The sequence below is a fragment of the Kitasatospora sp. NPDC087315 genome (assembly GCF_044744345.1).
Lineage (GTDB): Bacteria > Actinomycetota > Actinomycetes > Streptomycetales > Streptomycetaceae > Kitasatospora.
In genome coordinates, this window is sequence record NZ_JBIUYD010000022.1 from 1 (window position 1) to 55,807 (window position 55,807).

At 73.6% G+C, this 55,807-nt stretch carries 55 protein-coding genes (1 of these 55 cut by a window edge); 15 read left to right on the forward strand and 40 right to left on the reverse strand.

Features of this window, described 5'->3' with window-relative positions:
• Positions 1–481: 481 nt before the first annotated feature.
• Positions 482–1,750: a tyrosine--tRNA ligase gene (gene tyrS, locus ACIO5D_RS28100; RefSeq protein WP_363608011.1), complete on the reverse strand. Its 1,269-nt coding sequence runs from the start codon at positions 1,748–1,750 to the stop codon at positions 482–484.
• A 314-nt stretch (positions 1,751–2,064) separates the two neighbouring features.
• Between tyrS and ACIO5D_RS28105 the strand changes: the two genes are divergently transcribed.
• Positions 2,065–2,607: an HNH endonuclease gene (locus tag ACIO5D_RS28105; RefSeq protein ID WP_363607915.1), complete on the forward strand. Its 543-nt coding sequence runs from the start codon at positions 2,065–2,067 to the stop codon at positions 2,605–2,607.
• 22 nt (positions 2,608–2,629) lie between these two features.
• On the opposite strand, the gene ACIO5D_RS28110 is transcribed toward ACIO5D_RS28105, so the two are convergent.
• From ACIO5D_RS28110 to ACIO5D_RS28135, 6 genes are all read right to left on the reverse strand, one after another.
• Positions 2,630–4,495 carry a PQQ-binding-like beta-propeller repeat protein gene (locus ACIO5D_RS28110; protein WP_400798622.1) on the reverse strand — a complete coding sequence of 622 codons (1,866 nt, stop codon included), beginning with the start codon at positions 4,493–4,495 and terminating at the stop codon, positions 2,630–2,632.
• 126 nt (positions 4,496–4,621) lie between these two features.
• Positions 4,622–4,924: a 4a-hydroxytetrahydrobiopterin dehydratase gene (locus ACIO5D_RS28115; RefSeq protein ID WP_400798624.1), complete on the reverse strand. Its 303-nt coding sequence runs from the start codon at positions 4,922–4,924 to the stop codon at positions 4,622–4,624.
• A 229-nt stretch (positions 4,925–5,153) separates the two neighbouring features.
• Positions 5,154–5,912, reverse strand: a complete 759-nt coding sequence (locus tag ACIO5D_RS28120) for a sulfite exporter TauE/SafE family protein (RefSeq protein WP_363607918.1) — start codon at positions 5,910–5,912, stop codon at positions 5,154–5,156.
• 192 nt (positions 5,913–6,104) lie between these two features.
• Entirely contained in the window at positions 6,105–7,184 is a 1,080-nt protein-coding gene (locus ACIO5D_RS28125) for an SPFH domain-containing protein (protein ID WP_400798627.1), read from the reverse strand.
• 10 nt (positions 7,185–7,194) lie between these two features.
• A complete protein-coding gene (locus tag ACIO5D_RS28130; RefSeq protein WP_363607920.1) occupies positions 7,195–7,617 on the reverse strand; it encodes an NfeD family protein in 423 nt (140 codons plus the stop codon).
• A gap of 150 nt (positions 7,618–7,767) precedes the next feature.
• Entirely contained in the window at positions 7,768–8,559 is a 792-nt protein-coding gene (locus ACIO5D_RS28135; protein ID WP_363607921.1) for an ABC transporter ATP-binding protein, read from the reverse strand.
• 147 nt (positions 8,560–8,706) lie between these two features.
• On the opposite strand from ACIO5D_RS28135, the gene ACIO5D_RS28140 reads away from it, so the two are divergent.
• A complete protein-coding gene (locus ACIO5D_RS28140) occupies positions 8,707–9,510 on the forward strand; it encodes a hypothetical protein (RefSeq protein ID WP_400757749.1) in 804 nt (267 codons plus the stop codon).
• A gap of 15 nt (positions 9,511–9,525) precedes the next feature.
• On the opposite strand, the gene ACIO5D_RS28145 is transcribed toward ACIO5D_RS28140, so the two are convergent.
• From ACIO5D_RS28145 to ACIO5D_RS28155, 3 genes are all read right to left on the reverse strand, one after another.
• Positions 9,526–10,182 carry a response regulator gene (locus ACIO5D_RS28145; protein ID WP_400654030.1) on the reverse strand — a complete coding sequence of 219 codons (657 nt, stop codon included), beginning with the start codon at positions 10,180–10,182 and terminating at the stop codon, positions 9,526–9,528.
• Positions 10,175–11,272: a GAF domain-containing sensor histidine kinase gene (locus ACIO5D_RS28150; protein ID WP_363608012.1), complete on the reverse strand. Its 1,098-nt coding sequence runs from the start codon at positions 11,270–11,272 to the stop codon at positions 10,175–10,177. Before ACIO5D_RS28150 ends, ACIO5D_RS28145 begins: the two co-directional genes overlap by 8 nt.
• A gap of 307 nt (positions 11,273–11,579) precedes the next feature.
• Positions 11,580–14,138 carry an FHA domain-containing protein gene (locus ACIO5D_RS28155; RefSeq protein ID WP_400798629.1) on the reverse strand — a complete coding sequence of 853 codons (2,559 nt, stop codon included), beginning with the start codon at positions 14,136–14,138 and terminating at the stop codon, positions 11,580–11,582.
• Positions 14,139–14,426: 288 nt separating this feature from the next.
• On the opposite strand from ACIO5D_RS28155, the gene serB reads away from it, so the two are divergent.
• The gene (gene serB, locus ACIO5D_RS28160; protein ID WP_363607925.1) at positions 14,427–15,689 is read left to right on the forward strand and encodes a phosphoserine phosphatase SerB; all 1,263 of its coding nucleotides are present in this window, start codon (positions 14,427–14,429) and stop codon (positions 15,687–15,689) included.
• A 77-nt stretch (positions 15,690–15,766) separates the two neighbouring features.
• Here serB and ACIO5D_RS28165 read toward each other — a convergent pair whose 3' ends face one another.
• The 3 genes from ACIO5D_RS28165 to ACIO5D_RS28175 all read right to left on the reverse strand — a co-directional run bounded on the left by ACIO5D_RS28165 (position 15,767) and on the right by ACIO5D_RS28175 (position 17,924).
• Entirely contained in the window at positions 15,767–16,294 is a 528-nt protein-coding gene (locus ACIO5D_RS28165; RefSeq protein ID WP_363607926.1) for a histidine phosphatase family protein, read from the reverse strand.
• A 165-nt stretch (positions 16,295–16,459) separates the two neighbouring features.
• Complete coding sequence (locus tag ACIO5D_RS28170; RefSeq protein WP_363607927.1) at positions 16,460–16,582, reverse strand: SGM_5486 family transporter-associated protein; 123 nt, start codon at positions 16,580–16,582, stop codon at positions 16,460–16,462.
• Positions 16,583–16,637: 55 nt separating this feature from the next.
• Positions 16,638–17,924, reverse strand: a complete 1,287-nt coding sequence (locus ACIO5D_RS28175; RefSeq protein WP_400798632.1) for an MFS transporter — start codon at positions 17,922–17,924, stop codon at positions 16,638–16,640.
• A 131-nt stretch (positions 17,925–18,055) separates the two neighbouring features.
• Between ACIO5D_RS28175 and ACIO5D_RS28180 the strand changes: the two genes are divergently transcribed.
• Entirely contained in the window at positions 18,056–18,730 is a 675-nt protein-coding gene (locus ACIO5D_RS28180; protein WP_363607929.1) for a FadR/GntR family transcriptional regulator, read from the forward strand.
• A 169-nt stretch (positions 18,731–18,899) separates the two neighbouring features.
• Here the strand turns inward: ACIO5D_RS28180 and fabI are convergent, their stop codons facing one another.
• Positions 18,900–19,667, reverse strand: a complete 768-nt coding sequence (fabI, locus tag ACIO5D_RS28185; RefSeq protein WP_363607930.1) for an enoyl-ACP reductase FabI — start codon at positions 19,665–19,667, stop codon at positions 18,900–18,902.
• A 2-nt stretch (positions 19,668–19,669) separates the two neighbouring features.
• A complete protein-coding gene (gene fabG, locus ACIO5D_RS28190; protein ID WP_363607931.1) occupies positions 19,670–20,389 on the reverse strand; it encodes a 3-oxoacyl-[acyl-carrier-protein] reductase in 720 nt (239 codons plus the stop codon).
• A gap of 383 nt (positions 20,390–20,772) precedes the next feature.
• Here fabG and ACIO5D_RS28195 point away from each other — a divergent pair, with 383 nt between their 5' ends.
• The 6 genes from ACIO5D_RS28195 (at position 20,773) to ACIO5D_RS28220 (ending at position 26,664) form a co-directional block, all read left to right on the forward strand.
• Entirely contained in the window at positions 20,773–21,918 is a 1,146-nt protein-coding gene (locus ACIO5D_RS28195) for an MBL fold metallo-hydrolase (RefSeq protein WP_400798634.1), read from the forward strand.
• Between the two features lie 151 nt (positions 21,919–22,069).
• Positions 22,070–23,632, forward strand: a complete 1,563-nt coding sequence (locus ACIO5D_RS28200; RefSeq protein WP_400798636.1) for a TldD/PmbA family protein — start codon at positions 22,070–22,072, stop codon at positions 23,630–23,632.
• Positions 23,632–25,029, forward strand: coding sequence for a metallopeptidase TldD-related protein (locus ACIO5D_RS28205; RefSeq protein WP_400798638.1), 1,398 nt, complete (start codon positions 23,632–23,634; stop codon positions 25,027–25,029). The genes ACIO5D_RS28200 and ACIO5D_RS28205 overlap by 1 nt, the downstream gene beginning before the upstream one ends.
• A gap of 31 nt (positions 25,030–25,060) precedes the next feature.
• On the forward strand, positions 25,061–25,708 hold the full coding sequence (locus ACIO5D_RS28210) for an RNA 2'-phosphotransferase (RefSeq protein ID WP_363607935.1): 648 nt from the start codon (positions 25,061–25,063) through the stop codon (positions 25,706–25,708).
• 3 nt (positions 25,709–25,711) lie between these two features.
• Complete coding sequence (locus tag ACIO5D_RS28215) at positions 25,712–26,197, forward strand: DUF3099 domain-containing protein (protein WP_400798641.1); 486 nt, start codon at positions 25,712–25,714, stop codon at positions 26,195–26,197.
• A 206-nt stretch (positions 26,198–26,403) separates the two neighbouring features.
• On the forward strand, positions 26,404–26,664 hold the full coding sequence (locus ACIO5D_RS28220) for a hypothetical protein (protein WP_363607937.1): 261 nt from the start codon (positions 26,404–26,406) through the stop codon (positions 26,662–26,664).
• 17 nt (positions 26,665–26,681) lie between these two features.
• On the opposite strand, the gene moaA is transcribed toward ACIO5D_RS28220, so the two are convergent.
• The 4 genes from moaA to ACIO5D_RS28240 form a co-directional block, all read right to left on the reverse strand.
• Entirely contained in the window at positions 26,682–27,671 is a 990-nt protein-coding gene (moaA, locus tag ACIO5D_RS28225; protein WP_363607938.1) for a GTP 3',8-cyclase MoaA, read from the reverse strand.
• Positions 27,672–27,749: 78 nt separating this feature from the next.
• The gene (locus ACIO5D_RS28230) at positions 27,750–29,360 is read right to left on the reverse strand and encodes a cation acetate symporter (protein WP_363607939.1); all 1,611 of its coding nucleotides are present in this window, start codon (positions 29,358–29,360) and stop codon (positions 27,750–27,752) included.
• Positions 29,357–29,713 carry a DUF485 domain-containing protein gene (locus ACIO5D_RS28235; protein WP_400654014.1) on the reverse strand — a complete coding sequence of 119 codons (357 nt, stop codon included), beginning with the start codon at positions 29,711–29,713 and terminating at the stop codon, positions 29,357–29,359. Before ACIO5D_RS28235 ends, ACIO5D_RS28230 begins: the two co-directional genes overlap by 4 nt.
• 238 nt (positions 29,714–29,951) lie before the next feature.
• The gene (locus tag ACIO5D_RS28240) at positions 29,952–30,995 is read right to left on the reverse strand and encodes a zinc-dependent alcohol dehydrogenase family protein (RefSeq protein ID WP_363607941.1); all 1,044 of its coding nucleotides are present in this window, start codon (positions 30,993–30,995) and stop codon (positions 29,952–29,954) included.
• Positions 30,996–31,152: 157 nt separating this feature from the next.
• Here ACIO5D_RS28240 and ACIO5D_RS28245 point away from each other — a divergent pair, with 157 nt between their 5' ends.
• The gene (locus tag ACIO5D_RS28245) at positions 31,153–32,148 is read left to right on the forward strand and encodes a DEDDh family exonuclease (RefSeq protein WP_363607942.1); all 996 of its coding nucleotides are present in this window, start codon (positions 31,153–31,155) and stop codon (positions 32,146–32,148) included.
• Between the two features lie 31 nt (positions 32,149–32,179).
• A complete protein-coding gene (locus ACIO5D_RS28250; RefSeq protein WP_400798644.1) occupies positions 32,180–32,980 on the forward strand; it encodes an SURF1 family protein in 801 nt (266 codons plus the stop codon).
• Positions 32,981–33,006: 26 nt separating this feature from the next.
• On the opposite strand, the gene trxA is transcribed toward ACIO5D_RS28250, so the two are convergent.
• Entirely contained in the window at positions 33,007–33,339 is a 333-nt protein-coding gene (gene trxA / locus ACIO5D_RS28255) for a thioredoxin (RefSeq protein ID WP_363607944.1), read from the reverse strand.
• Positions 33,340–33,342: 3 nt separating this feature from the next.
• The gene (locus ACIO5D_RS28260; RefSeq protein WP_363607945.1) at positions 33,343–33,765 is read right to left on the reverse strand and encodes a MerR family transcriptional regulator; all 423 of its coding nucleotides are present in this window, start codon (positions 33,763–33,765) and stop codon (positions 33,343–33,345) included.
• A gap of 156 nt (positions 33,766–33,921) precedes the next feature.
• Between ACIO5D_RS28260 and ACIO5D_RS28265 the strand changes: the two genes are divergently transcribed.
• Positions 33,922–34,692, forward strand: coding sequence for an SDR family oxidoreductase (locus ACIO5D_RS28265; protein WP_363607946.1), 771 nt, complete (start codon positions 33,922–33,924; stop codon positions 34,690–34,692).
• Positions 34,693–34,730: 38 nt separating this feature from the next.
• Here the strand turns inward: ACIO5D_RS28265 and ACIO5D_RS28270 are convergent, their stop codons facing one another.
• The 9 genes from ACIO5D_RS28270 to ACIO5D_RS28310 form a co-directional block, all read right to left on the reverse strand.
• The gene (locus ACIO5D_RS28270) at positions 34,731–35,369 is read right to left on the reverse strand and encodes an alkaline shock response membrane anchor protein AmaP (RefSeq protein WP_363607947.1); all 639 of its coding nucleotides are present in this window, start codon (positions 35,367–35,369) and stop codon (positions 34,731–34,733) included.
• Positions 35,370–35,400: 31 nt separating this feature from the next.
• On the reverse strand, positions 35,401–36,057 hold the full coding sequence (locus ACIO5D_RS28275; RefSeq protein ID WP_400798646.1) for a DUF6286 domain-containing protein: 657 nt from the start codon (positions 36,055–36,057) through the stop codon (positions 35,401–35,403).
• A complete protein-coding gene (locus tag ACIO5D_RS28280; protein WP_363607949.1) occupies positions 36,054–36,401 on the reverse strand; it encodes a hypothetical protein in 348 nt (115 codons plus the stop codon). The genes ACIO5D_RS28275 and ACIO5D_RS28280 overlap by 4 nt, the downstream gene beginning before the upstream one ends.
• Positions 36,401–36,592, reverse strand: coding sequence for a hypothetical protein (locus tag ACIO5D_RS28285; RefSeq protein ID WP_196951007.1), 192 nt, complete (start codon positions 36,590–36,592; stop codon positions 36,401–36,403). Before ACIO5D_RS28285 ends, ACIO5D_RS28280 begins: the two co-directional genes overlap by 1 nt.
• Positions 36,593–36,638: 46 nt before the next feature.
• Positions 36,639–37,160: an Asp23/Gls24 family envelope stress response protein gene (locus tag ACIO5D_RS28290; protein WP_363607950.1), complete on the reverse strand. Its 522-nt coding sequence runs from the start codon at positions 37,158–37,160 to the stop codon at positions 36,639–36,641.
• A gap of 167 nt (positions 37,161–37,327) precedes the next feature.
• A complete protein-coding gene (locus ACIO5D_RS28295; RefSeq protein ID WP_400798649.1) occupies positions 37,328–38,134 on the reverse strand; it encodes an enoyl-CoA hydratase/isomerase family protein in 807 nt (268 codons plus the stop codon).
• Between the two features lie 220 nt (positions 38,135–38,354).
• Positions 38,355–38,588 carry a helix-turn-helix domain-containing protein gene (locus ACIO5D_RS28300; RefSeq protein ID WP_030059940.1) on the reverse strand — a complete coding sequence of 78 codons (234 nt, stop codon included), beginning with the start codon at positions 38,586–38,588 and terminating at the stop codon, positions 38,355–38,357.
• A gap of 327 nt (positions 38,589–38,915) precedes the next feature.
• Positions 38,916–40,514: an ABC-F family ATP-binding cassette domain-containing protein gene (locus tag ACIO5D_RS28305; RefSeq protein ID WP_363607952.1), complete on the reverse strand. Its 1,599-nt coding sequence runs from the start codon at positions 40,512–40,514 to the stop codon at positions 38,916–38,918.
• 233 nt (positions 40,515–40,747) lie between these two features.
• Positions 40,748–41,677 (reverse strand): hypothetical protein, encoded by a 930-nt coding sequence (locus ACIO5D_RS28310; RefSeq protein ID WP_363607953.1) that lies wholly within the window; start codon positions 41,675–41,677, stop codon positions 40,748–40,750.
• 353 nt (positions 41,678–42,030) lie between these two features.
• On the opposite strand from ACIO5D_RS28310, the gene ACIO5D_RS28315 reads away from it, so the two are divergent.
• Positions 42,031–43,116: a glycosyl hydrolase gene (locus ACIO5D_RS28315; protein ID WP_363607954.1), complete on the forward strand. Its 1,086-nt coding sequence runs from the start codon at positions 42,031–42,033 to the stop codon at positions 43,114–43,116.
• Positions 43,117–43,157: 41 nt separating this feature from the next.
• On the opposite strand, the gene ACIO5D_RS28320 is transcribed toward ACIO5D_RS28315, so the two are convergent.
• The 9 genes from ACIO5D_RS28320 to ACIO5D_RS28360 form a co-directional block, all read right to left on the reverse strand.
• A complete protein-coding gene (locus ACIO5D_RS28320) occupies positions 43,158–44,321 on the reverse strand; it encodes a GNAT family N-acetyltransferase (RefSeq protein WP_400798651.1) in 1,164 nt (387 codons plus the stop codon).
• A complete protein-coding gene (locus tag ACIO5D_RS28325) occupies positions 44,318–45,073 on the reverse strand; it encodes a hypothetical protein (RefSeq protein ID WP_363607956.1) in 756 nt (251 codons plus the stop codon). Before ACIO5D_RS28325 ends, ACIO5D_RS28320 begins: the two co-directional genes overlap by 4 nt.
• A gap of 53 nt (positions 45,074–45,126) precedes the next feature.
• Complete coding sequence (locus tag ACIO5D_RS28330; RefSeq protein ID WP_400798654.1) at positions 45,127–46,242, reverse strand: glycosyltransferase; 1,116 nt, start codon at positions 46,240–46,242, stop codon at positions 45,127–45,129.
• Complete coding sequence (locus ACIO5D_RS28335) at positions 46,239–47,168, reverse strand: polysaccharide deacetylase family protein (RefSeq protein ID WP_400653997.1); 930 nt, start codon at positions 47,166–47,168, stop codon at positions 46,239–46,241. The genes ACIO5D_RS28330 and ACIO5D_RS28335 overlap by 4 nt, the downstream gene beginning before the upstream one ends.
• Entirely contained in the window at positions 47,158–48,900 is a 1,743-nt protein-coding gene (locus ACIO5D_RS28340; protein WP_400798657.1) for a lipid II flippase MurJ, read from the reverse strand. The genes ACIO5D_RS28335 and ACIO5D_RS28340 overlap by 11 nt, the downstream gene beginning before the upstream one ends.
• On the reverse strand, positions 48,897–50,237 hold the full coding sequence (locus tag ACIO5D_RS28345) for an O-antigen ligase family protein (protein ID WP_400798660.1): 1,341 nt from the start codon (positions 50,235–50,237) through the stop codon (positions 48,897–48,899). The genes ACIO5D_RS28340 and ACIO5D_RS28345 overlap by 4 nt, the downstream gene beginning before the upstream one ends.
• Before the next feature lie 5 nt (positions 50,238–50,242).
• Entirely contained in the window at positions 50,243–51,766 is a 1,524-nt protein-coding gene (locus tag ACIO5D_RS28350) for an exopolysaccharide biosynthesis polyprenyl glycosylphosphotransferase (protein WP_400653993.1), read from the reverse strand.
• A 334-nt stretch (positions 51,767–52,100) separates the two neighbouring features.
• Entirely contained in the window at positions 52,101–53,255 is a 1,155-nt protein-coding gene (locus ACIO5D_RS28355; RefSeq protein ID WP_400798662.1) for a glycosyltransferase, read from the reverse strand.
• A gap of 230 nt (positions 53,256–53,485) precedes the next feature.
• The gene (locus ACIO5D_RS28360; protein ID WP_363607962.1) at positions 53,486–53,926 is read right to left on the reverse strand and encodes an SRPBCC family protein; all 441 of its coding nucleotides are present in this window, start codon (positions 53,924–53,926) and stop codon (positions 53,486–53,488) included.
• Positions 53,927–54,130: 204 nt separating this feature from the next.
• Here ACIO5D_RS28360 and ACIO5D_RS28365 point away from each other — a divergent pair, with 204 nt between their 5' ends.
• A complete protein-coding gene (locus tag ACIO5D_RS28365) occupies positions 54,131–55,024 on the forward strand; it encodes a HipA family kinase (RefSeq protein WP_363607963.1) in 894 nt (297 codons plus the stop codon).
• A gap of 134 nt (positions 55,025–55,158) precedes the next feature.
• On the opposite strand, the gene ACIO5D_RS28370 is transcribed toward ACIO5D_RS28365, so the two are convergent.
• Positions 55,159–55,807 carry the end of a S8 family serine peptidase gene (locus ACIO5D_RS28370; protein ID WP_363607964.1) on the reverse strand. It continues 839 nt past the right edge of the window, so the window shows 649 of its 1,488 coding nt (coding positions 840–1,488); the start codon falls outside the window, past its right edge — the gene reads right to left on this strand; its stop codon occupies positions 55,159–55,161.

A 55,807-nucleotide genomic window follows, 5' to 3' on the forward strand; every position in this document is an offset into this window, starting at 1 on the left:
TGGCGTTGACTTTTGGCACGCTGTTGAGTTCTCAAGGAACGGACACTTCCTTCAGGCCGCCTTCCAGCGGGCCCTCCGGGCGCTTCGTTCTTTCGCATTTCCAGCTTACCAGATGTTTTCCGCTCCGTTTTCCGGAGTTTCATTCATCCGATCCTGGCCGGCCAGGTCCGCTTTTCTGCGGCGACCCCCACATTAGCGCATTTCAGGATTAACCCGAAATTCCCGCTCCCACCCGTCGACAAAAACGCCGAACAACCCAAATGAATGGGCATCGAGTGAGAGTTGGGCTTGCTGAGTGTGATGGCCGCTCCGGCTGGTCCGCGGTGGCCTCTCGGCCTCTCGTGCACCTGCCCGCTTCAAGCGACTCGTCCAACATTAGGCCAGTCGGACGACCTCGTCAAACCCCGAGGGCCGGATCTGACCAGATCCGGCCCTCAGGGTTGAAAACCGCAGTTCAGCAGCGGTGTGGTTTCGGCCAGGCTCAGCCGGCCGCGGTGAGCTCCACCGCCGCCAGGTTGCGCTTGCCACGGCGCAGGACCAGCCAACGGCCGTGCAGCAGGTCCGACTCGGCCGGCACCGCCTCCTCGTCCGTCACCTTGACGTTGTTGAGGTAGGCGCCGCCTTCCTTGATCGTCCGGCGGGCGGCCGACCGGCTCGGCGACAGACCGACGGCGACCAGCAGGTCGACGATCGACTGCAGCTCGGTGACCTTGGCCTTCGGGACCTCGGCCAGCGCGGCGGCCAGGGTCGGGGCCTCCAGGTCGGCGAGGTCCCCCTGGCCGAACAGTGCCTTGGAAGCGGCCACCGCGCGCTGGTACTGCTCGGCGCCGTGGACCAGGGTGGTCAGCTCCTCGGCGAGTGCCCGCTGCGCGAGCCGGGCGGCGGGCCGCTCGGCGGTCTCGCGCTCCAGCTCCTCGACCTCCTCCTTCGTGCGGAAGCTGAAGATCCGCAGGAAGGTGGGGACGTCCCGGTCGTCGGCGTTCAGCCAGAACTGGTAGAAGGCGTACGGGGTGGTCAGCTCGGGGTCGAGCCAGACCGTGCCGGACTCCGTCTTGCCGAACTTGGTGCCGTCGGCCTTCACGATCAGCGGCGTGGCCAGCGCGTGCACCGACTTGGCGTCGGCCTTGCGGATCAGGTCGGTGCCGGCGGTGAGGTTGCCCCACTGGTCGCTGCCGCCGGTCTGCAGGCTGCAGCCGTAGCGGCGGTTCAGCTCCAGGTAGTCCATGCCCTGGAGGATCTGGTAGCTGAACTCGGTGTAGCTGATGCCCGCGTCGGAGTTGAGCCGCCGCGCGACGGCCTCCTTGGCGATCATGTTGTTGACGCGGAAGTACTTGCCCACGTCACGCAGCAGGCTGATGGCCGACATCCCGGAGGTCCAGTCCAGGTTGTTGACCATGCGCGCCGCGTACGGGCCCTCGAAGTCGAGGAAGCGCGAGATCTGGCCGCGCAGCCGCTCGACCCAGCCGGCCACCGTCTCGGGGTCGTTGAGGACCCGCTCGGCGGTGGGCTTCGGGTCCCCGATCAGGCCGGTGGCGCCGCCGACCAGACCGAGCGGGAGGTTCCCCGCCTGCTGGATGCGGCGCATGGTGAGGATCTGTACCAGGTTGCCGAGGTGCAGGCTGGGGGCCGTCGGGTCGAACCCGCAATAGAACGTGACCGGGCCGTCCGCGAATGCCTTGCGCAGTGCGTCCTCGTCGGTGGACAGGGCGATCAGACCACGCCACTGCAGCTCGTCGACGATGTCCGTCACGGTCACGATTCTCCTTCGATCGGGCGTCCGCCCGGTGCGGACCCGGTTCGTCCGGGCCCCGGTACGGAGCGACTCCAGCGTCACAAAGCCTACGCGGTCCGGGCCAGGGCTTTTCCGTCGAGGCGTCCGGCCCGGCACCGGGTCGGCGCGGGCCCGCCCCGTCCACCGCCGGCCACGCCCCGCCCCGACACCGGAAATTCCGTTGTTCGTCGGCCCGGGGCCCCTTCAGAGTGGTGCCAACGCCGCGCGGCGGCAGTGACGTGTGTGGAGACGGTCGTGCCGCCGTGGCACGCCGGTGGAAAGGGTGGGCCGAGGTGCGCAACACGCTGGTTCTGAACGCGAGCTACGAACCCCTGACGACGGTGTCGCTCCAGCGCGCCGTGGTGCTGGTGCTCCAGGACAAGGCGGTGGTGGAACAGGCGCACCCGCTGCGGACCATGCGCGGTACCGGCGTCACCGTCCCGGTGCCCCGGGTGATCAGACTGCAACGGTACGTACGCGTGCCGTTCCGACAACAGGCCCCGTGGTCACGCCGCGGTGTGCTGGGCCGGGACCAGCACCTGTGCGCCTACTGCGGGCGCCGGGCCACCACCGTGGATCACCTCCAGCCCAGGTCGCGGGGCGGGGCCGACAGCTGGCTGAACACCGTGGCCGCCTGCGCCGAGGACAACCAGCGCAAGGCCGACCGGACACCGGAGCAGGCCGGCATGCGGCTGCTGCGCAAGCCGTTCGTACCGACCCCGCAGGCCACGCTGATGACGGCGCTGGGCCTGCGCGGCCCGGAGGCCCGGGACCTCGCCGCCTGGCTGCCGGCCGGAACCGTCCCGGCCGGGCCCGCGGTGCCGTCCGCGGCCTGAGGCCGTCCGGGCGGGGAGCGGGTCAGCCGATCGCCTGGTACCCGGACGCTATGCCGAAGTTGGCCGAGTGTTCGGGTACCGCGACGACCTTGCCGCCGCCGATCAGCACCCGGCCGGAGACCAGCAGTGAGCCGGTGCCCTGCGGGAAGCTGCCGCCCATCGCCTCGCCGCCGCCGTCCAGCGTGAAGCGGCTCAGGTGGGCGGGCCGTTCGCGGCGTTCGTCGGCGGCCAGCACCAGCGCCCGGTCGTCGATGGCGACCGCCCGCAGGACGCCCTTCTCCAGCGCCGCCGTCTTCCAGCGCGGCTTGCCGCTGTCCAGGTCGTAGCCGACGACCGAGACCGGTCCGCCGCCGTTCGCCGGGACGACCGTGGTCACCATCGTCCGGTCCTGGAAGAACACCCGGGGTGTGGCCGAAAACGTGCCCTGGGCGACATCGAGCCGGCCCTCCCCGGTGGCGACCGGGATCTCGGCGGCCGGGTCGCCCGTCGGGCCCCAGGCGAGCACCTTGTCGTCGTCGGGTTTCCCGCCGGTGGCCAGGACGACGGACGGTTCGGCGGAGAGCACGGTCACCGTCTTCGGCTGGCTGTTCAGCCCCCGCCACCAGTTCACCTTGCCGTCGGCGGTGTTCAGCGAGACCGCCTGGTCGACGGGGGTGGAGTCGGCGCAGGAGCTGGCGACCATGACGGTCCGGCCGGTGACACCGCCGGAGAGGGTGCAGAACTTGCCCTGGCCGGTGTACTGCCAGACGTCCTTGCCGTCGGCGGACTCCCAGGCGATCACCCGGTCGTCGCCGACGGCGATCACCTTGTCCTCGGTGACGCCGATCCGGGCCGCGTAACCGCCCTTGGCGTCCGAGACGCTCTTGGTCCAAGCGGTCTTGCCGGTCTTCGCGTCGACGGCGGCGACCAGCGTGCAAGGGCTCTTCGGATCGGCCTTCGGGCGGAACAGCACCGCGCCCAGACCGGCCCCGTTCACGCTCGGCGACAGCCCGCAGGGCACCGCCCCGGCGGCCGGCGGCTCGACCGACCAGGTGGGCCGGCCGGCCGCCAGGTCATAGGCGTGGACACCGCTGGAGTCGGCCCGGACCACCGCGTCGGCCAGCAGCCAGCTGCCCACCAGCGTGTCGTCGGCGCCCGGCTGCACGGCGCCGGCCGGCTGGGCGGACCAGGCCTTGGCGTGGGAGACGGCGAAGCCGGGATCACCGTCGGCGGAGGCGTTCTCGCTGCCCTCGGCGGCGACCGCCAGACCGGCGGCGACCAGCACGCCGAGCGCGGCGACACCGGCGCCGGTCCGCACCATCAGGGCCCGCCGGCCGGGCGCGTGTTCGGCCGAGACCACGGCGTCGGCGGCGGCCCGGGCCTTGGCCGTGAAGGAGGAACGGCCTGCGGAGCCGCCGGCCCGCCGGCCCGCCGACCGCGACCCCGGCCTGGCGGACGCGCCGGGTACGGCGGCCTCCGACGGCGCCGCGGGCCCCGGCTGGGGCGCCGGCTCCGGGTCGGGTTCCGGCTCGATGTGCACATAGCCGTCGGCGGAGTACTCGGCTCCGGCCGGGGCGTAGAGCTCGTCCCCGGCCGGCGGCTGCGGGACGGCGTACGGGGCGTACTGCTGCTGCTCGTGACCTGGGTACGGGGCGTACGGCTGGTACGGGCCGTCCGGGTGGCCACCGTGGCCGTACCCACCCTGGCCGTACCCGTTCCCCCCGTACCCGGCGTCGGTGCCGTAGCCAGGGGCGGTGCCGTAGCCAGGGGCGGTGCCGTACCCGGCGTCGGTGGCGTACTCGGCGGTCCCCTGCCACTGCTGCTGCTCCGGGTACCCGCCCTGCCACTCGGGCTGCGGCTGGGGGTACCAGGGCTGCTGCTGGGCGTCTCCGAGGGGATCCTGCGCCATCCGTTCCGTCCCTCCCGACCGCCTGAAGTGCGGCAGCCAGCATCTCACGCCGGGCGGAGCGGCCCGTTCCGCCCTCCGGAGAGGCCTCCGGAGGGCGGCGGGCGAGGCGCGGTGCGGGCGGGCCGGCTACCCCGCCTCGGCGCGGAAGGCCTCGTCGATGCGGCCGGCGAGCGCGAAGTCCAGCGCGGTGAGACCGCCCGCGCTGTGGGTGGAGAGCGCGAAGTGCAGGGTGCGCCAGCGGATGTCGATGTCGGGGTGGTGGTCCATCGCCTCCGCGGCCTCGGCGACGGCGGCGACCACCCGGATCGCCGCCGGGAAGTCCGGGGCGTCGGCGGTCCGGACGATGCTGTCACCGTCCCTGGACCACTCCGGCCGTCCGGCCAGCGCGGCGGTGATCTCGTCCTCGGTCAGGCGTGCTCTGCTGCTCATCGAACCGCTCCCGTGGGTCGGGGGTGAAGGGTCGGGCCTTCCGTCGCGAAACGGACCGGGTGGCGGCGGCCAGGGCCCCGGTGCGGTCCGGACGGGAAGGCGCACGTAGGAGCATAGGGAGGCGGGCTCCCGCGCGGTCGACGACACCTCGCGGCGCCCGCCGGTGTCACGCGTCTCCCCCGCTCCGGGGCCCTCCGGGCCGTCCGCGGGCACCGGGCGCGACGGCGGATCAGCCGATCAGCAGCTTGGTGACGGCGACCAGCCCGACCACCACGATGACCCCGCGCAGCGCGGGCGGCGGCAGCTTGCGGCCCACCTTGGCGCCGATCAGCCCGCCGCAGAGCGAGCCGACGGCGATCAGCCCGGCGGCCGTCCAGTCGACGGTCGAGGTGAAGAGGAAGAACACGGCGGCGACCGCGTTGACGATCATCGCCAGCGCGTTCTTCACGCCGTTGATCCGCTGGAGGTCCTCCTGGAGCAGCATGCCCATCAGCGCCATCAGCAGGACGCCCTGGGCCGCGCCGAAGTAGCCGCCGTAGATGCCGGTGAGGAAGACGCCGCCGAGCAGCACCGCGCTTCCGTCGGGGTCTCCCCCGGGCCGGCGGCGGGCCGCGACCGCCCTGGCCACCCGGGGCTGGATCACCACCAGGACGAGGGCCAGCAGGATCAGCGCCGGGACGATCGCGTCGAAGGCGCCGCTGGGCAGTCTGATCAGCAGGACGGCGCCGACCAGTCCGCCGAGCAGCGAGGCGGTGCCCAGCCGGAGCAGTCGTCGGCCCTGGCCGGCCAGCTCCCTGCGGTAGCCGATCACGCCGCTCAGCGAACCGGGCACCAGGCCGAAGGTGTTGGAGACGTTGGCGGTGACCGGCGGGATGCCGACGGCGAGCAGGACGGGGAAGGTGATCAGGGTTCCGGAGCCGACGATCACATTGATCATCCCGGCCCCGACACCCGCCACCAGGACGGCGATCGCCTCCCAGAGCGTCATGGGTCACCTCTCGTCTCGGTCCTGTCCGAGGCGATCATGCCGGACCGGGTACCGGGCCCACCAGACCCCACCGCGTTCCGGGACGTGGGACCCGGCCCGCGCCGCACCCTCGGGAACGGCCGAGGGCCCGCCTCCCGTACCGCACGGGAGGCGGGCCCTCATCGCATCAGGCGCGTCCGGAGACGCTCCGGATCACTCCGGGTCGATCTTGCGGTACTCGCGGGCCGGGTCCACCCGGGGGCGGGCGGCGCCCTTGGTGTCGGTGTCCAGCGGGCGCGGCCCGGCCGCCGGGTCGAGCGGGACCTGGGTGGCGGCCGGCGCCGCCGGGTCGAGCGGGACCTGGGTGGCGGCCGGCGCCGCCGGGACGCTCGGCGCCGCGACCGCGCCGCCGTTCGCCCCGCCGGTCAGGCCGTTGAACGCGCCGCCGAGGCCCTTGAGCGCGTCGCCCACCTCGCTCGGGATGATCCAGAGCTTGTTGGAGTCGCCCTTGGCCAGCTCGGGCAGCGTCTGCAGGTACTGGTAGGCGAGCAGCTTCTGGTCGGCGTCGCCGTCGTGGATGGCCTCGAAGACCGTCCGGATCGCGGCCGCCTCACCGTCGGCGCGCAGCACCGCGGCCTGGGCCTCACCCTCGGCCTTGAGCACCTCGGCCTGCTTCTCACCCTCGGCGCGCAGGATCTGGGCCTGCCGGGCGCCCTCGGCGGTGAGGATCGCGGCGCGCTTGTCACGGTCGGCGCGCATCTGCTTCTCCATCGAGTCCTGGATGGAGGTCGGCGGCTCGATCGCCTTGAGCTCGACGCGGTTGACCCGGATGCCCCACTTGCCGGTGGCCTCGTCGAGCACCCCGCGCAGGCCGGCGTTGATGACCTCGCGCGAGGTCAGGGTGGACTCGAGGTCCATCGAGCCGATGATGTTGCGCAGCGTGGTGACGGTGAGCTGCTCGATCGCCTGGATGTAGCTGGCGACCTCGTAGGTGGCCGCCCGGGCGTCGGTGACCTGGTAGTAGATCACCGTGTCGATGTTGACCACCAGGTTGTCCTGGGTGATCACCGGCTGCGGCGGGAACGGCACGACCTGCTCACGCAGGTCGATCCGGTTGCGGACCCGGTCGATGAACGGGACGACGATGTTCAGCCCTGCGTTGAGCGTCCGGGTGTAGCGGCCGAAGCGCTCCACGATCGCGGCGCTGGCCTGCGGGATGACCTGAATCGTCTTGATCAGCGCGATGAATGCCACCACGACCAGGACGACCAAAACGATAAGGACGGGTTCCACGGACTCTCCCCTAGACGACCAGGGCGGTCGCGCCCTGGATTTCGACGACATCGACCTGCTGCCCCGGTTGGTACACGCTGCCGGGGTTGAGCGCACGGGCCGACCAGATCTCGCCGTTCAGCTTGATCCGCCCGCCCTCCCCGTCGACCGTTTCCGCGACGACCGCGGTGGCGCCCTGGAGCGCCTCGATGCCCATTTTGATGTTCGGGCCCTTCTTGAGCTCCCGGTACGCGATCGGGCGGACCACGACCAGCAGCGCGACCGAGACCGCGACGAAGGTCAGTACCTGCCAGACCGCTCCGGCGCCCAGCCCGGCCACTCCGGCCGCCGCCAGCGCGCCGACCGCGAACATGGCGAACTCCGGCATCGCGGTGATCACCAGCGGTATGCCGAGGCCGACGGCGGCGAGGAGCCACCAGATCCAGCTGTCCACGTGTCCATCCTAGGGAGCGAAGGGCCTTAGGGCGGAAAGTTCCCGCAGGTGGAGGGGCGGAAACCGGTCGCACGTGCGACCGGCCCCGGTTCAGCGGACTTCAGTGGCCGTCAGCGGGCTCACCGGAGACCTCATGAGGCGTCAGCGGCCTCAGCCGAGCGGCAGGCCCTGGGCGGACCAGCGGTCGCCGTGCCGCTCCAGGGTCAGCGGCAGGCCGAAGCAGAGCGACAGGTTGCGCGCGGTCAGCTCGGTGTCGATCGGGCCGGCGGTGAGCACCTTGCCCTGACGGATCATCAGGACGTGGGTGAAGCCGGGGGCGATCTCCTCGACGTGGTGGGTGACCATGGCCATCGCCGGCGCGAACTCGTCCTGCGCGAGCGCGCCGAGGCGGCGGACCAGGTCCTCACGGCCGCCGAGGTCGAGGCCGGCGGCGGGCTCGTCCAGCAGCAGCAGCTCGGGGTCGGTCATCAGCGCGCGGGCGATCAGGGTGCGCTTGCGCTCGCCCTCGGAGAGGGTGCCGAACTTGCGGGCGGTGAGGTTGACCATGCCGAGCCGGTCGAGGAGCGCGAGCGCGCGGGACTCGTCGGTCTGCTCGTACTTCTCCTGCCAGCTGACCGTCATGCCGTACGCGGCGGTGAGCACCGTCTGCAGCACGGTCTGCTCGGCGGGCAGCTTGTCGAACATGGCCGCGCCGGCCAGGCCGATCCGCGAGCGCAGCTCGAAGACGTCGACCTCGCCGAGCTTCTCGCCGAGGACGGACACCTTGCCGGCGGTCGGGAAGAGGTACGTGGAGGCGATCTGCAGCAGGGTGGTCTTCCCGGCGCCGTTGGGGCCGAGGATGACCCAGCGCTCTCCCTCGGAGATGGACCACGAGACCTGGTCGACCAGCGCGCGCCCCTCCCGGACCACGGATACGTCCACCAGCTCCAGCACGTCGCTCATGCCTACGCCTTCCCCAATACAGAAATACGGCCGTCGGGTGCGGGCGGGCAGCCACTCCGGCGGCCGGTGGGCACGGAGTGGGTGCGCCGCACGCGCATGGGCAAACCTACGCCACGCGGATGACCGCCGATTCCGTAGGCTGGCCGGATGCTCGTGACTCCTGCCGACAATCCGTACGAAGAGCCCCGTTCGGGGCGGTTGACCGCCTGGGGCAACGCTCTGCTGAACGGCCTGGTGCCGCCCGACAACGCCGCCGCCGCGGTGCTCGGCGCCGACGAGAGCCACCGGGTGACCGGGCTGCCCGGGGACGGGCCCGGGGAGCTGCACGGGCTCACCTGGGCGCTGGGGCGGCTCCGGGTGCTGGGGGTGAAGGGCCTGCGGCTGGCGCTGCCGAGCGCCGGGCACCCGCTGGGGCTGACCGGCCCCGCGTCGTTCAACCAGCGCGCGCTGGACGCGGGCGAGGCCGTGCTGGCGGTGGGGGTGCCGCTCGGGCTGGTGCCGGAGATCGAGGTGTTCGGCCCGGCCGGGGACCGCTCGGCGACGGTCCTGTGGCGCTGCTCGGAGGTGGACGACGTCCCGCCCGCCGATGTGCCGTCGCTGCACGAGGCCGAGCGCGAGCTGGTGGACGGGCTGCGCGAGGCGACCGTCCTGCTGGCCCGGCTGGATGTCGCCGGGGCCGGCCCCGAGGCGCTGCGGGCCCTGGACGCCTACCGCCGGCGCGGCCACGTCGAGCTGCTCGCGCCCGGCTACCCGCCGCGGGCGGTCCGGGTGCTGGAGTCGGCCCGCCAGGTGTCCGCGCTGCTCTCGATCGCCTCGGGCGGCCACGGGGCGGCGGTCAGCGCCTCCGAGATGGCCGCCCGCCAGGGCGCCCTGGCGCCCCTGCGGCGGACCGCCCGGCGGGCCCAGGTGGCGGCGTACAACGCCCTGGTGGACGAGCGCGGGGACCGCTGAGCCCGCGGGCCCCGCTCAGGCCTCCCTGGCCGCCCCGTTGCGGACGGCCCAGAGCGCGGCCTGGGTGCGGTCGGCGAGGTCCAGCTTCATCAGGATGTTGGAGACGTGGGTCTTCACCGTCTTCTCGGAGAGGTGCAGGCTCCGGGCGATCTCCCGGTTGGAGCGCCCGTCGGCGATGTGGCCGAGCACCTCGCGCTCGCGTTCGGTGAGGGTGCCGCCGCGGCCCTGCGGAGCACGGGGGCCGTCGTCGGCGAGCAGCGCCTCGGCGAGTTCGGGCTGGAGCAGGACGTGGCCGGCGTGGACCGAGCGGATCGCGCCGGCCAGCGCCTCCGGGTCGACGTCCTTGTAGACGTACCCGGCGGCGCCGGCCCGCAGCGCGGGGACCATCGTGCGGTGCTCGGTGAAGCTGGTGACGATCAGGATGCGGGCCCGGCTGCCCTCGCCCTTGAGGGTGCGCAGCGCCTCGATGCCGTCCACGCCCGGCATCTTGAGGTCCATCAGGACGACGTCGGGGTCGAGCTCCCGGGCGCGGTCCACGCCCTCGGCGCCGTCGGCGGCCTCGCCGACCACCTCGATGTCGTCCTGCACCTCCAGGAAGGTGCGCAGGCCGCGGCGGACCACCTGGTGGTCGTCGACCAGCAGGACGCGGATCGCTGGCGTGGTGTCAGGCACCGGGGACCTCCATCTCGACGACCGTTCCCTTCCCGGGGGCCGATTCCAGGGTGAGCGTGCCGCCGACGGCCGCGGCGCGGTCGCGCATCGAGGCCAGGCCGAGGTGGCGGCCGGCCCGGCGGACGGACTCCGGGTCGAAGCCCCGGCCGTCGTCGCGGACCCGCAGGACGGCGCCGCGGGCGGACGTGCCGGCCAGGGTGACGGTGACCCGCCCGGCCCCGGAGTGGCGCAGCGCGTTGTGCAGGGCCTCCTGGGCGACCCGCAGCAGGGCGGCCTCCTGGGCCGGCGGCAGGGCGCGGACTCCGTCGGCGGCGAAGACGAGGTCGGCGCTGTGGGCCCGGTCGAGGACCTGCACCTGGGAGGCGAGGGTGGCGCTGAGGCCGTCCTCCTCCAGGGCGGCGGGGCGCAGTTCGACGACGACGGCGCGCAGTTCGTCGGCGGCCTCGGCGGCGAGGCGGGCGACCTCGGCGAGTTCGGCGCGGGCGCGGGCCGGGTCGCGCTCGACCAGGGTGGCGGCGGCCTTGGCGGTGAGGCGCAGCGAGAAGAGCTTCTGCGAGACGGCGTCGTGCAGGTCGTGGGCGATCCGGGCGCGTTCGCCGGCCAGGGTGAGTTCGCGGCTGCGCTCGTAGAGGCGGGCGTTGGAGAGGGCGAGGGCGGCGTGCGCGGCGAGTATCCGGAGCAGTTCCTCGTCGTGGTCGGTGAAGCCGCCGCCGAGCCGCTTGTTGGCGAGGAAGATGACGCCCATGACCTGCGGCTCGTCCTCGACGGCGTCGGTGTCGAGGATCGGCATGCCGAGGAAGGCGTCCATGTCCGGGTGGGCGGCCGGCCAGCCGCCGAAGGCGGGGGCCCGGCGGACGTCGGCGAGCCGGGTGGGCCCGGTCTCGTGGAGCATCTTGGCGAGGACGCCGTGCTGGCGGGGCAGCGGGCCGATGGCCTTCCACTGCTCGTCGGTGATGCCGTCGACGACGAACTGGGCGAAGCCGCCGTGGTCGTCCGGTACGCCGAGGGCCGCGTACTCGGCGCCGAGCAGGTCGCGGGCGGAGGCGGTGATCCGGCGCAGGACCTCGCGCACCTCCAGGTGGCGGCTCATCCCGAGCAGGGCCTGGCTGACGGCCTCGATACCGGCCAGGCAGGGCTCGCAGGCGGGCAGTGGACCGGTGGGCGGCGGGCCGACCGGTATCCGGCCGGCGGGGAGCGGTCCGGCCGGGGGCCGGCGGTCGCTGGACGCGGGGGGCATACCGCCAAACTACCGCCGCGCGGCCGCCGCCCGCGTCGGTCCGAGGGCGCGCGGGGCGCAGGTCCGAGGACCTACGCCCCGGGCCGGAGCGGCACCGGAACGCCGGGGGGCGGCCCTCCCGGATCGGGGAGGGCCGCCCCGGTGGAGCGGGCGAAGGGGGTCAGCCCTTCTGCATGACCTCGGGCTCGTGGCGGCGCTGGAGGCGGGTCACGATGACGCCGATGACGACCGACATCGCGATCAGCACGCCGGCGTCGAGGAGCAGCTGGCCGACGTTGTGGCCCCAGACCGCGTCGTACTCGGGGTTCTGGAGGTCCTTGTTCCAGGGGCCCATCAGCTTGGACAGGTCCAGCGTGGTGGCGACCACGCCGACGCCCCAGCGGGCCGGCATCAGCCAGGCGAACTGCTCCAGGCCCGGCTTGCTGAAGATCTGGAAGAGGCAGCCGGTGAAGACGACCTGGATGATCGCGAACATGACCAGCAGCGGCATGGTCTTCTCGGAGGTCTTCACCAGCGCGGAGATCATCAGGCCGAACATCATCGAGGCGAAGCTCAGCAGGATCAGGCCGGTGCTCATCTCGATGATCGGCAGGCTCTTGACGATCAGCCCCTCGGAGGGCAGCTTGCGCGGCAGGAAGCCGACGGCGGAGATGACCGCGCCCTGGATCACGCTGAAGAAGCCCAGCACGATGATCTTGGACATCATGTACGCCGAGCGGGAGAGCCCGGTGGCCCGTTCCCGTTCGTAGATCGCCCGTTCCTTGATCAGCTCGCGGACCGAGTTGGCCGCCCCGGAGAAACAGGCGCCGATCGCCAGGATCAGCATGATCGTGGCGGCCCCGCTGTTGATCCCGAGCTGCGACTTCGGGTTCCTCGCCAGGCCCGCCTCGTTCGGGATCAGCACGCTGACCAGCCCGACCACCGCCGGCAGCAGGACGGAGAGCGCCAGAAAGCCCCGGTCCGAGGCGAGCACCGAGGCGTAGCGGCGGATCAGCGTCCACAGCTGCGAGCCCCAGCTCTGCGGCTTCGGCGGGCGGACCGCCTCCCGCACGATCTGGGCGGACTGCGCGGCCGCGGAGTCCACGTCCGCGGAGTACTGCTGGTAGTGCACCGAACCGCGGTAGCGGCCGGCCCAGTCGTGGTCCGGGTAGTTCTCGAAGGCCTGGAAGACATCGGCCCAGGTCTCGTACCCGAAGAAGTGCAGCGCCTCGTCCGGCGGGCCGAAGTAGGCCACCGAACCGCCCGGAGCCATCACCAGCAGCCGGTCGCAGAGCGCGAGTTCGGCCACCGAGTGGGTGACGACGAGGATGGTGCGGCCGTCGTCGGCGAGGCCGCGCAGCATCTGCATGACCTCGCGGTCCATGCCCGGGTCGAGGCCCGAGGTGGGCTCGTCCAGGAAGATCAGCGAGGGCTTGGTGAGCAGTTCCAGCGCGACCGAGACACGCTTCTGCTGGCCGCCGGAGAGCGCGGTGATCCGGTTGTCGGCGCGCTTGTCCAGGCGCAGCTCGTACAGCACCTCGTCGATCCGGGCCTCGCGCTCGCGCGCCTCGGTGTCGCCGGGGAAGCGCAGCCGGGCCGCGTACTTGAGGCCGGTGCGGACGGTCAGTTCCTTGTGCAGGATCTCCGACTGCGGCACCAGGCCGATGCGCGAGCGCAGCTCGGCGAACTGCTTGTAGAGGTTGCGGCCGTCGTAGAGGACGTCGCCGCGGTCGGCCGGGCGGTAGCCGGTGAGGGCGCGCAGCAGGGTCGACTTGCCGGAGCCGGACGGGCCGATGACGGCGACCAGCGACTTCTCCGGCACGCCGAAGCTGACGTCGTTGAGCAGGATCTTCTTGGCGCCCTTGTGCTCGACCTCGACGGTCAGGTGGCGGGCGGAGAAGGAGACGGCGCCGGTGTCGACGAACTCCTGCAGCTGGTCGCCGACCAGGACGAAGCTGGAGTGGCCGACGGTCAGCCGGTCCTGCGGGCCCATCAGCTGGCGCTGGACGGGCTGGCCGTTGAGGAAGATGCCGTTGTGGCTGCCGAGGTCGATGATCTCGTAGCGGCCGTCGGGCAGTTGGCGCAGCTCGGCGTGGTGGCGGGAGACCTGGAGGTCGGAGACCACGACGTCGTTGTCGAGCGCGCGGCCGATCCGGACGGTGCGCATGGCGGCCGTCAGGTTGCGGATGACCGTCGGCTGCGGGCCGCCGTCGTGCTGCGGCGCCTGCTGCTGCGGGAAGCCGCCGTGCGGGGGCGCCGGCGGGGCGAAGTCCTGCCGCGGCGGGAACGGCTGCTGCTGCCCGCCCCACTGCGGCGGCTGCTGCGCCGGGGGCTGCTGGACGGGCGGCTGCTGGGCCCACTGCTGCTGCACCGGGGGCTGCGGCGTCGGGGCGGCGGCGCGGCTGGTGACGGCCTCGTGCCAGGCGGGGGCCGGCGCGGCGGCCTGGGCGGGCGCGGAGAAGTTCAGCCGGGGGCCGTTCTCGGCGTTGCCGAGGTTGACCGCGGCGCCGGGGAACAGCTGGGCCTGCAGGGTGCGGGCGCCGCCGGTGTAGGTGCCGTTGGTGCTCCCGTGGTCGTCCAGCTGCCAGCCGGTTCCGTTGAAGGAGATGGTGGCGTGCTGCCAGGAGACCCTGGCATCCTCGAACGGGAAGTCCGACTGCGGGTTGCGCCCGATGCTGTAGGACCGCCCCGGCTCCAGAGTCCGCTGCTGTCCGTTGATCTCAATGACGAGTTGCGGCACTGCTCGCCTGCCCCGCTCTCTCGGTCCCCCGATTGTGACCCCGGCCGGGGCCGCGATGATCGTGAATCTGACGGGGGAATCATTCCAGCCCCTCGCCCGGGGACGAAAGTCGCCCCTGACGACTGTGACCAGGCGGAAACGATTCGCCGACGGACCCGTACCACACCCCCGCGTCACCTCTCCGTCACCCATCCGTCACCCGGGTCGTACGCACACCTCCGATACGTCCGTCCGCGAGGTGGACGGGTGCCGTGGCGGCGGCGGGCGGCGGGTAGCGTGGGGGGCACCATGAACGCATCGCCCTTGGCCGCTGAGCCGCTTCCCGCCCCGCAGCCCCGGACCGAGGACGAGCGCACCCTGCTCGTCAAGGTGTTCGGCAAGGACCGTCCCGGCATCACCGCCGGCCTCTTCACCACCCTCGCCGGGTTCGGCGTCGAGGTGATCGACATCGAGCAGGTGGTGACCCGGGGCCGGATAACGCTCTGTGCCCTGGTGACCCCCCCGGCCGGCGGCGCGCCCGGCGCCGAGGGCAGCCTGCGGGCCACCGTGCACCGCTGGGCGGAGGAGCAGAAGCTCCAGGCCGAGATCATCTCCGGCATCGGCGACAACCGGCCGCGCCGCGAGGGCCGTTCGCACGTGACCGTGCTGGGCCACCCTCTGACCGCCGCCGCGGTCTCCGCGCTGACCTCCCGGATCACCGCCTCCGGCGGCAACATCGACCGTGTCTTCCGGCTCGCCAAGTACCCGGTGACCGCCGTCGAGCTGGCCGTCTCCGGTGTCGCCACCGACGAACTGCGCGCCGAGCTGGCCCAGGAGGCGGCCACCCAGCGGGTGGACATCGCGGTGGTCAGGGCCGGCCTGGAGCGCCGGGCCAAGCGGCTGGTGGTGATGGACGTCGACTCCACGCTGATCCAGGACGAGGTGATCGAGCTGTTCGCGGCCCACGCGGGCTGCGAGGAGAAGGTCGCCGAGGTGACGGCGGCGGCGATGCGCGGCGAGCTGGACTTCGCCGAGTCGCTGCGCGCCCGGGTGGCGCTGCTGGCCGGGCTGGACGCCGGCGTGACCGAGAAGGTGCGCGCGGAGGTCCGGTTCACGCCGGGCGCGCGCACCCTGATCCGCACGCTGCAGCGGCTCGGTTTCCAGGTCGCGGTGGTCTCCGGCGGGTTCACCCAGGTCACCGACCACCTGGTGGAGCAGCTGGGGCTGGACTTCGCGGCGGCCAACACCCTGGAGGTGGTGGACGGCAGGTTCACCGGCCGGGTGGTCGGCGAGATCGTGGACCGGGCTGGCAAGGCCCGCTGGCTGGCCCGCTTCGCCGAGCAGGCGAAGGTGCCGCTGGAGCAGACGGTGGCGATCGGCGACGGCGCCAACGACCTGGACATGCTGAACGCGGCCGGGCTCGGGGTGGCGTTCAACGCCAAGCCGGTGGTGCGCGAGGCCGCGGACACCGCGGTGAACGTGCCGTTCCTGGACACCGTGCTGTACCTGCTGGGCATCACCCGCGAGGAGGTCGAGGCGGCCGACGCGCTGGACGGTACGCCGACCGAGTAGCGCGCGGCCGGCCGGGCGGGCCCCGGGACGGACGAGAGGGGCCCGAGGAGCACTCCTCGGGCCCCTCTCCCCCGAGGTCAGTCCTGCGGCGTGAAGTAGGAGACCAGCGCGGCCACGCCCGGCTCGACGCCCTTCCACGAACCGCTGAAGCTGAGCACCGCGATGGCGGCGGTCGGGAAGCCGCCGAGCCGCAGCCGTTCCAGCGCCTCCCGGTCGCCCTCGTCCCCGGCCAGCACCTGGGTCAGCCCGAGCACTCCGGGGTTGTGGCCGACCAGGACCAGGTCGGCGTACTCCTCCGGGGTCTCCTGGATGACGGTGATGATCTCGCCGGGGCTGGCCTCGTACACCCGCTCCTCGTACACCGTCTTGCGCGACCGCTTGGGCAGTTCGTGCGCGGCGAGCTTCCAGGTCTCGCGGGCGCGCAGAGCGGTGGAGCAGAGCACGTAGTCGGGGTTGATGCCGGAGTCGGCGAGCCAGCGGCCGGAATCCGGGGCCTGGTGGCGGCCCCGGTCGGCCAGCGGCCGCTCGTGGTCGTCGACGCCGTTGGGCCAGTCGGCCTTGGCATGGCGGAGAACGATGATCCTGCGGGGCGTGTCGGCGCTCATACCCAGCAAGCTTGGCAGAAAAGCCGCTGCGGGGCGCGGTGCTGCCCGATGGCGCCACCCTGAGGGGTGCAGGGTGTCATGATGCGCCGTTCGCCGGGGTTCGTCCGCCGGACGGGCGCCGGACGGCCGGGGCGCCGAGGGGCGTCCCGGGTACGGCGCGCCCGGTCAGCCCAGGCTCTGGGCGACGCTGGCGACGATCACCAGCAGGACCACGATGCCGACGATCGCCGCGGCGATCTGGCCGAGCTTCTTGTGGCCGTCGGTGGGGTTGGGATCAAGTACGGGCATGACCGGATTCTCCCACCCCGGTCATGCCCGTCGGTCACCGACCCCTCGGTGTTGGTCAGTTCTTGACCGGGACCGCGGCCGGGTGGACCGCCTCGTCCTCGATGTGCCGGGCCATCGCGGCCCGCAGGCCGAACAGCATCTGCGGCACCAGCAGCAGGGCCAGGAAGCCCAGCGGCAGGTACCACTCGCCGGTGGCCTGGTAGAGCCGGCCGATCAGGATCGGGCCGGGGATGGAGATCAGGTAGCCGACGCCCTGGGCGAAGGCGGAGAGCTGGGCCACCCCGCCGGCCGTCCGAGCGCGCAGCCCGATCATGGTCAGCACCAGCGGGAACGCGCAGTTGGAGAGGCCGACCAGGACCGCCCAGGCCCAGGAGGCGGAGGCGGGGGCCAGCGCCAGGCCGGTGTACCCGGCGATGCCGCAGGCGGCGAGCACCACGACGAACAGCCGCTGGTCGCCCCGGCGGGCGGCGAGGTTGGGCAGCACGAAGGAGACCGGCACGCCGATCGCCATGGTGATCGCCAGCAGCACCCCGGAGGCGCTCTCGGAGACGCCGGAGTCCTGGAAGATCTTCGGGAGCCAGCCCATCACCACGTAGGCGCCGGTGGCCTGGAGGCCGAAGAAGCAGGCCATCGCCCAGGCGGTCCGGCTGCGGGTGATCGGCAGCCGGACGATGGTCGTGCCGCCGGCCTTGTCGCCGCGCTCGCGCCGGGACAGCATGACGGGCAGCCAGAGCAGCAGGGCGAGCGCGCCGAGCGCGGCCCAGACGCCCAGGCCCACCCGCCAGTCGCCGCCGAGCGAGCTGGTCAGCGGCACGGTGACGGCGGCGGCCAGCGCGGTGCCGGCCGACAGCGACATGGAGTAGAGGCCGATCATCGGGCCGACCTTCTCCGGGAAGTACCGCTTGATCACCACGGGGATCAGCACGTTGGAGACCGCCACACCGGCCAGCGCCAGCGCGGTCAGCAGCAGGAAGACCGCCGTGCCGCCGGCGAACGAGCGGGCCAGCACGCCCGCGGTGATCGCGCCCATGCCGGCGGTGATCACCGCGATCGGCCCGGCCTTGCGGGCCATGCCCGGCGCGGCGAAGCCGAACAGGGCGAAGCAGAGCGAGGGGACGGCGGTGAGCAGGCCGGCCAGCGTCGGGTTCATCCCGAGGTCGGCACGGACCTGGTCGAGCAGCGGCCCGAGGCTGGTGACCACGGGGCGGAGGTTGAAGGCGGCGACGGCGATCGCGACGGCGAACAACCAGCCGACGCGCGTGCCACGGGTGGCGGGGGGCCGCTCGGTCTGCGGCCGGGCCTCGGTTCGGGAGGAGGCGGTGGTGTCTGCTGCGGGAGGCATGGGAGCCATCATAGAATGATGGGATGAATTAGCGCATCCTCGAATTGGCATGATGTCCCGACCCACCCGTCGGTCCGGCCCACCCGTCTGCCGCCGGCCCCCGCCGATCCCGAATCCGCAAGGAGTCCCCCGTGGCGCTGTCCTCGCCGAGACGCACCCCGCTGTCCGATCAGGTGATCTCGCAGCTGCGCGCCCAGATCACCTCGGGCGAATGGCCCGTCGGCTCGCGCATCCCGACCGAGGCCGCGCTGGTCGAGCAGCTCGGAGTGGCCCGCAACACCGTCCGCGAGGCCGTCCGCGCCCTCGCCCACAACGGCCTGCTGGACATCCGCCAGGGCTCCGGCACCTACGTCCTGGCCACCAGCGAGCTGGCCGGCGTGATGCACCGCCGCTTCGCCGACGCCGACCTGGCCCAGGTCGCCGAGCTGCGGGTCACCCTGGAGGCCTCGGCGGCCGGGCTGGCCGCCACCCGCCGCACCGAGCGCGACCTCGGCCTGCTGGAGGCCACTCTGGCCCGCCGTGAGGACGCCTGGCGCTCCGGCGACGCCGAGGACTTCGTCCAGGCCGACGCCGCCTTCCACCAGGCCGTCGTCGCCGCCGCCCACAACGACGTGCTCGCCGCCGTCTACGCCGACCTCGGCGAGGTCACCCGGGCCCATCTGCGCCACGACGTCGGCCCCGAGCTGATCGCCGAGCGCTACCTCGGCCACGACCGGATCGTGGACGCCATCCGGGCCGGCGACCCCCACCGCGCCTCGGACGAGGCCGGCCGCGCCATCGGCGCCTGCACCCCGGCCGAGGCCTGACCCGGTCCCGGCTCCCGGGTTCCCGCGCCCGGCAACCCCGGGCCGGACAGCCCCTGGTGAGAGCGGGCCCCGGCCCTGCCGCCCGAAGCGGCGAAGAACGCGACCCGCCCGGTACCCCTTGCGAGGGATACCGGGCGGGTCGGGTGTGGGACCGGGTGCGCCGCCGCCGTCAGGCGCCGATCGCGTGCAGGCCGCCGTCCACGTGGACGATCTCGCCGGTGGTCTTGGGGAACCAGTCGGAGAGCAGGGCCACGACGCCGCGGCCGGCCGGCTCCGGGTCGGTCAGGTCCCACTTCAGCGGGGAACGGCTGTCCCAGGTGGCGGCCAGGTCGCCGAAGCCCGGGATGGACTTGGCGGCCATCGAGCCGATCGGGCCGGCCGAGACCAGGTTCACCCGGATGTTGCGGGAGCCGAGGTCACGGGCCATGTAGCGGGAGGTGGCCTCCAGCGCGGCCTTGGCCGGGCCCATCCAGTCGTACTTCGGCCAGGCGAACTGGGCGTCGAAGGTCAGGCCGACCACCGAGCCGCCGTCCTGCATCAGCGGCAGCAGCGCCGTGGTGAGCGACTTCAGCGAGAACGCCGAGACGTGCATGGCGGTCGCCACGGACTCCCACGGGGTGTTCAGGAAGTTGCCGCCCAGGGCGTCCTGCGGGGCGAAGCCGATCGAGTGGACGATGCCGTCCAGGCTCGGCAGGTGCTCGCGGACCTGGTCGGCGATGCCCGCCAGCTGCTCCTCGCTGGAGACGTCCAGCTCCAGCACCTTGACCGGCTTCGGCAGCTTCTTGGCGATGCGCTCGGTCAGGCTCGGCCGCGGGAACGCGGTGAGGATGATCTCGGCGCCCTGCTCCTGGGCGAGCTTCGCGGTGTGGAAGGCGATGGAGGACTCCATCAGCACACCGGTGATCAGGATCCGCTTGCCCTCAAGGATTCCACTCATGATCAGTGACCCATGCCCAATCCGCCGTCGACGGGAATGACGGCTCCGGTGATGTACGCGGCCTCGTCCGAACCGAGGAACCGCACGGTGGAGGCGACCTCGGCGGGCGCCGCGTAGCGGCCCAGCGGCACGCCCGAGACGATCTCCGCACGGCGCTCGTCGCTGAGCACCGCGGTCATGTCGGTGTCCACGAAGCCGGGGGCGACCACGTTGACGGTGATGTTGCGCGGGCCGAGCTCGCGCGCCAGCGACCGGGCGAACCCGACCAGGCCGGCCTTGGAGGCGGCGTAGTTGGCCTGACCCGGCGAGCCGGAGAGGCCGACCACCGAGGAGATCAGGACAACACGGCCCTTGCGCGCCCGCATCATCAGCTTGGAGGCGCGCTTGACCACCCGGAACGTGCCGGTCAGGTTGGTGTCCAGGACGGAGGTGAAGTCCTCCTCGGACATGCGCAGCAGCAGGGTGTCGTGGGTGATGCCCGCGTTCGCGACCAGCACCTCGACCGCGCCGTGCTTGGCCTCGACCTCGGTGAACGCCGCATCGACCTGCGCGGCGTCGGTGATGTCGCAGCGCACCGCGAGGACCTCGTACTTCTCCAGCGCCTCGGGTACCTCACCCGAGCGGCTGGTGATGGCGACCTTGTCGCCCGCCTCGGCGAAGGCCAGGGCGATCGCGAGGCCGATGCCCCGGTTTCCTCCGGTGACGAGAACCGAGCGGCTCAACGATCCACCTCTCTCCGTTGGATCCGCGTACGGCGAAACGCGCACGCAGTGTGACGGTATCGGTCGGCCCGGGGCGGCGACGAATCGGTCTCCCACAGCGCCTTACCGGCGGAACTGTCGCAATCCGACAATCCGCGTCCGAGGCGGCGGCCGGCCGCCTCCAGGTCGTTGTGCTGCCGCGGTCCCGCCGTTGTCGTGTCCGCTGTCGTATCCGCTGTCGTGATCCGCGGAACGGGAACAACAGGGACGGCCGGGAACAACACGGGCGGGCACGCCCGTTGCCCCGGTGGTGCGGGACAACCCGGGGCCGGCCGTACCGACTTCTGGACGGGCCCCGCCGTGCGGGGCCCGGCGCCCCGGCGACGAACGAAGGCAGAGCACGGATGAGCGAGGCACAGCCCGGTACCACCCGCCGGCGCGGACGACTGCTGGCACTGGCCGTCCTGGCGGCCGGCGCGGGAGCGGCCGCCTGGTCGCTGCGCGGCCTGCCGGCGGCGTTCGGGCGGCGACCGGACGGCGACCGCGAGGAGCGGGTGCGCGACTCGCCGCAGTACCGCGACGGGGTCTTCCACAACGCGCCCTCCACGCTGGCCCGGGCCGGGTCCGCCCCCGACTTCGACCGGGACACCGCGCGCCGGATGCTGTTCCAGCGCGAGGGCCGGGTACCCGCCAACCCGGTCCCGACCGTCCGCCCGGCCGACGGGTCGCGCCCGGCCGCCGAGGGCGTGGAGATCACCTGGTACGGACACGCGTCCGCCCTGGTGGAGATCGAGGGCTCCCGGGTCCTGCTCGACCCGGTCTGGAGCGACCGCTGCTCCCCCGCCGCGCACATCGGCCCCAAGCGGCTGCACCCGGTGCCGGTGGAGCTGGAGGAACTGCCGCGGGTCGACGCGGTGCTGATCTCCCACGACCACTACGACCACCTGGACATGGCGACGGTCAAGCGTCTCGTCCGCAGCCAGTCCGCGCCGTTCGCGGTCCCGCTGGGCATCGGCGGCCACCTGCGCCGCTGGGGCGTCCCGGAGCACCGGATCATCGAACTGGACTGGGACGAGACCTGCACCCTCGGCGAACTGGTGCTCACCCTGACCTCCGCCCACCACTTCTCCGGCCGCGGCCTCACCCGCAACACCACCCTCTGGGGTTCCTGGGTGATCGCCGGGCCCACCCGCAAGGTCTTCTACACCGGGGACTCCGGCTACTTCGAGGGCTACGCGAAAATCGGCGACCAGCACGGCCCGTTCGACGCCGCCCTGGTGCAGATCGGCGCGTACGACGCGGCCTGGGCCGACATCCACATGACGCCCGAGGACGCCGTCCGTGCCCACCGCGACCTCGACGCGGGCCTGCTGGTGCCGGTCCACTGGTGCACCTTCAACCTGGGCCTGCACCCGTGGGCCGAGCCGGTCGAGCGGCTGCTCGTCGAGGCCAAGGCGCAGGCCGTCCCGCTGGCGGTGCCGCGCCCCGGCGAGCGGGTGGACGTCGACTGCCCGCCGGAGCTGGACGGCTGGTGGGAGAGCGTCTCCTGACGCACGGCCCGGAAGGTCCCCGCGGCGCCCGCGACCGGCGCGTGTCACCGGGAAAATGAGCTGGCCGAAACCCCATGGACGGGAAATGATTCGGTGCGGGCATCCCTGTGCGGGGTGCCCGCACCGCCATCCCCCCGACCAGGGAGCCCGATTGACTCCGAAGCCTCCGACCAGCAGCGCCGGTGCCCCGCACGGGCGCGCCGTCGACGCGCTGTTCCTCGCCTACCCGCTGCGCACCCTCGCCGACGCGGCGCTCACCCGGGCCCGTGAACTCGGCGCCGCCCACGCCGACTTCCGTCTGGAGCGGGTCCGCAGCGCCTCCTGGCGGCTGCGCGACGCCCGCCCGGCCGGCACCTCCGACAGCGTCCAGCTGGGCTTCGCCGTCCGGGTGCTTCTGGACGGCGTCTGGGGCTTCGCCGCCGGGGTGGACCTCACCCCCGCCGCGGCGGCCGGGGTCGCCGAGCAGGCCGTCGCGGTGGCCCGGCTCTCCGGCGGGATCAGCCGCGCGGCAGGCTCGAAGGAGCTCGTCGAGCTGGCGGACGAACCGGTCCACCCGGACGTCACCTGGGTCTCCTCCTACGAGGTGAACCCCTTCGAGGTGCCGGACGCCGAGAAGACGGCCCTGCTCGCCGACTGGAGCTCCCGGCTGCTCGCCGCCGAGGGCGTCTCGCACGTCCAGGCCACGCTGCTGACGGTCCAGGAGAACAAGTTCTACGCGGACACCGCCGGCACCGTCACCACCCAGCAGCGGATCCGGTTGCACCCCACGGTCCAGGCCACCTCGGTCGACGAGCGCACCGGGGCCTTCGACTCGATGCGCACCCTGGCCCCGCCGGCCGGGCGCGGCTGGGAGTACCTGACGGGCACCGGCTGGGACTGGAACGCCGAGCTGGCCGAACTGCCCGTCCTGCTGGCCGAGAAGATGAAGGCGCCGAGCGTCGAAGCCGGCCGCTACGACCTGGTCGTCGACCCGTCCAACCTCTGGCTGACCATCCACGAGTCGATCGGCCACGCCACCGAACTGGACCGCGCGCTGGGCTACGAGGCCGCCTACGCCGGCACCTCCTTCGCCACCTTCGACCGGCTGGGGTCGCTCCGGTACGGCTCCGAACTGATGCACGTCACCGGCGACCGGACCGCCGAACACGGCCTCTCCACCATCGGCTACGACGACGAGGGCGTCGCCACCCAGTCCTGGGACCTGGTCCGGGACGGCATCCTGGTCGGCTACCAGCTCGACCGGAGCATGGCCAGACTGAAGGGCTTCGAGCGCTCCAACGGCTGCGCCTTCGCCGACTCCCCCGCCCATGTGCCGGTCCAGCGGATGGCCAACGTCTCGCTCCAGCCGGCCGCCGACGGCCCCGACACCCAGGGGCTGTTCGCGGGCGTGGAGAACGGCCTGTACATCGTCGGCGACCGTTCCTGGTCGATCGACATGCAGAGGTACAACTTCCAGTTCACCGGCCAGCGCGCGTACGCCATCAGGAACGGCGAACTCGCCGGCCAGGTCAAGGACTTCGCCTACCAGGCCACCACCACCGACTTCTGGGGCTCGATGGCGGCCGTCGGCGGCCCGCAGACCTACGTGCTCGGCGGCGCCTTCAACTGCGGCAAGGCGCAGCCCGGCCAGATCGCGGCGGTCAGCCACGGCTGCCCCTCGGCGCTGTTCCGCAACGTCAACGTGCTCAACACCCAGCAGGAGGCGGGTCACTGATGACCGCGACGCAACCCCACGAACTCGTCGAGCTGGCGCTCGGCCTCTCCCTCGCCGACGGCTGCGTGGTGATCGCCGACGAGGAGTCCACCGCCAACCTCCGCTGGGCCGGCAACGCGCTGACCACCAACGGCGTCACCCGGGGCCGCGGGCTCACCGTGATCGCCACGGTGGCCGGCGCCGAGGGCACCGCCTCCGGCGTGGTCTCCCGCGAGGCCGTCGCGCCGGACGAGGTGGAGAGCCTGGTCCGGGCCGCCGAGGAGGCCGCCCGCGCGGCCGGCCCGGCCGAGGACGCCCAGCCCCTGGTGGCCGACCGGCCGTCCTCGCCCGGCTTCACCGAACCGCCCGCCGAGACCTCGATCGAGGTGTTCGCGGCCTTCGCGCCCGCCCTCGGCGAGGCCTTCGCCCGGGCCGCCGCCCAGGGCGAGCTGCTGTACGGCTTCGCCCGGCACGAGATGGTCTCCAGCTACCTGGGCACCTCCACCGGCCTGCGGCTGCGCCACGACCAGCCCACCGGCATGGTCGAGCTGAACGCCAAGACCGCCGACCTCTCCGGCTCGGCCTGGGCGGGCGCCGGCACCCGGGACTTCACCGACGTCGACGTCACCGAACTGCACGCCCAGCTGACCAGGCGGCTCGCCTGGGGAGCCCGGAGGATCGACCTGCCGGCCGGCCGGTACGAGACCCTGCTGCCGCCCTCGGCGGTGGCCGACCTGCTGGTGTACATGAGCTGGTCCTCCGGCGGCCGGGACGCGGCCGAGGGCCGGACGGTCTTCTCCCGGCCCGGCGGGGGCACCCGGATCGGCGACAAGCTCGCCGGCCTGCCGCTGACGCTGCGCTCCGACCCGGCCGAACCGGGCCTGGAGACGGCGCCGTTCGTGCTGGCGCACTCCAGCGGCGGGGACTCCTCGGTCTTCGACAACGGCCTGGAGCTCACCGCCACCGAGTGGATCCGCGAGGGCGTGCTGACCGATCTGGTCACCACCCGGCACTCCGCCGCGCTGACCGGCCTGGCGCTGCGGCCGGCCGGGGACAACCTCGTCCTGGAGACCGCCGACCAGGCGTCCGCGCCGACCCTGGACGAGATGATCGCCCGCACCGAGCGCGGCCTGCTGCTCACCTGCCTCTGGTACATCCGCGAGGTGGATCCGGCGACGCTGCTGCTCACCGGCCTCACCCGGGACGGCGTGTACCTGGTGGAGAACGGCGAGGTCGTCGGCGCGGTGAACAACTTCCGGTTCAACGAGTCGCCGGTCGACCTGCTCGGCCGGATCACCGAGGTGGGCCGCACCGAGCGCTGCCTGCCGCGGGAGTGGAGCGACTGGTTCACCCGGGCCGCGATGCCGCCGGTGCGGGTCCCGGATTTCAACATGAGTTCGGTCAGCCAGGCGTCCTAGGGCGCCAGACCACGGGGGAAGGATCGAGAGAGTGGACGAGAAGCGCACGGTCAGGACCAGCAAGATGCTGTCGCGGATCCTGCGGCACGACCCCGGCCGGGTCGGGATCACCCTGGACGCGGCCGGCTGGGTCCGGGTGGACGTCCTGCTCGCCGCGCTGGCGGCGAAGGGGAACCGGCTGACCAGGGCCGAGCTGGACCACGTGGTGGAGACCAACAACAAGCGCCGGTTCGCCTACTCCGAGGACGGTCTCTCGATCCGCGCCAGTCAGGGGCACACGGTGGCGGTCGACCTCGGTCTGACCGCCACCGAGCCGCCGGCGGTGCTGTACCACGGCACCGCCACCCGGAGCCTCGACCCGATATTCCACGAGGGCCTGCGCCCGATGGCCCGGCAGGACGTCCACCTCTCGGCGGACACCGAAACGGCCACCAGGGTCGGCGCCCGGCACGGCCGCCCGGTGGTCCTGACCGTGGACGCGGCGGCGATGGCGGCGGCCGGCCACGAGTTCCGGGTCAGCGCCAACGGCGTCTGGCTCACCGCCGCGGTACCGCCCGAGTACCTCGGCCGGCTCCGCCAGGACGCGCCCCTCCGCCCCGGTCTCGTCGGCGGCCCCGGCGCGGCGTACCGTGAGGAGGCCGCGCGGCGAGACGCGCGGGTGCCTGGACGAGGACGGTAGGACATGGGCAAGAGCGCCGGCGATGGAGAGGTCTACCGGATCACGGGTGCGCGCAGCAGCCTCACCGAGGACGTCCGCGGGCGGCAGCGGCGCTATGTGGCCTCGATGCTGCTGCGCACCGTCTGCGTGCTGCTGGCGGTGGTCCTGTGGGACGTCCAGCGGGTGCTGGCGTTCGTCGCGCTGGCCGGCGCGGTCCTGCTGCCGTACTTCGCGGTGCTGATCGCCAACGCGGGCCGGGAGAAGGCGCCTGGACTGCCGAGCACCTTCGACGTGCCGGCCGGCACCCCGCTGATGCTCGGTCCCGGCGGTCAGGGTGGGGCGGGTGCGACGCATGGTACGCCCGGTGCGAAGGGCGATCCCACCGATTCTTCACAGGACTTGAGCCGACTGCCCGTTTTGCTCTGGTATCCAGCAATTGCCTTAGAGGAAAGCTCAAAAGAAGCTCAGATTAATCATGCAAGACCTCCCCTTAAGCCACCCCTACCGTGACATACTGCGTACGCGCTCCGCATCCCCCGTCGGAGCGACGGACCGACGCCGGGCGGCTCCCCCCGTGGCTGCCCGGCGTCGCCATGCCCGGATCCGGGTGGCGCCCCGCGTGGCGTACGGGCGGCCTCGGGCCGCGAACGGGGGCGTGCCGGGCGCGTGACAGACTGGCGGTACAGACGACCCGCCTACCGCTGAGGACGGCCCCGATGGACTCCCCGCAGACGCAGACGCCGGTCTGCTCCGCCAAGGGCTGCCGGGCGGACGCCCGCTGGGTGCTGGTCTGGAACAACCCCAAGCTGCACACCCCGGACCGCCGCAAGACCTGGCTGGCCTGCGAGGAGCACCGCGAGCACCTGTCCCAGTTCCTCGGTGTGCGCGGCTTCCTCAAGGAGGTCGTCGCCTTCGCCGACTGGACCCCCGAGAGCACCGGGAACACCGGGGACGAGCAGGCCCGGCCCCTTCCGTAGGCACCCTGGGCCACGCCCTACCCGCCGATCGCCGACATCGGCCGATCGGGCTGGAGGAACTCGGGGTTGTCGATCCCGGCACCGGCCTTCTTGCCCCACATCGCCGCGCGCCACAGCGCCCCGATCTCGGCGTCGTCGGCGCCCGAGCGCAGGGCGGTCCGCAGATCCGTCTCCCCGGTCGCGAACAGGCAGTTGCGCACCTGGCCGTCGGCGGTCAGCCTGGTCCGGTCGCAGGCGCGGCAGAACGGGCGCGTGACGGAGGCGATCACGCCCACCCGGCCGGGGCCGCCGTCCACCAGCCAGCGCTCGGCGGGTGCCGCGCCCCGCCGGACCGAGGGCTCGGGGGTGAGCGCGAAGCGGGCGGCGAGCCGCTCCAGGATCTCCTCGGCGGTGACCATCGACGTGCGGTCCCAGCCGTGCTGCGCGTCCAGCGGCATCTGCTCGATGAACCGCAGCTCGTACCCGCGCTCCAGGCACCAGGCGAGCAGCTCCGGCGCCTCGTGGTCGTTGACCCCGCGCATCAGGACGGCGTTCAGCTTGACCGGCGCCAGCCCGGCGGTCTCGGCGGCGGCCAGCCCGTCCAGGACGTCCTGGTGCCGGTGGCGGCGGGTGAGGGTGTGGAAGGTGTCCGGGTCGAGGGTGTCGAGCGAGACGTTGACCCGGTCCAGCCCGGCGGTGCGCAGCGCCTCGGCGGTCCGGGCGAGGCCTATCCCGTTGGTGGTGAGGGAGAGTTCGGGGCGCGGTTCGAGCTCGGCGCAGGCGGCCACGACGGCGACCAGTCCGGGCCGCAGCAGCGGCTCGCCACCGGTGAAGCGGACCTCCCGGACGCCGAGGTCACGGACGGCGAGGGCGATCAGCCGGACGATCTCCTCGTCGGTGAGCAGGTCGGGCTTGGCCAGCCACTGCAGGCCCTCCTCGGGCATGCAGTAGGTGCAGCGCAGATTGCACCGGTCGGTGAGGGAGACCCGCAGGTCGACGGCGCGGCGGCCGAAGGTGTCGAGCAGCACGGCGGTCCCTTCCGGAGAATGCGGCCGGCCCGGCCACCGTCACGGCGGGGCCGGGCCAGCCTAGTCATCGCCCGGCTGTCAGTGGGCGCCCAGTCCGGTCAGCGACCGAACCTCCAGTTCAGCGTACTTCGCCGGATCGGCGCGTTCCTTCGAGAGGAGGGTGGCGACCCAGCCCGCCAGGAAGCCGACCGGGATGGAGACCAGGCCGGGGTTCTCCAGCGGGAACCAGTGGAAGTCGTGGTTCGGGAAGAGCGAGGTCTTGGCGCCGGAGACGACCGGCGAGAAGAGCACCAGCACCACCGAGGTGACCAGCCCGGCGTAGACCGAGCTGACCGCGCCGGTGGTGGTGAACCGCTTCCAGAACAGCGAGTAGAGCAGGGTGGGCAGGTTGGCCGAGGCGGCCACCGCGAACGCCAGGGCGACCAGCGCGGCGGTGTTGAGCTTGCCCGCGAAGAGACTGAGCACGATCGCGACCGCGCCGATCGCGACGGCGGCCCATTTGGCCGAGCGCACCTCCTCCTTCTCGCTGGCCCGGCCGCGCCGGATGACGTTGGCGTACAGATCGTGCGCGAAGGAGGCCGAGGAGGCCAGGGTGAGTCCGGCGACCACCGCGAGGATGGTGGCGAACGCGACGGCGGAGATCACCGCCAGCAGGATCGCCCCGCCGGTGGAGCCCGCACCGCCGCCGAGTTGCTCGGCGAGCAGCGGGGCGGCGGTGTTGCCGGAGGACTTGGTGTCCTCGATAGCCTTGTGGCCGACCAGCGCGGCCGCGCCGAAGCCGAGCGCCAGGGTCATCAGGTAGAAGGCGCCGATGATGCCGATCGCCCAGAGCACCGACTTCCGGGCCGCCTTGGCGGTGGGCACCGTGTAGAAGCGGACCAGGATGTGCGGGAGTCCGGCGGTACCGAGCACCAGGGCGATCCCCAGGCTGATGAAGTCGAGCTTGCTGGTGCCGGTGGCGCCGTACTTCAGCCCCGGTTCGAGGAAGGCGGCGCCCTTGCCGCTGGCGTCGGCGGCGGCGCCCAGCAGCGCGGAGGGGTTGAAGTGGTACTTGGCGAGGACCAGCACGGTCATCAGCGCGGTGCCCGCGATCAGCAGCACGGCCTTGACGATCTGCACCCAGGTGGTGCCCTTCATCCCCCCTATCACCACGTAGATCACCATCAGTGCGCCGACGGCGACGACGGTCAGGCGCTTGGCGCCGTCCCCGCTGACGCCGAGCAGCAGCGCCACCAGCGTCCCCGCGCCGACCATCTGGGCCAGCAGGTAGAAGATCGACACCACGATGGTGGAGACCCCGGCGGCGGTGCGGACCGGCCGCTGCCGCATCCGGAAGGCGAGCACGTCGGCCATGGTGAAGCGGCCGGAGTTGCGCAGCGGTTCGGCGACCAGCAGCAGGGCGACCAGCCAGGCGACCAGGAAGCCGATCGAGTAGAGGAAGCCGTCGTAACCGGAGAGCGCGATGGCGCCGGCGATGCCGAGGAAGGACGCGGCGGACATGTAGTCGCCGGAGATGGCCAGACCGTTCTGGAAGCCGGTGAAGCCGCGGCCGCCGGCGTAGAAGTCGGCGGCGTCCTTGGTCTGCCGCCCGGCCCAGACGGTGATGCCGAGGGTGGCCAGCACGAAGAACCCGAAGAGGGTCATCGTCAGGCCGCGGTGCTCGGTGGCGGAGCTGGCGAGCAGGGTCATTCGGCGGCCTCCCGGGGGGCGTGGACCACGGCGCCCTGGGCTTCGCGGATCGCGGCGGCGGGCGGGTCGAGCCGCCGGTCCGCGTAGCGCGCGTACCAGGCCGCGATGGCGAAGGTGGTGACGAACTGCAGCAGCCCCAGCACCAGGGCGACGTTGATGTGCCCGACGACCCTGGTGCCCATCAGGCCGGGCGCGTAGCTGGAGAGCAGGATGTAGAGCAGGTACCAGAGGACGAATCCGATGGTGACGGGGAACGCGAAGCTCCGGAACGAGTGCCGCAGGGCACGGAACTCCCTGCTCTCATCGATGAGTTGGACTTCCGTAGGGACAGTGGTGATCGACGGCGATTCCACTCTGACTCCTCACTCCTTCGGCGTGGCGGTCGCACAGGTGGAACGAGCGGACGTGAGCGGAGTCACAGTCCGGCTGCGCGCCGCGCAATGCTAGGAGGGTCGCACCCGCCCCGGAAGGGTTTGACCGTGTTCAGCCGACCATTCACCCCCTCGTGCTGCCCAATTGGCCGAAAACCATCACTTCCGGGCATGCGAAAGGGCGGCACCGGCCTGCGGTGCCGCCCCTGGTGACGCCGGATCAGAAGGCGATCCGCACCTTGAGGGCGGAGCGGTCGTCCATCGCCCGGTAGCCGTCCGGGACGCCGTCCAGGTCCACCGTGCGGTCGAAGACCAGCCCGGGCTCGATGGCGCCGGAGAGAACGTCGGGCAGCAGCTCGGGGATGTAGGCGCGGGCGGGGGCGACACCGCCGTTGAGCGAAACGTTTCGGCCGAACATCTGACCGATGTCCACGCCCGCGCTGCCGCCGTGCGGCACACCGACGTAGCCGACCGCGCCGCCGTCCCGGGCGATCGAGACCGCGGTGCGCATCGACTCCTCGGTGCCGACGGCCTCCAGCACGGCGTGCGCGCCCTGGCCGCCGGTCAGCTCCTTGACCGCCTCGATCCCCGCCTCGCCGCGCTCGGCCACCACATCGGTCGCGCCGAAGCGGCGGGCCAGGTCGGTCCGGGCGGTGTGCCGGCCGAGCGCGATGATCCGGCCCGCACCGAGCCGGCGCGCGGCCAGCACGCCGCACAGGCCCACCGCACCGTCGCCGACCACCGCGACGGTGGACCCCGGCCGCACCCTGGCCGAGACCGCCGCGTGGTGCCCGGTGGCCATCACGTCGGAGAGGGCGAGCAGGTTGGGCAGCAGCTTCTCGTCCGCCGCCGCCTCCCTGGGCAGCCCCACCAGCGTGCCGTCGGCGTACGGGACGCGCACCGCCTCGCCCTGACCGCCGTCCGAGCCGACCTGGCCCCAGAAGCCGCCGTGCGGACAGGAGGTCTGCAGACCCTCGCGGCAGAACTCGCAGGTGCCGTCCGACCAGACGAACGGGGCCACCACGAGGTCGCCCGGCCTGAAGCCGCGCACCTCGGACCCGGCGTCCTCGACCACGCCGAGGAACTCGTGCCCGATCCGCTGCCCGGCCGTCCGCGCGGCCACACCCCGGTACGCCCACAGGTCGCTGCCGCAGATGCAGGCGTTCACCACCCGGAGGACGACATCGGTGGGCTGCTGGATCACCGGGTCCGGTACGTCCTCGATCCGGATGTCGTTGGGGCCGTGGATCACGGTGGCGCGCATGAGGGTTCGTCCTTCGCAGAGGCCGTCGCCGGGGGTGGCGAACGACCGGGAGATATTCGACCGGATGTACGACGAATACGTCGACCACTCTATTCCGGCCCGTCCGCCACCTCATTTCGACCGGACCCGGCCCGGACGGCGCTTATTCTGTTTGACCATGCATGCGATCCAGCCCGAGACGTACGGCGCGCCGCGGACCGTCCCCGTCCCCGCCCAGCGCTCCGCCGCCCCCACCGAGGGCTTCGCGGTGGTCGACGTCGAGACCACCGGCCTCGGCCGCTCGGACCGTGTCATCTCGGCGGGCGTCTACCAGCTGGACCCCGACGGCGAGGTCACCGACCACTGGTACACCCTGGTCAACCCCGAGCGGGACCCGGGACCGGTCTGGATCCACGGCCTGACCGACGAGCTGCTCGCGGACGCCCCGACCTTCCCGCAGATCGCCGGGGCACTCGCCGAGCGGCTGCGCGGCCGGGTGCTGGTCGCCCACAACGCGCTCTTCGACTGGAACATGATCTCCCGCGAGTTCTCCCGGGCCGGCCTGCACGCCCCGGTGGACCAGCGGCTCTGCACCATGGTCCTCTCCCGCGACCTGCGGCTCCCGCTGCCCAACGGCAAACTGTCCTCGCTCGCCGCCTACTTCGGTGTCCAGCAGCGCCAGGCGCACAACGCCCTGGACGACGCCCGGGTGCTCGCCGAGGCCTTCCGCCCCAGCCTGCACCTGGCCCGCCAGGGGGGCGTCCCACTGCCGCTGCAGGCCTGCGTGGCCGTCACCGACCTCGGCGAGGACGAGCCCGCGGCGCCCGGCCGCGCCTCCTGGACCGGCTCCTCGTACCGCCAGGCCAGGAAGCGCCCGCCGTGCCCGTACCCCAACCCGGGGCGCTGGGAGGACGGCAAGCCGCTGGTGCAGGGCATGCGGGTGGCGATCACCGGCGACACCGCCACCGACCGCGAGCTGCTGGAGGACCGCGCGGTGGAGGCCGGCCTGCACATCGCCACCTCGGTGAGCCGGCTCACCAGCCTGCTGGTCACCAACGAGCCCGGCAGCTGGAGCGGCAAAGCCCGCAGGGCCCGCGAGGTCGGCACCCCGGTGGTCACCGAGGACGCCTTCCTCCAGTTGCTGCGCGAGGTCGCTCCGCACCCCGGTGCGTGATCGCGCCGTGAGGTGGGCGTACCGTGCCCGTGTGTACCGTTTTCTGCTCTCCCGGCGCTGGCTGATCACCCTGCTGATCGCCCTGCTCCTGATCCCCACCACGATCAGGCTGGGGTTCTGGCAGCTGCACCGCCACGAGGCGCGGGTGGACCGCAACGAGCTGATCACCCAGGCCCTCACCGACCGGCCGGTCCCGTTCGACACCCTGTCGGCGACGCCCGGTTTCACGGTGCCCAAGGACCTGACGTGGCGCGCGGTGACGGCCACCGGGCAGTACGACCCGGCGCACGAGTTCGTGGTCCGCAAGCGGACCGACTCCAGCGGGGACAAGATCGGTTACTTCGTGATCACCCCGCTGGCGCTCGCCGACGGCAAGGGCACCGTCCTGGTCAACCGCGGCTGGGTGCCGTCCGGCGACTCCGCCACCGCCTACCCGCCGGTGCCGACCGCGCCGGCCGGCGAGGTCGCCCTCACCGGCCGGCTGCGTGCCGACGAGACCGCGGCCGGCAGCGGTATCCGCGACCGGGCCGGCCTGCCCGACCGGCAGTTCAACCTGATCAGCACCGAGCAGCAGGCCAAGGAGACCGGTGCCACCCTCCTCGGCGGTTACCTGGAGCTCACCGACACCGCCCCGGCCCCCGGCGACCAGCCCCAGCTGCTGCCCGAGCCCAACCACTCCGACATCGGCCCGCACATGGCGTACGCGATCCAGTGGTGGCTGTTCACCGCGATGATCCCGGTCGGTCTCTGGGTGATCGTCCGCCGCGAGGCCAGGGATCGCGCCAAGGAGGCCGCCGAGGCCGAGGTGCCGCCGGTGGCCGTACCGGCCTGACCTCCGGCGGCCCCGCCGGAGCCCGCTCAGAGCACGTCGTCCAGCTCCCGCAGCAGCCGGGTCTTGGCCCGGGCACCGACCACGGACTTCACCGGCTGCCCGTCCCGGAACACCATCAGCGTCGGCATCGACAGCACCCCGTACGCCGCCTGCGTCTGCGGATTGCTGTCCACGTCCAGCTGGACCACGGTCATCCGGTGCCCCTCCTCGCGGGCCAGGTCGGCCAGCACCGGCGCCATCATCCGGCACGGCGGGCACCAGTCCGCCGTGAAGTCCACCAGCACCGGCCCCTCGGCCGCCAGCACCTCGGCCGCGAACGTCTCGTCCGTGACCGCCGGCACCCCTGTGATCTGCACCATCGTCTACGTCTCCTTCCAATCGGTCGCCAACTCGCAGAGCGGCGCCTGCCCGGCCCCGGCCGCCAGCTCGTCCCGGGCGAGCTCCGCCCGGGAGAACTGCTCGGCCACCTGCGCACGGACCTCCTGGAGCCGGGCGATGCACTCGTCCAGCTCGGCCAGCTTGCGCCGGTAGACCTCCAGCGAGGCCGGGCAGGAGTCCCCCTCCGGGTGACCGGCCTGCAGGCACTCCACGAACGGCCGGGTCTCCTCCAGCCCGAAGCCGAAGTCCTGGAGGGTGCGGATCTGCCGGAGCAGCCGCAGATCGTCCTCGCCGTAGGCGCGGTAGCCGTTGCCGGCCCGCCGGGCGGGCAACAGCCCGAGCTGCTCGTAGTACCGCAGGGCCCGGGTGGTCGTCCCCGCCCGCCTCGCCAGCTCGCCGATCCGCATGACCGCACCGCTCCTTCCGGCCGCCGTCCGAACGCCGCCGTGAACGACGGTAGACCTTGACGCCGACGTCAAGGCCAGCCCCCGGGGTCACTCCCCCGGAACGCCGGCCCGGCGGGCCCCTACCCGCCCGCTGCCGCCACCCGGCAGGATGGGGGCATGGATCTTGGACTGAAGGACAGGGTGTACGTGGTCACCGGCGCCACCCGGGGCCTCGGCCTCGCGGCCGCCCGGGAGCTGGCCGCCGACGGTGCCCGGGTGCTGGTCAGCGGCCGGGGCAAGGAGTCGGTGGCGGCGGCAGTCGCCGAACTGGACGCGCTCGGCGGCCGGGGGGCCGCACACGGCCTGGTGGCCGACAACGCCGACCCGGCCACCGCCGCCCGGCTGGTGACGGAGGCCGCCGAGCACTTCGGCCGGCTGGACGGCGTACTGATCAGCGTCGGCGGCCCGCAGGCCGGCCCGGTCTCCACCGCCGCCGAGGAGGCCTGGCGCGACGCCTTCGAGTCGCTCTTCCTCGGCGCCCTGCGGATCGCCCGGGCGGCGGCCGACGCACTCGGCGCGGGCGGTGTGATCGGCTTCGTGCTCTCCAGCTCGGTCCGCCAGCCCATCCCCGGCCTCGGCATCTCCAACGGCCTGCGCCCCGGCCTGGCGATGGCCGCCAAGTCGCTCGCCGACGAGCTGGGGCCGCGCGGCATCCGGGTGGTCGGCCTGCTCCCGGCCCGGATCGACACCGACCGGGTCCGCGAACTCGACGCCCTCGGCGGCGACCCCGAGGCCGCCCGCACCCACCACAGCGCCGCCATCCCGCTCGGCCGGTACGGCACCCCGGAGGAGTTCGGCAAGGTCGCCGCCTTCCTGCTCTCCCCCGCCGCGTCCTACCTGACCGGCGTCATGGTCCCGGTCGACGGCGGCGCCCTGCGCGGCCTCTGACGTGACCGAAAGGGGGCGGCCCACGCCACCCCCTCCGGTCACCGGACCCGTGGCTGTCTGCGCCGGCCTCGGCGGCGCGGCTCGGTGTGCTTCGCCCGCAGCACCCGGACGCGGAGGTCGGCCCGCAGCGCGGTCAGCCCGAGGCTGGCCGCGGCGTCCGCGCGCGGACCGGTGTCGAAGTGCTCGACCAGCGCCGCCGGGTCCCCGCCCGGGGTCAGCCGGACGGCGCCGCGCAGCCGCGGCCCACCCGGCGCACGCACCAGCCGGACGCCTGCCCGCTCGACCTCGGGGAGCACCACCGTGCCCGTCTCCAGCGCGTCCTCCAGCGCGTGGGTCCGCAGCCGCAGCCGCAGCCCGGGCGCGCCGGGCGTGGGGACGTCGATGCTCGCCGGGCCGCTGCGCCGCAGCTGGGCGAAGAGCCACCAGATCATGCCGGCCACCAGGACGGTCAGTCCGCCGATCACGGCGGGCCACCACCAGGAGGCGTCCACCCAGCGGGTCCGGGTGCGGACGCTGACCACCGGCTGGTCCGGCGAGGTGAGCGGCCACCACGACGGCGGATCCACCCCGAGCCGCCCGTACAGGTCGAGCCCGCCGGCCAGCACCAGCACCCCGACCGCCAGCAGCACCACCCCGGCCACTCCCAGCAGCACCCGGTTCACGGTGGACCGGCTCATCCGTCGGCTCCTCTCTCCGCCCGTACGCCGCTCATCCGCCCGCTCCGCGCGTTCCGGACCCCGGACGGTCCGCCCGGACGTCGAGCCGCAGCGGCCGGGCCAGGGTCACCCGCGCCAGCTCCTCCCGCAGCCGGGCCTGGACGAAGGCCGGATCGGCGGGACCCACCAGGGTGACCCGGACCCGGCGGCGGTTGATCCGGATCACGATGTGCTCGACACCCGGCAGCCCGGCGGCGCGGTCGGCCAGCAGATGGCCCACCCCGGCGCGGTCGATGGCGGCGGCGGTCTCACCGTGCGGCCGCAGCGCGAGCCAGCGGCGCAGGCCGGGCGCGAAGGCGAGCCAGAGCAGCCGACCGCCGAGCAGGGCGGCGGCTCCGGCACCGATCAGCACCCAGAGGTCGTCCAGGTGCCGGGTGGCCAGCTCGTCGGCGGTCTCGGCGCGCCACCGGAGGGCGGGGTGCCCGGTGCGGACGGCGACCACGTCGTAGAGCAGCGCCCCGGCGATCACCAGGACACCGGTGGCGACCAGCGCGGCGGCGGCCGTCCGCGCGGACCGCGGCCGGGGCACCCGGGCCGCGACGGTCCGTGGCTCGCTCGGCGCCCCGGTGGACGGCTCGGTGGGCGGCTCGGTGGGCGGGCCCGGCTCGGCCGCCCCCTCCGACGGTGTCCCGGGCGTCTGCTCGGTCATGCGCGGCCCCCGGTCACCAGCCGCTCGACGACCACCACCACCCCGGCCACCCTGGTCCCGGTCAGCCCGCCGACCTGCGCGGCGATCCGCTCGCGCACGGCCCGGGCGAGCGCCGCCAGGTCGGCGGGGAAGGGCAGTTCGACGGCGACCCGGACGGTGACGGTGCTGCCCGGCGTGGAGACGGACACCCTGGGCGGCCTGCCCCGCTCCGCCCGGCCGTGCCACGCCTCGGTGAGCGCCTCGCGAGCGGCCCGGGCGGCGATCCGGGCGTAGACGCGGTCGGCGACCCGCAGCCGGCCCCGGGCGCCGGGGTCACGGGGGGAGGTGGTGGCGAGGGCCGCCATCAGCGGCGCCGGTCGCGGCCGCGCAGCAGGTCGCCCAGGTCACCGAGCTCTATGTCGCCCTCCAGCAGTCGCCCGACCACGAAGCCGACCAGCCCGAGCGCGGCCACCAGCAGGAAGGCCGCGAACCCGCCGAAATATCCGGCGAAGCCCAGGGCCATACCCACCACCAGGCCGACGATGGCCAGGTTCATCCGCTCCTCCTCGTCCTCCGCCGCCGGCCGGGTCCGGCCGGTCGGGCTACTTCAGCTTGGGCCGCTGGCCGGAGGAGAGGGTCTCCTCTTCCTCCTCCTCGACGTCCGGTTCGTCGGGGAGATGGACGTCGTTGACGGCGATGTTGACCTCGACGACTTCGAGGCCGGTCATCCGCTCGACCGAGTCGATGATGTTCTCCCGTACCTGGCGGGCCAGTTCGGGGATGACCACGCCGTACTCGACGACCAGGGCGATGTCGATGGCGGTCTGCTTCTCGCCGACCTCGGCCTTGATGCCGCGTCCGATGCTGGACTTGCCGCCCGGCACCCGGTCGCGCATCGCGCCGAAGGTGCGGGAGAGACCCGAGCCGAGGGCGTGGATGCCGGAGACCTCGCGGGCGGCCATACCGGCGATCTTCTCCACCACGCCGACGGCCAGCGCGGTGCGTCCGCGCTCGCTCGCCGACCTCTTCCCCTCGGCGAGCGAGGAGGACGAGGAGGACGAGGCCGAGGAGGCGGCGGCGGAGGGGTTCTTGTGCAGCGTGGCGGGCGTCGGAGTGTCAGGCATGAGCGCTTCTCCCGTCGTACGGCCATAGCTATATCCCGAATCACTCCAACTCTGGCATTTCGCCACGATTCCCGCCCCCGGAACGGCGGCCGGCCGGCCCGGGGAACGCCGAGGGCCCGGCCCCCCGGGATCGCCCCCGGAGCCGGGCCCTGTCCGCTCGGTGGGCGTCAGTCGCCGAGGCCGGCCAGATCGCGCAGGCGACGGGCCTGCGCCACCCGTTCGGCCGAGCGCTGCTCGTCGTACGAGCGCCCGCCCGCGCCCTGGAACAGGGCCTTGGTCTCGATGACGGCGTCCCGCGGCGCGGCCAGCAGCGCGGCGGCGAGATCGCGGGCGGTGGCGTCCAGCTCGGCGGCGGGGACGGCCAGGTTGGCCAGCCCGGTGGCGGTCGCCTCCTCGGCGCCGACCCAGCGCCCGGTGACGCAGATCTCCAGCGCCCTGGCGTAGCCGACCAGTTCGGTGAGCGGCTTGGTGCCGGCCAGGTCGGGGACGAGGCCGAGCGAGGTCTCCTTCATGGCGAACTGGACGTCGTCGGCGACCACTCGCAGGTCACAGCCGAGGGCGAGCTGGAAGCCGGCGCCGACGGCGTGGCCCTGGACGGCGGCGATCGAGACCAGGTCGGGGCGGCGCCACCAGGTGAAGGCCTCCTGGTAGGAGGCGATGGTGTCGTCGAGGTCGCGGTCCGCGGCGGCGGCCAGCTGGAGGAAGGTGCGCTCGCCGGGGATGCCCTCGGGGGTGAACATCGCGCGGTCCAGGCCGGCGGAGAAGGAGAGGCCCTCGGCGCGCAGCAGCACCACCCGGACCTGACCGGGCAGCTGCCGGCCCACGGACGCCAGGGCGCGCCACATCGCGGGCGACTGGGCGTTACGCCGTTTGGGCTGACAGAGGGTGACGGTGGCGAGCGCGCCGTCGATCTCCAGACGGACGCCGTCCTGCTCCCAGCTCGGGGCCTGCGGGTCGGTGGCGGGGGCGGTCATGCGGGGACCTCCGGTGGCGAGGGACGTGGCTACCGGAGAGTAACAAAACTGGCGGCGCAGCGGCAGACGCCGGCGCGGAAAGATCGGGACGCCGGGACGGACGCCACCGCGGACATGACGATCGGCGGCCGGTTCGCTGTGGCCGGGGGCGGGCGATCGATGCCGCCTCCCCGGTCGGCGCCCTGCCGCCGAGTCATCCGCTCATAGAATTGACGGACCGTCAGGAACCAGCCCCGGCAGTAGCTTTGTTCTTGCCACGCGTGGCACCACCGCGGCCCCGGAGGATCACTCCGGACTCGCTCAGCATCCGGTGCACGAAGCCGTACGAACGACCGGTCTCCTCCGCGAGAGCGCGAATGCTCGCCCCGGAGTCGTACTTCTTCTTGAGATCGGCCGCGAGCTTCTCACGCGCGGCACCGGTCACCCGGCTGCCCTTTTTCAGAGTCTCGGCCACCCGTGCCTCCTCGTAGCGTTGCTCGGTCAGATTCCCATGATCACCCATCCACAGCGTCCTGGCCACCCATTCGACAAGGTCGATGTCGGGAATGCGCGGTCCGTCGGTGGTGATCCGAGCGCACAAGGGCGCTCACGCAGAGTGCACGCCCCCGGGGCGATACCGCCGTCCGGAGCGAAACGGCTGATCAGCAGCGTCGGCCCGACCACGATCGAGTGGCGGGCCGACAGGAGCTACTCAAACGGAATGCCGGACCTCTTCATTCCCGGACACGCCGTAAGGACTAGTTTTTCTGGTCCAAAAAGCGGAGGAGGTGTCTACCGCCGGTCAGGCGAGCGAGACCAGATCGGCGTACGCCGGGCTCCACAGGTCCTCCACACCGTCCGGCAGGAGGATGATCCGCTCCGGCTGGAGCGCGTCGACCGCGCCCTCGTCGTGGGTGACCAGCACGACCGCGCCGCTGAACTCGCGCAGCGCGCCGAGGATCTCCTCGCGGCTGGCCGGGTCGAGGTTGTTGGTGGGCTCGTCGAGCAGCAGCACATTGGCACTGGAGACCACCAGCGCGGCCAGCGCGAGCCGGGTCTTCTCGCCGCCGGAGAGCACCCCGGCGGGCTTGTCGACGTCGTCGCCGGAGAACAGGAACGAACCGAGGATCTTGCGGATCTGCACCAGGTCCGTGTCCGGCGCCGAGGAGCGCATGTTCTCCAGCACCGTGCGGTCCGGGTCCAGGGTCTCGTGCTCCTGGGCGTAGTAGCCGATCTTCAGGCCGTGGCCCGGGACGACCTCGCCGGTGTCCGGCTTCTCCACCCCGGCCAGCATCCGCAGCAGGGTGGTCTTGCCGGCGCCGTTGAAGCCCAGCACGACGACCCGCGAACCGCGGTCGATCGCCAGGTCGACATCGGTGAAGATCTCCAGCGAGCCGTACGACTTGGACAGGCCGCTGGCGGTCAGCGGGGTCTTGCCGCAGGGCGCCGGGTCCGGGAAGCGCAGCTTGGCGACCTTGTCGTTCATCCGGACCTGCTCCAGCCCGGAGAGCAGCTTGTCCGCGCGGCGGGCCATGTTCTGCGCGGCCACCGTCTTGGTCGCCTTGGCGCGCATCTTGTCCGCCTGCGCGTTGAGGGTGGCGGCCTTCTTCTCGGCGTTGGCCCGCTCGCGCTTGCGGCGCTTCTCGTCGTCCTCGCGCTGCTGCTGGTACTGCTTCCAGCCCATGTTGTAGACGTCGATCGCGGAGCGGTTGGCGTCCAGGTAGAACACCTTGTTGACGACCGTCTCGACCAGGTCGACATCGTGCGAGATCACGATGAAGCCGCCCTTGTAGGTCTTCAGGAAGTCCCGCAGCCAGACGATCGAGTCGGCGTCGAGGTGGTTGGTGGGCTCGTCGAGCAGCAGCACGTCGGAGTCCGAGAAGAGGATCCGGGCCAGCTCGACGCGGCGGCGCTGGCCACCGGAGAGGGTGTGCAGCTGCTGGCCGAGGATGCGGTCCGGCAGGCCCAGGGCGGCGGCGATGGTCGCGGCCTCGGCCTCGGCGGCGTACCCGCCCTTGGTGAGGAACTCGGTCTCCAGGCGCGCGTACTTCTTCATCGCGTTTTCCTGGGTGGCGCCCTTGCCGTTCGCCATCCGGTCCTCGTTCTCGCGCATCTTCCGCAGCACGGTGTCCAGACCGCGCGCGGAGAGGATGCGGTCCTTGGCGAGGACGTCGAGGTCGCCGGTGCGGGGATCCTGCGGGAGGTAGCCGACCTCGCCGGAGCGGGTGACCGTACCCGCGGCCGGCATGCCCTCGCCGGCCAGCACCTTGGTGAGGGTGGTCTTGCCGGCGCCGTTGCGCCCGACCAGACCGATCCGGTCGCCCGGGGCGACCTTGAAACTGGCGGACTCGATCAGGATCCGGGCACCGGCGCGCAGCTCAAGGGCGTTGACGGAAATCATGGCTGGGGACTACTCCTGGGACGTGGGCGGGCGCCTGGGCATGGCCCGGGGCCGGGCAGCGGGAAGGGCTTCGTCGGTGATCGGCGGACCGCACGGGGGCGGCGCCGCTCGCCCGCTAGTGCCCGGAGAGAACAGCCATGACGGCAAGTCTACCGGGCCGCGCGACACGGCCCCCGGGAATTACCGTGGCGGGGTACCGGGACCGGGGCCGGACCCAGGTCGCCGGACGCGCCCTACGGCTGCGGATCACCCGCCGGGGCCGCGCAGGAACCCTCCGGGCGGACGGCGGCGAACGGCTCCGCCGGGCTGCCGCAGGCCGCCTCGGGGGCCGCCGCCTTGGTGTCGAACACCTTGGGGCCGACGATCGGGCCGTCCGAGATCAGCACCCGGCGGCCGTCCAGCGCCTTCAGCGACACCCCCGGGCCGGCGCTGAGCTGCCAGCCGGTGCTGTCCAGCCGGTAGCCGCTGACGCCGCCGGAGACCGGCTGACCGCCGCCGCTGGTACAGCTGCGCGGGACCAGCACCGCGTAGTCCGTCCCCACCGTGCGCGTCGGGTCGTAGACGCAGTTGCCGGGCGGCTTGGAGTTGTAGCGCAGGTCACCGTCGGCGTCGCGGAGGCCCATGGTCAGGTTGGGGGTGACCACGGCCACCCACGGCGAGGTCTCCTGGACGGTGTACAGCGCGGTGGCGGCCCGCTCCACCGCGAGCTGCTTGCGCTGCTCGTCGGTGCGCTTGTCGGCGCCCGGCTCGCCCTCGCCGCGCAGCCAGTCCGCCAGCCCGGGCACGGCCCGGTGCCAGCGCACCTCGTGGTCACCGGGCCGGACCGAGGTGATCAGGCCGTCGTCCCAGAGCACCACGGCGTTCTCCCCCGCCATCGCCTGGTACAGCGCGGTGGCGCCCTCCCGGCGGTAGGACCAGGCGTGCTCCCCGGTGGCGCGGTTGTACGCCTCCAGGCCCGGGCCCACCCGCAGCTCCAGGTCGGCCGCGCCCGGCGACTGCGCGTTGACCGTGCTGACGCTCGCACCACCGGGCTCGGCCACCCGGTCCCCGAACGGCACCGGCTTGTTGGCATGCGCGGCAGCGCCCGCCACAAGGACCAGCAGCACCGCCAGGGCAGGGAGGATCGATCGGGGGGTGAGTACACGCAGCGGCTTCCAGGACACGGGCGGAGCGTACCTTTCTCCCCCCGCGCGAGTCAGCCGGGCGTGGCCGTGCGCCCGTTCCGCGGACCGCTCGATGGCCGGATCGCACCCCTCGCCCGGTCCCACCCCCGACCTGCGCCGTCGGGCCCCGTCCGGTCGGGGCGCCGGCTCCGCGGGGCGCCCCGGTAGGGCCCCCAGGGCCGCCCGGACTGTTACAGAGGTGATACACGGCCCACTGCGGCAGAAGGCGTTCGAATATCGCCCACTTTAGGGTGACATTCGGCTTTTCCGACGCCCGTTGGGCCTACTGTCTGCGAGCGGGGGACCACGGTCCGTCCATCCCGCACCGCTCCGCGACGCCCGGAGGAAGACCCATGCGATTCGGCCGCCTGGCGCTGGCCGCCGCCTCCCTGCTGCTGCTGACCACGGCCAGTGTCCCGGCCGGGACCCCGCTCAGCCAGACCGAACGGCACACCCTCTCCTCGGACGCCATCCAGCCGCGCGGCGCCGCCACCCGCCCGGCCGTCCAGCGGGCCGGGCACGAGCCGCCGTTCGGGGCCTTCGTCGGTTCCTGGGACACCTACATCCCGCAGATCGACCACTTCGCGAAGTGGCTGAATGACGCCAATCTGCAGGTCGGCCACACCTATCTGGCCGGAAACAGCTGGGCGGACGTCGAGGGCGAGGCCATGGTGCTCGGCATGTGGTCGCAGTGGCGGCTGGCGGACCCGGCCCGGATGCTCGTGCTCGGCGTGCCGATGCTGGTGCCCAGCGAGGCGAACGTGCCGGACGGCGAGGTGGCCAGGCTGCTCGGCCAGGGCGTACAGGGGGACTTCGACGGCCACTTCCTCAAGCTCGCCCGCCGTCTGGTCGCGCTGGGCGGCGCCGACGCCGTGCTCACCCTCGGCTGGGAGATGAACGGCGTCACCTACACCCACCGCTGCAAGCCCGACCCGACCGCCTGGAAGGCGTACTGGCGGCGGATCGTCGGGGTGATGCGCTCGGTGCCCGGGCAGCGGTTCCGCTTCGACTTCACGCCCAACCGGGGGCTGGACGCCATCCCGTGGACCAGGTGCTACCCGGGCGACGACGTCGTGGACATCATCGGCATGGACAGCTACGACCAGCCGGCCGGCGCCACCTTCGACGACTACGTCCGCGAGCCATACGGGCTGCAGGACCAGGTGGAGTTCGCCGCCAAGCGCGGCAAGCCCGTCTCGTACCCGGAGTGGGGGCTGTTCCGCAACGGGGACAACCCGGAGTTCGTGCAGCGGATGGTGGAGTGGATGCGCACCCATGACACCAGCTACCAGACGGTCACCGACTACTGTCCGCACGGGTTCTGGCAGTGCGACCGGAACCCGCGGTCCACCGCCCGGTTCCGGCAGCTGATGTCGGGCTCCGTGGGGGCGCCCGCCACGGCGCCCCCGAGCACCACCCCGGTGCCGGGCCCGCGCTGAGCGGGGCCCGGCACCGGGGGCGGCCCGGGCCGGCGGCCGGTTCAGCTCCGGCGGCGCGCCACCAGCGCCTCCTTGAGCCTCGGCAGGCGGGTGGTCAGCACCCGCACCACCGCCTGCCGGGCCCGGACCGAACCGGCCCTGACGGCGGCCGCCGGGGCCGGACCGCGCGGGCCGAACAGCAGCCGCTGGTTGGCCAGCTGGTCCGGCCGCCAGCGCTGCTTGTACGGCTCCTGGCCGCGCAGCAGGCTGAGCACCGGAACGCCCGCGCCGACCGTCTCCTCCAGCGCCGCGCCGAACAGCAGCCCGGCGATGTCCAGCCGCTCGCGCAGCCGCGGGTGCGCGCCGTACAGGTAGAGGCCGCCGAAGGACGGGCAGAGCAGCAGCAGGTTCACCGCGACCAGCTCGTCGTCCAGCCAGTACTGGTGGACGGCGGCGCGGCCGGTGGCGACCAGGCCGGTGGTGGACTCGGTGAGGTGGCGGGCGAACCGCTCGGTCCGGTGCTCCGGGGTGACGCCGCGCTGCTGCCACTGCAGGAAGTGCAGCCGCAGCAGGGCGTCCAGCGCGTCGGGCACGTCCTCGGGCGGCGTCGGGCGGACCTCGACCCCGGCCTCGGCGATCTTGCGCAGCTTCACCCGGGTGCGCTGGGCGGTCTTGCCGGGCACCCGCTTGAGCAGCTGGTCCATCGGGACGGCCGGCAGGTACTGGCAGAGCGAGTCGGCGAACCGGCGCCGGCTGCCCCGCCACTGCTCGAACACCCGCTGCACCGCCGCCTCCGGGTGCACCTCGCGCAGCTCCAGGCTGTGCCAGGGGCGGGTGAGCGGCAGGGCCTCGGCGAACGCGGCGGCGGCGCGGTCGGCGCAGGCGTCGTCGAGCAGGATGTCGGTGAAGTCGATCAGGCCGTCGCCGAGCCCGGTCAGCCCGCCGAGCGGGCCGCCGCGCCGCCGGAAGGCGCCCGCGCCGACCAGCCGGCCGTCCTCGCGGACCAGGACGACCAGCAGCTCGCCGGGGCGGCCGTACTGGCGCCACCAGGAGCACTGCCAGGCGGCGGCCTGGAAGAAGGTGGCCGTCCGGCAGCGGCCGGCCAGATCGTCCCACTCCTCGGCGAGGGTCTCCAGGGCGTCGTCCTCGCGGCGCAGCTCGCTGGTCCAGCGCGGGGTGCCGGTCTGGGCGGGCAGGCCGGTGGCGGCCACCGCCTCGGTGCTCATCGGGGGCTCCCGGCGGCGGTCTTCGGCTCGGCGGGGGCCTGGAGCGCGTAGACCCCGGGCTCGCCGGGTCCGTCCGGGTACGCCTGCGGTGCGGTCTGCGCGGCGCCGGTCCGGGGGCGCGGGGTGGTGACGGACCCGGGCACCGGCGGGGCGGCCGGCACCGGCTCGGCGGGCCGGGGACCGGGCTCGGCCCCGGGGCTGCGGCGGCGGGTCGCCAGCACCAGTGCGCCGATCAGCAGGCCGGCCGCGCCGCCGACCGCGACGTCCAGCCGGGCCGAGGGTGTGGTCGGCTTGCCCGGCTCGGCGGCCGGGGCCAGCGGGACCAGCCGGACGCCGGTCTCCTTGCTGTTGGCGTTGGCGAGGGCGACCAGGGAGCGGGCCACCGCGTCGGCGGTCTCGACGGCCTCCCGCGGCCTGGCCCCCGTCCCGGTGATCTCGATCACCGGGGCGTCCGGGGAGGTGGTCCCGTGCACCAGGGTCTCCAGCTCGGAGAGCCGGTGGCCGGTCTCGGCGGCGGCCGTGCCGAGCACCTGCGGCTGGCCGGCCAGCCGGCCGTACGCCTGGGCGAAGTTGACCGCGACGGCGTTCTCCCCGGGGTTCTGCGGCACCACGACCACGTAGGAGTTGGCGGCGTACGACGGGTGCGCGACGGCGGCGTACCCGGCGCCGGCGGCGGCGCCCAGCGGCACCGCCAGGGCCACCGGCCACCAGCGAAGGGCCAGGGTGCGGACGCTTCGGCGCGATTCGGACATGGGGTGCTCCGTAGGGTGTGGGGCGGTCCGGGGTTGCACGGGCCGCCGGCCGGTCAGGCGGGTGCCAGGCGGTCGTAGAGGGCGCCCAGGTCGGCGGCCACCCGGACGATGTCGTAGTGGCCGACCGCCGGGGGGTGGGGCAGCGGGGCGGTGCTGTGGTCGTTGAGGTGGCGCAGGTCGCGCAGCGCGGCGGTGTACGCGGCGGCCTCGGAGGGGATCCGGCGGGCCTGCGGGGCGGCGGCGGGCGGCAGTTCGTCCAGGGCCGGGCAGGCGCTGTGGCGGACCGGGAGGCCGGCCGCGAGGCCCTCCAGGACGCCGAGGCCGAAGGTCTCCTCGGTCGACGGCGCGGCCAGCACGTCCAGGGCGGTGAGGAGTTCGGGCACGTCGTCGCGTTCGCCGGTGAGCACCAGCCGGTCCCGGACGCCGAGCCGGGCGGCCCGGCGCTCCAGGGCGGCGCGCTCCGGGCCCTCGCCGATCAGCACCAGCCGGGTGCCGGAGTCCACCGCGGCCAGGGCCTCCAGCAGGACGTCGAAGCGTTTGCCGGGCACCAGCCGGCCGACCCCGCCGACCACCCAGCTCCCCTGCGGCAGGCCGAGTTCGGCCCGTACCCGGCGGCGCACGGCGGCCCGTTCGGCGTCCGGCCTGCGGTAGCGGGCGGCGTCGATGCCGTTCGGGATCAGCTCGACCCGGGCCGGCGGCACCCCCCACGCGTACAGGGTCTGGGCGACCTGCCGGGAGACCGCGACGGTGGTGGTGCCGAGCCGCTCGGCGGCCAGGTAGAGGCCCTTGACGCCACGGGTGACCGGACGGCCCTCGATCGCCCCGGCGTGCAGCGAGTGCTCGGTGGCCACCACCGCCCGGACCCCGGCGAGCCGGGCCGCCGGCCGTCCGTAGAGCCCGGCCCGGTAGAGGTGGGTGTGGACCAGGTCGTAGCCGCCGGCGCGGATCAGCCGGACCAGCCGGGGCAGCGCGCCGACGTCCCGGTTGCCGCGCATCGCCAGGTGGTGGACGGTCACCCCGTCGGCGCGCAGCGCGTCGGCGACCGTGCCGGGGTTGGTCAGCGCGGCCACCTCGCAGTGCTGGTGCGCGGGCAGATGCCGCAGCAGCAGCTGGAGTTGGCGTTCGGCGCCGCCGGAGGCGAGGCCGGTGACGATGTGCAGCACCCTCACCGGCCGGCCTCCCGGCGGGTGGCGACGCGGCTGCGGCGCAGTTCGGTGACGGTGTCGCGCAGCCGGTGCCGGCCGCGTTTGGCGCGCAGCCGCCAGGCGCCGTCGCGGTCGCCGACGTAGCAGCGGGGCAGGGCGTAGCGGCCGGTCAGCGGGGAGTGGGCGATGGCGCAGGCGTGGTCGTAGCCGGCGTCGCGGACGGCGAGGGTGGCGGGCAGGTCGACGGCGCCGTACGGGTAGCAGAAGCCGGTGACGGGACCGCCGACGACCTCTTCCAGGGCCCGGCGGCTCTCCCTGGTCTGGGCGGCGAGCACCTCGGCGGGCAGGCCGGGCAGGGCCTGGTGGCCGAGGCCGTGCGAGCCGATCTCCCAGCCGGTGGCGGCGAGTTCGGCGACCTGCCGGCCGGTGAGCAGCTTCTTGCGCGGGCCCTCGGTGTCCCAGTCGTTGTCCCGGCCGAGCAGGTCGGCGACCACGTACGCGGTGGCGGTGAAGCCGTACGCCTGGAGGATCGGCACGGCGTGCCGGGCGAAGTCGGCGTAGCCGTCGTCGAAGGTGAGGCCGACCAGCCGGTCTCCCCGGCCGGCCGCCCGGGCCCGCAGGAGTTCACGGACCGAGACGCCGCGCCGGCCGCGCCGGTGCAGCCAGTCCATCTGGTCGGCGAACCGCTCGGGGCTGACGGTGAGCCGGTACGGGTCCTCCTGCTCGACGGCCACCGAGTGGTACATCAGGATCCACGGGTGGGGGGCGCCCGGGCCGGGCGGTCCGGCGGCGGGGCGGCGGCTTCTCGGCAGCCTCGCCGAGGGGCGGAGGACGTCGGTGCGCGGCGGGTCGGTGCGCGGCGGGTCGGTGCGCGGGCCCGCCGACGCCGGCAGGACGGAACCGCGTACGCCCGGCCGGGCCGGACGGGCGGAACCCCGTTCAACGTCCATGGGAGGGCTTCCCTTCGTCGACGACAGGTGACGGGTTCAGGGCCCGCACGGCGGCGAGGACCGGGCCGCGCACCTCGCGGGCACCGAGGCCGGTGCCGAGGGCGGCGAAGGCCAGCGCCACGGTGAGGCCCCCGAGCAGGGTCGAGAGCAGCGGGTCGGCGGGGAGCCCGGCGACGGCCGCGCCGGCCGCGGCGGCGCCACCGGCGGCGGCCAGCAGCCGGGCATGGCCGCCGAGCACCCGCCGCAGCCGCAGCGCGATGCCCCGCAGGACGAGGCCGCGCAGCAGCAGCACGGCGGTGGTGGTGATGCCGGCGGCGTTCCCGGCGGCGAGTCCGAGGGCGCCGAACCGGGGGGTGGTGAGCAGGCCGACCACGGCGGTGACGGCCAGGCCGAGCACCATGGCGGCGGCCGGGAGCCAGTCGAGCAGCCGGCGTCCGCCGTCCTCGGCGCCCGGCTCGCCGGCCCGGCGGACCACCGGACGCAGCGAGAAGTACGGGCGGATCATCACACCGATCAGTGCCTGGGCGGGCAGGCCGAAGCTGTAGACCCGGATCACGGCGGCGGTGGCGGCGGTGTCCCGTGCGCCGAAGGCGCCGCGTTCGAAGAGCAGGGCGACCGTCGAGGGCGCGCAGGCGAGCAGGAAGGCGGTGCCGAGCAGCACGACCGCGGCGGCCTGGCCGAGGTCCTTCTCGACCCGGTCGCGGGCGGCGGCGAGGTCACCGGCCGCGAGCGCGCGGGCGACCAGCGGGAAGGTGACGGTGCAGATCAGGAGGGCGGCCGTCATGGCGAGCTGGGAGACCTTGGCCGCGTAGTTGAGATGCGAGATGGTGCCGGGCGGCAGGGCCGAGCCGAGGAAGCGCTCGATGAAGACCTGGGCCTGGCGGGTCAGGGTGAAGGCGGCCACCGGGAGCAGGGCGAGCGGGATCAGCACCAGCGAGTCGGCGGGGCGCCGGCCGCGGACGGGGCGGCCGGCGCGCAGCCAGCGCAGGAACGGGCCGACCAGCAGCCCGGCCATCAGCAGACTGCCGGCGGCGACGCCGATCGCGGCGGAGCGCACCCCCCAGAACGCCTGACAGCTCAGCAGGACGCCGAGGATGCCGACGTTGTAGGCGACGTAGATCCCGGCGGGGGCGGTGAAACGGTGGTGGGCGCGGAGCGCGGCGGCGAGGTAGCCGGCCACGCCGAACGGCAGCACGGTGAGCGCGGTGATCCGGGTGCAGCTGACGGCCAGCCCGGGGTCGGCCAGGCCGGGGGCGAGGAACTCGACCAGCCGGGGGGCGCCGAGGGCGGTGCCGAGCGAGAGGGTGCTGAGCGCGAGCAGCAGCCAGGGCAGCGTGGAGCGGACCAACTGCCGTACCGGGTCGGGACCTTCGGGGTGCTCCTCGCGCAGCACCAGGGCCAGGGCGAAGGCGGGCACCATGAGGAAGGACATGGCGTCCTCGATCAGCAGCGGCGCGGCGGTCTCCGGGACGGTCCAGGCGACCAGGAAGGCGTCGGTGCCCTGGTTGGCGCCGAAGTAGCGGGCCAGCAGCAGGTCGCGGAGGAGTCCGAGGGCGGAGCCGGCGGCACTGAGCACGGCCGTGACGCCGAAGGCCTTGGCGAGGAAGCCGCGCCGGGGGGCGGTCGCGGCGCCGCCGGGCCGGGCGGGCCCGGCCGGGGCGGCGGGCCCGCCGGCCGGGGCGGTGCGGGGGGCGGGCAGCGCCGGTGTCAGCGCGGGGCGGTCGGTGGTCACCGGGCGACCGCCCCGGGGGTGCCGGCACGGGCGGTGCGGGCGGCGAGGCCGAGGACGACGGAGGTCAGCACGGTGGTGGTGCCGCCGATGTCGGAGTAGAGGTAGTCGACCAGCACCCAGACCAGCAGGGCGAGGGCGCCCAGCCCGGGCCCGCCGCCCGGCCCTCCCGGGTGGCGCAGGCAGCCGATGAGGAGGCCGAGGAAGAGCGCGGTGTAGGCGACGATGCCGATCAGGCCCTGCTCGCTGAGGACCAGGAAGTACATGTTGTGCGGGGAGAGCAGCGGTTCGCGCTGGAAGCCGATGGTGGCGTCGGCGGCGTCGCTGCCGGAGGAGAGCCGCAGCGGGGCGTGGCTGTCGCGCAGCTGCTGGAAGGCCTTGGGCCCGGCGCCGCCGACCGGGTGGTCCTGCCAGATCCGGGTGGCGGTGGTCCACAGGTCGTAGCGGTCGGAGACCGACTGGTCGGGGGCGGCCGAGACGGAGCCGATGCTGCTGAGCCGGTCGGTGACGCCGGAGGCGCCGAGACCGAGGCCGCCGACCAGGACCACGACGGCGGCGAGGCCGAGTACGGCGCTGCGGGCGGCGAGCCGGGCATCGGCACGCAGCAGCAGGACGACGGCGGCGGCGCCGGTGGCGATCCAGCTGCCCCGGCTGAACGAGACGGCGAGCGGGAAGACGAGGAAGGCGGCGGCCGCGTACATCGCCCGGCGCAGCCGGCGGTCGCCGCCGGGGCCGCGTTCGCCGAGGGCCAGGGCGAGGGCCGCGAGCAGGCCGAAACCGACCACGGTGGACATCGCCATGATGTCGAGCGCGCCGAAGGTGCCGACGGCCCGGATCGGCCTGCCGGTGTAGGAGGCGCCGGTGCCGGTGAGGTACTGGTGGGCGCCGACGGCGCCCTGGATCAGCGCGGCGGCGACGAAGGAGCCGAGGACCAGCCGCTGGTCGGTGCGGTCGCGCAGGGCGCACAGCACGCCGACGGGCACCAGGACGAACACCTGGGTGAGCCGGACGAAGCCGGTGAGGCTGGTGGCCGGGTCGATCGAGCCGACGGTGGCGACGGCGGCGGCGAACACGATCCCGCCGAACAGCGCGCAGGCGGCCGGGCCGAGCACGGGCGCCCGGCCGCGCAGCAGGTGGACGGCGGTGACCGCGACCAGGGCCAGCGAGGCGAGGTCGGCCGCGGTGATGTGGACGGCGGCGGTGACGTCCTTCTCCCCGGTGGGGACGCAGACCAGCAGCACGGTGGCGGCGGCGAGCAGGCTGGGCCGGGCCGCGAGCACCGCGCCCGCCCGGCGTAAGAGCCGGGCGGGCCCGGGGGCGGCGGAGAGGGTGAGGGCCACGGTGGTCAGCTCCCGTCCGGGTGGAGCATGAGGGCGGCCGTGCGGCAGAGGATCTTGACGTCCTGCCAGAGGCTCCAGCTCTCGATGTAGCGGTTGTCGAAGCGGACCCGGTCCTCGATGGAGGTGTCCCCGCGCAGACCGTTGACCTGGGCGAGGCCGGTCAGGCCGACCGGGACGCGGTGGCGGTCCGCGTACTCGGGGTGGACCTGGCCGAACCGCATGACGAAGTAGGGGCGTTCGGGGCGCGGGCCGACCAGGCTCATGTCGCCGCGCAGGACGTTCCACAGCTGCGGCAGCTCGTCCAGGGAGCTGCGCCGCATCACCTTGCCGACGGCGCCCATCCGGTGGTCCTGGGAGATGTTCCAGCGGGTGGCCGACTCGTGTTCGTTGCTGGGGCGCAGGGTGCGGAACTTGAGGACGGTGAAGACCCGGCCGTCGAGCCCGGTGCGCTGCTGGCGGAAGAGCACGCCGGAGCCGGTGTCGAAGCGGACCGCGAGCGCGCACAGGGTGAGGACGGGGGCGAGGAGGAGCAGGCCGAGGGCGGCGGCGACGACGTCCAGGGCGCGCTTGGCGGCCCAGCCGGGGCGGCGCATCGCCGGGCGGCCGACCCGCAGGCAGGGGAAGCCCCAGAGGTGGTCGCCGCCGGCCGGCCGGCCGGTCTCCAGCGCGCCGTACTCGCGCAGCGCGGGCACCAGCCAGACCTGGCAGCCGAGCCGGGCGGCGTCGCGCAGGGCGGCGGCGGTCTCGGCCTCGTCGGCGGCGCCGGCGGTGGCGACCACGTGGTGCACGCGGTGGCGGCGGACCTCGCGCTCCAGCACCTCGCGGCCGCCGAGCACGGGCAGGTCGGTGCCGCCGGCCAGCACCGGCGGGTCGGGGTCGAGGAAGCCGACCGGGCGCATCCCGTACTCCAGGCGCTCGCTGAGGGCGGCGGCGACCCGGCGGCCGAGCCGGCCGGCGCCGAGCACCAGGACGGGGCTGGGGCGGCTGCGGCGGATCCGGCGGACCAGGTGGTAGAGCAGGGCGCGGCAGCAGACCGCGAGCAGCAGCTGGGTGCCGAGCAGGACGGTCAGCCGGGCGGGGGTGGCGGGGCCGCAGTCGGGCCAGCGGCCGTCGAGGCAGCCGGCCAGGGTGACGGAGAAGGCGGTGGCGACCACGGCCCGGACGGTCAGCGCGGGGAGTTCGTCGAGGACGGAGAGGGTGAGCCGGAGGCGGTAGAGGCCGCCGGCCAGGTTGAGCGTGAGCAGCAGTGGCAGCAGGGCGGCGACGCCGAGCAGTGGCTCGACCCGGACGGCCGGGTCAAGGACGCGGTTGGCGGTGCCGGTGGCGGTGCACAGGGCGAGCGCGTCGACGGTGGCCAGTGCGGCGGGCAGGGCGAGGCGGGAGCGGATCGGCCTGCGGTGGCGGCGGGCCGGGGGTGCGCTGCGGGTGTGGGTTGACCGGGGCGGGCGGTCGAGCAGCCCGATGGCGGGGCGGCGCGGGCCGGCCAGGGACCGGCCGGCCCGCGGCACGCTGTCGTGGTCAATGGTCATCAGCGCACGAACTCCCCTGCTGTGTGCCCGGGGTGACGGCGTCCCGGCACCGGTTGGCCCGGGGCGGCCGTCCCGGCCCGGTGGGCGCGGTCCTGACAACACCTGCTGCCGCTGGCGGCTTTCGGTTCCCTCGCGAATTTCCGATGTGAAATCGAAATGAAGCAGGCGAAATCCGACAATACCGAACGTCGGCTTGAATGCCGGAAGTTACCTTGCCGTTTCATTCCAGCCGCCCATTAATAGGTATTTCCGACTTGACGCCTCGCCCTTATCCGGCTGAGGGTGCGAATACGACAGCGCCTGAACGGCGGGGCATTCACGGCATGTGAAACGATCAGATCCGCTCTGGGACACGGGGGCGGCGGCGCCCCGCCGCCGGACCGGCACCCAGCAGGTCCCGATAGAGCGCATCCACCTGTTCGACCACCGAGCGCACGTCATGACGGGCGACGGCGTGCTCGCGCAACCGCGCGCCGCGGCGTTCGCACTCGATCGGATCGGACAATGCTTCGGCCATTCGGGTGGCGAGCGGGGTCACTTCCTCGGGCGGCACCACCGCCTGCTCCCGCTCGGCCGGCGGCAGGCATTCACGGGCCCCCGGCACATCGGTCAGCAGCACCGGGCGGCCGGCCGCCATCGCCTCCAGCGGGGCCAGCGCCATCCCCTCCCAGCGGGACGGCAGCACCACCAGATCGGCCGCCGCCAGCCACGGCCGCGGGTCCGGCACGTCCCCGGCCAGCCGGACCCGGGACGGCCCGGCGGACTCCCGGACGGCGTCGGCCAGCCGGGTCTCGTCCGGCCCGCCGCCGACCAGCGCCAGGCGGGCCCGCGGCACCCGGCGCAGCACCTCGGGCCAGGCGGCGAGCAGCACGTCCTGGCCCTTCTGCCGGCAGAGCCGCCCCACGCAGACGGCCAGCGGAGCGTCCAGCTCCAGCCCGAGCGCGATCCGGGCGGCCCGGCGCTCGGCGGGCGCGTAGTGGCGGACGTCCACCCCGTTGGGCACCACCGCCCAGTCGGCGTGCAGGCCCGCCGCCGCCCCGTCGGCCCGCTCCTGGACGCTGACGCAGAGCAGCCGGTGCGCCCAGCGGGTCGCGTACCGCTCCCAGCGCAGGGTGGCGGCGGCCAGCGTCCCGTCCACGGCCGCGAACGACCAGGCGTGCGGCTGGAAGACGGTCGGCACCGTGCCGCGAATGGCCAGCCGGCCCGCGAGGCCGGCCTTGGAACTGTGCAGATGGACCATGTCGGGCGCGGCCGCCCGGACGATCCGGCGCAGTCTCCAGGCCTCGGCGGCGGTGGCCGGTCCTGGCGAGCGGCGGGCCGGCCAGTCCTGGACCAGCGCGCCGGCGGCGGCGGCCTCCCCGGCCAGCCGGCCGCCTCGCGGACAGGCCACCAGCACCCGGTGGCCGGCCTCGCGCTGACCCCGGACCAGATCGGTGACCACGCGGGCCACTCCACCGTCGACGGGCTGGGAAATGTGAAGGATCGTCATATGCACGGCGGCGAGCCTAGGGTCGCTCCACCGCGCCGGAGGGCCCTCGCCACTCCCAGGGGGCGGCCGTCCACCCGTACGGCTCGAGGCTCGCACGGGTGGTCGAAATCGCCGAATTCCCTTACGAATTCACCCGCCAGGGGCCGGACTCCACGGATCCGGCGGAGCCGGGTGGCGCCGTCGGCTCCGCGGATCGGGCAGACCCCGCGGATTCGGCGGACGCCGATGATTCAGCGGACCTCGGCGGCGAGGTTCGCCAGTACCTGGTCGTGGATCCGGTTCAGACCCTTCGGAGCGAAGGTCCGCTCGAAGAAACCGCCGATACCGCTCGCGCCCTGCCAGGTGGCCGAGACGGTGACCTTCGACCGGCCCTCGCCGGCCGCCGAGACCGTCCAGGTGATCACCATGCTGGAGTTGGCGTCCTTCTCCACCAGCTGGTCGGGCTTCGGCGCCGACACGGTGAACAGGCAGTCCCGCACCCGCTTCTCGGTGGCCTGGAGCCTCCAGTGCACCTGGGTGCCCGCGCCGGTGCCGCCCGCCCGCACCTCGTACTCGCTGTACTGCCCGGGCAGCAGCTTGGGGCGGGTCACCTGGTAGTCGGCCAGCGCCTCGTACACCCGCTCCGGGGCCGCGTCGTAGACCCGCTCGGTGGTGGCCAGCACCTGTCCCATGACCGTGTTCTCCTCGTCTGGTACGTCCGGTTTCACCGGCAAGCCAACCACAGCGGGCGCCGTACGACCGCCCGGGGCTCAGGGCGGTCGTGAGCCCCCGGTCCGCTCTGCCGGGCCGGGCCACCGGTGGGGCGGGGCCGGCGGGCCGGTACCACCGGGGGTAGGGCGGTCCGCCGGGCCGGGCCACCGGCTATGGTGGCCGGTGTGCTCGATCAGGTGACAGCAACGCGCTACGTCGACCCGCTGCGGGCCGGCGGCTCGGTGCCCGGCGTCGTGGAGACCGACGACCTGGGTACCTATGTGGTCAAGTTCACCGGCGCCGCGCAGGGCCGCAAGGCGCTGGTGGCCGAGGTGATCGTCGGGGAGCTCGCCCGGCGGCTCGGTCTGCGGGTGCCCGAGCTGCGGCTGGTCGACTTCGACCCCGCGGTCGCCGAGAGCGAACCCGACACCGAGGTCCAGGACATCCTCAGAGCCAGCGGCGGTCTGAACCTCGGGATGGACCTGCTGCCCGGCGCCCGCGACTTCAGGCCCGGCATGATCCCGGTGGACCCGGCCGAGGCCGGCCGGGTGGTCTGGCTGGACGCCCTCACCGGCAATGTCGACCGCACCGTGCACAACCCCAATCTGATGGTCTGGCACCGGCGGCTCTGGCTGATCGACAACGGCGCCGCGCTGATCTTCCACCACCGCTGGTCCACCGCCGAGGCCGCCGTCGGCAAGCGGTACGACCTCAGCTCCCACGCCCTCGGCGGTTACTCCCCGGACGTCCGGCTGGCCGACGAACAGCTCGGCCCGCTGGTCACCGCCGGGCTGCTGACGGAGGTGCTGGCGGTCGTCCCCGACGAGTGGCTGGCGGACGAGCCGGGCTTCGACTCGGTGGACGCGCTGCGCCAGGCGTACGTCGCGCATCTGGCCGCGCGCGCGGCGCTCTCCTCCGCGTGGCTGCCGGACGGCTTCGCCACGCCCGAGCAGCTGCGCGAGGCCGACCTCCGGCGGACCGCCCGGGCCAGGGCCGGCCGGCCCGCCTGGCTCCAGGAGGTCCCCGACCTGCACGGAAAGCCGTCCGTCGAGACGGCCTGGAACCAGCACGTCGAATGACCCGGGGGTAGCAAGAAGGTGGGGAACGGGACCTGGGTCCCGCTCCCCACCTCACTGTTGGTTCAGCCGGTCCGGCGGACGGCCGGTCGGCCGGTCAGCGTGCGAGCCGGTCGGCACGTGAGCGCCTCAGGGCGTCACCGCCACCACTGGACCGCCTTCTCGGCGTTGATGATGCCCGCGCCGTAGAAGCCGTTGTCGTTCGCGCCGCCCTCACAGGTGGCGGCGTAGACGCCGGTGCCACCCGGGTTGAACGGGGCCGACGGGCAGGCGTGCGACTCGGCCTGGTTGGTCAGCAGCTCGGTGAGCTCCTCCGGGTTCGCCCACGGGTGGGTGCTGGCGAGCAGCGCGACCACGCCGGCGGTGTGCGGGGAGGCCATCGAGGTGCCCTGCATGTAGCCGTACTTGCCACCGGGGATGGTGGAGAGGATGCGGCCGTTCTTGTCCGGGGTGTCCGGGATCTGGTAGAGCCGGTCACCGCCCGGGGCGGCCACGGTCACCTTGTGCTTGCCGTAGCTGGAGTAGTAGGACTTGTCGCCCTTGACGCCCACCGAGGAGACGGCGATGACGCCGTCCAGCTCGGTCGGCAGGTTGAGGCAGTCCTTGGTGATCGGACGGGTGCCGGGGGTGGTGTCGTCCGGGCTGCTGACGTCGGTGGTCTTGTGCGCCAGGTCGATGTTCTCGTTGCCCGCGGCGGCCACGTTCAGGACGCCCTTGCGCTGCGAGAACTCGACCGCGCGGCGGACGGCGGTGGTGATCGCCGCCTGGTCCGCGTCGTTCTGGCAG

Coding starts and splice junctions, on each gene's coding strand:
- ACIO5D_RS28110 (WP_400798622.1), bottom strand. CDS start 4,495: ATGGCGCAGGATCCCCTCGGAGACGCCCAGCAGCAGCCCTGGTACCCC.
- ACIO5D_RS28115 (WP_400798624.1), bottom strand. CDS start 4,924: ATGAGCAGCAGAGCACGCCTGACCGAGGACGAGATCACCGCCGCGCTG.
- ACIO5D_RS28120 (WP_363607918.1), bottom strand. CDS start 5,912: ATGACGCTCTGGGAGGCGATCGCCGTCCTGGTGGCGGGTGTCGGGGCC.
- ACIO5D_RS28135 (WP_363607921.1), bottom strand. CDS start 8,559: ATGAGCGACGTGCTGGAGCTGGTGGACGTATCCGTGGTCCGGGAGGGG.
- ACIO5D_RS28140 (WP_400757749.1), top strand. CDS start 8,707: ATGCTCGTGACTCCTGCCGACAATCCGTACGAAGAGCCCCGTTCGGGG.
- ACIO5D_RS28150 (WP_363608012.1), bottom strand. CDS start 11,272: ATGAGCCGCCACCTGGAGGTGCGCGAGGTCCTGCGCCGGATCACCGCC.
- serB (WP_363607925.1), top strand. CDS start 14,427: ATGAACGCATCGCCCTTGGCCGCTGAGCCGCTTCCCGCCCCGCAGCCC.
- ACIO5D_RS28165 (WP_363607926.1), bottom strand. CDS start 16,294: ATGAGCGCCGACACGCCCCGCAGGATCATCGTTCTCCGCCATGCCAAG.
- ACIO5D_RS28170 (WP_363607927.1), bottom strand. CDS start 16,582: ATGCCCGTACTTGATCCCAACCCCACCGACGGCCACAAGAAGCTCGGC.
- ACIO5D_RS28175 (WP_400798632.1), bottom strand. CDS start 17,924: ATGCCTCCCGCAGCAGACACCACCGCCTCCTCCCGAACCGAGGCCCGG.
- fabI (WP_363607930.1), bottom strand. CDS start 19,667: ATGAGTGGAATCCTTGAGGGCAAGCGGATCCTGATCACCGGTGTGCTG.
- ACIO5D_RS28195 (WP_400798634.1), top strand. CDS start 20,773: ATGAGCGAGGCACAGCCCGGTACCACCCGCCGGCGCGGACGACTGCTG.
- ACIO5D_RS28205 (WP_400798638.1), top strand. CDS start 23,632: ATGACCGCGACGCAACCCCACGAACTCGTCGAGCTGGCGCTCGGCCTC.
- ACIO5D_RS28215 (WP_400798641.1), top strand. CDS start 25,712: ATGGGCAAGAGCGCCGGCGATGGAGAGGTCTACCGGATCACGGGTGCG.
- ACIO5D_RS28220 (WP_363607937.1), top strand. CDS start 26,404: ATGGACTCCCCGCAGACGCAGACGCCGGTCTGCTCCGCCAAGGGCTGC.
- ACIO5D_RS28230 (WP_363607939.1), bottom strand. CDS start 29,360: ATGACCCTGCTCGCCAGCTCCGCCACCGAGCACCGCGGCCTGACGATG.
- ACIO5D_RS28240 (WP_363607941.1), bottom strand. CDS start 30,995: ATGCGCGCCACCGTGATCCACGGCCCCAACGACATCCGGATCGAGGAC.
- ACIO5D_RS28245 (WP_363607942.1), top strand. CDS start 31,153: ATGCATGCGATCCAGCCCGAGACGTACGGCGCGCCGCGGACCGTCCCC.
- trxA (WP_363607944.1), bottom strand. CDS start 33,339: ATGGTGCAGATCACAGGGGTGCCGGCGGTCACGGACGAGACGTTCGCG.
- ACIO5D_RS28260 (WP_363607945.1), bottom strand. CDS start 33,765: ATGCGGATCGGCGAGCTGGCGAGGCGGGCGGGGACGACCACCCGGGCC.
- ACIO5D_RS28265 (WP_363607946.1), top strand. CDS start 33,922: ATGGATCTTGGACTGAAGGACAGGGTGTACGTGGTCACCGGCGCCACC.
- ACIO5D_RS28270 (WP_363607947.1), bottom strand. CDS start 35,369: ATGAGCCGGTCCACCGTGAACCGGGTGCTGCTGGGAGTGGCCGGGGTG.
- ACIO5D_RS28275 (WP_400798646.1), bottom strand. CDS start 36,057: ATGACCGAGCAGACGCCCGGGACACCGTCGGAGGGGGCGGCCGAGCCG.
- ACIO5D_RS28280 (WP_363607949.1), bottom strand. CDS start 36,401: ATGGCGGCCCTCGCCACCACCTCCCCCCGTGACCCCGGCGCCCGGGGC.
- ACIO5D_RS28285 (WP_196951007.1), bottom strand. CDS start 36,592: ATGAACCTGGCCATCGTCGGCCTGGTGGTGGGTATGGCCCTGGGCTTC.
- ACIO5D_RS28290 (WP_363607950.1), bottom strand. CDS start 37,160: ATGCCTGACACTCCGACGCCCGCCACGCTGCACAAGAACCCCTCCGCC.
- ACIO5D_RS28295 (WP_400798649.1), bottom strand. CDS start 38,134: ATGACCGCCCCCGCCACCGACCCGCAGGCCCCGAGCTGGGAGCAGGAC.
- ACIO5D_RS28305 (WP_363607952.1), bottom strand. CDS start 40,514: ATGATTTCCGTCAACGCCCTTGAGCTGCGCGCCGGTGCCCGGATCCTG.
- ACIO5D_RS28315 (WP_363607954.1), top strand. CDS start 42,031: ATGCGATTCGGCCGCCTGGCGCTGGCCGCCGCCTCCCTGCTGCTGCTG.
- ACIO5D_RS28320 (WP_400798651.1), bottom strand. CDS start 44,321: ATGAGCACCGAGGCGGTGGCCGCCACCGGCCTGCCCGCCCAGACCGGC.
- ACIO5D_RS28325 (WP_363607956.1), bottom strand. CDS start 45,073: ATGTCCGAATCGCGCCGAAGCGTCCGCACCCTGGCCCTTCGCTGGTGG.
- ACIO5D_RS28335 (WP_400653997.1), bottom strand. CDS start 47,168: ATGGACGTTGAACGGGGTTCCGCCCGTCCGGCCCGGCCGGGCGTACGC.
- ACIO5D_RS28350 (WP_400653993.1), bottom strand. CDS start 51,766: ATGACCATTGACCACGACAGCGTGCCGCGGGCCGGCCGGTCCCTGGCC.
- ACIO5D_RS28355 (WP_400798662.1), bottom strand. CDS start 53,255: ATGACGATCCTTCACATTTCCCAGCCCGTCGACGGTGGAGTGGCCCGC.
- ACIO5D_RS28360 (WP_363607962.1), bottom strand. CDS start 53,926: ATGGGACAGGTGCTGGCCACCACCGAGCGGGTCTACGACGCGGCCCCG.